Here is a 57671-nt window from a genome sequence, read left to right as displayed (position 1 = left end):
ACGCGGGGGTACCGACATGATGCAACACCTTTGTTGTTAAAAATATCAATCATTGATCTCTTCGGATTCCAGTCAACCCGAACGGCATGCCGAAGTCAAGCGAGGCCTTTTTTGCCCTAAAAAAGCGCTCGTAAGGCTTTTTTGGGGCACTTTGGAGCGTTTTTATGCCTTTGAACGCTTTGGCTGCCGCGGGCTTGAGCGGGGCGTGTTGTATTTTTTACGGGGGTGTTGTGTAAAAAAATGAACAAGGCTAAGCTCGATTCAAACCCATAACACCAATAATACCGGGGTGCTTCATGTCTCGCCTGCCGTTAATCGGCGTCACCAACTGCTCTAGGCAGATTGGTCTGCATGCTTATCACATCAGTGGCGACACCTTCGTCCGCGCCGTGGCCTCGAAGGCTCCGGGACGGCTGGTCTTTCTGCCGTCCCTGACGGATTGCCTGTCTCCGTCCGATATTCTGGACGGCCGAGATGGCACCCCCATTACGGTTACTTCATTCAATATAGAACCGATTCACAATAGCGGCCCGGCTTTCGCTCAGGGCATTGCTCGTGATTCTGCACGCCCGGCGTTTGCCGCACCGTCCGGGGAAACACGATAGCCTGACGTAGACACCCGTTTCAACGCGACGCCGATGCGTCAACTATTGCCTGATGCGAGCAAGCGTCAGGAAACTCAAAGCCTAGAGGCATTTATGAGTAACAACCTCGACCAGCTCACCGATTGGTTGAAAGACCACAAGATCACAGAAGTCGAATGCATGATCGCCGACTTGACCGGGATCACCCGGGGCAAGATCTCGCCGACCAACAAGTTCATTGCAGAAAAAGGCATGCGCCTGCCCGAAAGCGTTCTGTTGCAGACCGTGACTGGCGACTATGTCGAAGACGACATCTATTACGAACTGCTCGACCCGGCCGACATCGACATGATCTGCCGCCCCGACCAGAACGCCGTATTCCTCGTGCCGTGGGCCATCGAGCCCACCGCCCAGGTGATCCACGACACCTACGACAAGCAAGGCAACCCGATCGAGCTGTCGCCGCGCAACGTGCTCAAAAAGGTCCTCAAACTCTATTCCGACCGCGGCTGGCAGCCCATCGTGGCGCCGGAAATGGAGTTCTACCTGACCAAGCGCAGCGACGACCCCGACTACCCGCTGCAACCGCCAATCGGCCGTTCCGGGCGTCCGGAAATCGGGCGTCAGTCGTTCTCGATCGAAGCGGCGAACGAATTCGACCCGCTGTTCGAAGACGTCTACGACTGGTGCGAATTGCAGGAACTGGACCTCGACACGCTGATCCACGAAGACGGCACGGCGCAGATGGAAATCAACTTCCGTCACGGCGATGCCCTGTCCCTGGCCGACCAGATCCTGGTGTTCAAGCGCACCATGCGTGAAGCCGCGCTCAAGCATGACGTGGCGGCGACGTTCATGGCCAAGCCCATGACCGGCGAGCCGGGCAGCGCGATGCACTTGCACCAGAGCATCATCGACATCGAAACCGGCAAGAACATCTTCTCCAATGAAGACGGGACCATGAGCCAACTGTTCCTGCACCACATCGGTGGCTTGCAGAAGCTGATCCCTGAGTTGTTACCGCTGTTCGCACCGAACGTGAACTCGTTCCGCCGCTTCCTGCCGGACACCTCGGCACCGGTGAACGTGGAGTGGGGCGAAGAGAACCGCACCGTGGGCCTGCGGGTTCCGGATGCCGGGCCGCAAAACCGTCGGGTGGAAAACCGCCTGCCGGGCGCTGACGCCAACCCGTACCTGGCGATTGCCGCGAGCTTGCTCTGCGGCTACATCGGCATGGTCGAAGGGCTCAACCCGAGCGCACCGGTGGTGGGTCGTGGCTATGAGCGCCGCAACCTGCGCCTGCCACTGACCATCGAGGACGCGCTGGAACGCATGGAAAACAGCACGACCATCGAGAAATACCTGGGCAAAAACTTCATCACTGGCTACGTCGCGGTCAAGCGGGCCGAGCATGAAAACTTCAAGCGCGTCATCAGTTCGTGGGAGCGTGAATTCCTGCTCTTCGCCGTCTGATACGCCGGGCGCCGTCGTTGTCGGGCGGCGCTTTCACCTGATTTTTTTTGGAGATTGGTATGACCAGCAATAATCCGCAAACCCGTGAATGGCAAACCCTGAGCAACGATCACCACCTGGCCCCGTTCAGCGACTTCAAGCAGCTGAAAGAGAAAGGCCCGCGCATCATCACAAACGCCAAGGGCGTTTATCTGTGGGACAGCGAAGGCAACAAGATCCTCGACGGCATGGCCGGCCTGTGGTGCGTCGCGATCGGTTACGGGCGTGATGAACTGGCCGACGCGGCCAGCAAGCAAATGCGCGAACTGCCTTACTACAACCTGTTCTTCCAGACCGCTCACCCGCCGGTACTGGAACTGGCCAAGGCCATCGCCGACATCGCGCCGCAAGGCATGAACCACGTGTTCTTCACCGGTTCCGGCTCCGAAGGCAACGACACCATGCTGCGTATGGTTCGTCACTACTGGGCGATCAAGGGCCAGCCGAAAAAGAAAGTCATCATCAGCCGCAAGAACGGTTATCACGGTTCCACCGTGGCCGGCGCGAGCTTGGGTGGCATGACGTACATGCACGAACAAGGCGACTTGCCGATCCCGGGCATCGTCCACATCGCGCAGCCGTACTGGTTCGGCGAAGGCGGCGACATGACGCCTGAAGAGTTCGGCGTCTGGGCGGCGAATCAGCTGGAAGAGAAGATTCTGGAAATCGGCGTGGACAACGTCGGCGCCTTTATTGCCGAGCCGATCCAGGGTGCCGGCGGCGTGATCATTCCGCCTGAGACCTACTGGCCGCGCATCAAGGAAATCCTCGCCAAGTACGACATCCTGTTCGTGGCAGACGAGGTGATCTGTGGTTTCGGCCGCACCGGTGAGTGGTTCGGTACCGATTACTACGACCTCAAGCCCGACATGATGACCATCGCCAAGGGCCTGACCTCCGGCTACATCCCTATGGGTGGCCTGATCGTGCGTGACGAAGTGGTTGCCGTACTGAACGAAGGCGGCGACTTCAACCACGGTTTCACCTACTCCGGTCACCCGGTGGCGGCTGCGGTGGCACTGGAAAACATCCGCATCCTGCGCGAAGAAAAAATTATCGAGCGCGTTCATGCAGAAACGGCACCCTATTTGCAAAAGCGTCTTCGGGAACTGAACGATCACCCGCTGGTGGGGGAAGTGCGTGGGGTCGGTCTGCTGGGGGCCATTGAACTGGTTCAGGACAAAGCCACGCGTAAACGTTACGAAGGCAAGGGCGTCGGCATGATCTGCCGCCAGTTCTGCTTCGACAACGGCCTGATCATGCGTGCCGTGGGCGACACCATGATCATTGCTCCGCCACTGGTGATTACACCGGCTGAAATCGACGAGTTGGTGACCAAGGCACGCAAGTGTCTGGACCTGACCCTGAGTGCGTTGCAGGGCTAAGTGCTAGGCTCTGAGCGGGGTGCGAAGCTGGCACTTCGCTCAGGGCAAATTAAGGATGGGTCTTTCCTTGAAAGCCTGCCTCGGAACTTGCCAGACTACCGGTTGTTCGGATGCCCAGTAAAAGGCCGCTGAGCACGTGGTTAAAAAGAAAAAATTGGAGCATTACTGATGAAGGCATTAGGTATGAAGATAGCTGGCAAGACCCTTCTCGCCATGTCCCTGTTGGGCGCGATGGCGGGTGCAGTTCAGGCGGACGACAAGGTGTTGCACGTCTATAACTGGTCCGATTACATCGCTCCGGACACGATCGCGAACTTTGAAAAAGAGTCCGGGATCAAGGTGGTGTACGACGTTTTCGACAGCAACGAAACCCTCGAAGCGAAGTTGCTGGCAGGCAAGTCCGGTTACGACATCGTCGTGCCGTCGAACAACTTCCTGGCCAAGCAAATCAAGGCCGGCGTTTACCAGAAGCTGGACAAGTCCAAGCTGCCTAACTGGAAAAACCTGAACCCTGAACTGCTCAAAGCAGTATCGGTGAGTGACCCGGGTAACGAGCACGCCTTCCCGTACATGTGGGGTTCGATCGGTATCGGCTTCAACGCCGAGAAGGTCAAGGCGGCACTGGGCGCCGACGCACCGACCAATTCCTGGGACCTGATCTTCAAGCCTGAAAATGCTGCCAAGTTGAAGTCGTGCGGTATCAGCCTGCTGGATTCGCCAACCGAGATGATTCCGGCGGCGTTGCACTACCTGGGCCTGCCGACCGACAGCCAGAAGAAGGAAGACATCGACAAGGCTGAAGCCCTGCTGTTGAAAGTTCGTCCTTCGATCGCCTACTTCCACTCGTCCAAGTACATCTCCGACCTGGCCAACGGCAACATCTGTGTAGCCGTGGGTTATTCGGGTGACGTGTACCAGGCCAAGTCCCGCGCGGCTGAAGCCGGTGACAAGGTGAAAGTCAGCTACAACATTCCGAAAGAAGGTGCCGGCAGCTTCTACGACATGGTCGCCATCCCTAAAGATGCCGAAAACGTCGAAGGCGCCTACAAGTTCATGACCTACCTGCAGAAGCCGGAAGTCATGGCTGCAATCACCAACGCCGTACGTTTCCCGAACGGTAACGCAGCTGCCACACCGTTGGTTGATAAAGACATCACCAGCGACCCGGGCATCTACCCGCCAGCGGACGTGATGGCCAAGCTGTACGCGATTGCCGACTTGCCGGCCGCGACCCAGCGTCTGCTGACTCGCAGCTGGACCAAGATCAAATCGGGTAAATAAGACGTAAAACCCTGTAGCAGCTGCCGCAGGCTGCGTCCGACTGCGGAGCAGTTGTGCTGTTGAAAACGCGGGAAGGTCCTTCGGACCTTAACGCCGCCTTCGGCAGCTGCTACAGGTATCTGCATAAAAGTTTTGCTGGAACGGTTTTTCGAGGGTAAGTTGCGCGCCGGTTTTGTTGCCGGGCAGCCATGGCTGTCATGTAACGCGGGGCAACTTGGGCCCAACTAATTTTAGAGGACCTCCACTTGCCTATTTTTTCTTTGTTTCGCAATGCCATGCTGGTCGCAGCCGGGTTGACGCTGGCCGTCAATGTCCAGGCCGCCGGCACCGTGCATGTTTATAACTGGTCGGACTACATCGGCTCTACCACCCTGGCAGACTTCCAGAAAGAGACCGGCATCAAGCCGGTTTACGACGTCTTCGATTCCAACGAAACCCTGGAAGGCAAGTTGCTGGCCGGGCGTACCGGTTACGACGTCGTCGTGCCGTCCAACCACTTCCTCGGCAAGCAGATCAAGGCAGGCGCTTTCCAGAAGCTCGACCGCTCCAAACTGACGAACTACGGCAACCTCGACCCGGTGCTGCTCAAGCGCCTGGAGCAGAACGATCCGGGTAACCAGTACGCTGTGCCGTATCTGTGGGGCACCAACGGCATCGGTTACAACGTCGACAAGATCAAGGCTGTGCTGGGCGTCGACAAGATTGATTCCTGGAGCGTGCTGTTCGAGCCGGAGAACATCAAGAAACTGCACAGCTGCGGTGTAGCGTTCCTCGACTCGGCTGACGAAATGATGCCCACGGTCCTCAACTACATGGGCCTGAACGCCAACAGCACCAACCCGGAAGATTACAAAAAGGCCGAAGCCAAGTTGCTGGCCGTGCGGCCTTACGTGACGTACTTCCACTCTTCCAAATACATCACCGACCTGGCCAATGGCGATATCTGCATCGCGATCGGTTTCTCCGGCGACATGTTCCAGGCTCGCAACCGTGCGAACGAAGCCAAGAAAGGCGTGAAGATCGCCTACACGATTCCGAAAGAGGGCGGCGCGCTGTGGTTCGACATGCTTGCGATTCCAAAGGACTCGGCCAACGTCAAGGAAGCCCACGCCTTCATCAACTATTTGCTGAAACCTGAGGTGATTGCCCAGGTCAGTGATTACGTCGGCTATGCCAACCCTAACCCCGGGTCGGACAAACTGATGGAACAGTCCATTCGCACCGACGAAGCGGTTTATCCACCGCAAGCAGTCCTCGACAAGACCTACGTGTCGGTCGAGTTACCACCGAACATTCAACGTTTGATGACCCGTAGCTGGACCAAGGTCAAGACGGGTAAATAGCTTCAAGGCTCAAACTATCCAAGGTTGGCTCACCTTGAGCGAACTGCACTCTTTTTTTCTGGGAGTTTCGTAAATGGCAGTTGCCTCCGGCGCCTATAAGAAAGCCCTCGAGGGCGACCAGTCACCTAAACAGGTGTTGGTCAAAATCGACCGGGTCACGAAGAAGTTCGACGAGACGATTGCCGTGGACGATGTGTCCCTGGAAATCAAGAAAGGCGAGATTTTCGCCCTGCTCGGCGGTTCGGGATCGGGCAAATCCACCTTGCTGCGCATGCTCGCAGGCTTCGAACGGCCCACGGAGGGGCGCATTTACCTCGACGGCGTCGACATCACCGAGATGCCGCCGTACGAGCGACCGATCAACATGATGTTCCAGTCGTACGCTTTGTTCCCGCACATGACCGTGGCGCAGAACATCGCCTTCGGACTCAAGCAGGACAAACTGCCGGCCGCTGAAGTCGATGCCCGCGTGGCCGACATGCTCAAGCTGGTGCAGATGAGCCAGTACGCCAAGCGCAAGCCGCATCAGTTGTCCGGTGGCCAGCGTCAGCGTGTGGCCCTGGCGCGCTCCCTGGCCAAGCGACCGAAGCTGTTGCTGCTCGATGAGCCGATGGGTGCACTGGATAAAAAGCTGCGTTCGCAAATGCAACTGGAGCTGGTCGAGATCATCGAGCGCGTCGGCGTAACCTGCGTCATGGTGACCCACGACCAGGAAGAAGCCATGACCATGGCTGAGCGCATCGCGATCATGCACCTGGGCTGGATCGCCCAGATCGGCAGCCCGATCGACATCTACGAAACCCCGACCAGTCGCCTGGTCTGCGAGTTCATCGGCAACGTCAACATCTTCGACGGTGAAGTGATCGACGACGCCGAAGGTCACGCCACCATCACCTGCAAGGACCTGGACCGCCAGATCTATGTGGGCCACGGCATCAGCACCTCGGTGCAGGACAAATCCGTGACCTACGCGATCCGCCCGGAAAAACTGCTGGTGACGCCGACCATGCCGACCTGTGAATACAACTGGTCCAGCGGCAAGGTGCACGACATCGCCTACCTCGGCGGCCACTCGGTGTTCTACGTCGAACTGCCGAGCGGCAAGATCGTCCAGTCGTTCGTCGCCAACGCCGAGCGCCGTGGCCAGCGCCCGACCTGGGGTGACCAGGTTTACGTGTACTGGGAAGACGACAGCGGCGTGGTGCTTCGTTCATGAACATGCGCAAATTCAAACGCCGCCTCAATCGAATAATTCCCGGTGGCCGTCAGCTGGTCATCGGGGTTCCGTTCATCTGGCTGTTCATGTTCTTCATGTTGCCGTTCTTCATCGTCTTGAAGATCAGCTTCGCCGAAGCCGACGTGGCCATTCCGCCGTACACCGAGATCTACAACTTCGTCGACCAGAAGCTGCAGGTGCTGCTCAACCTCGGCAACTACGCGATGCTCGGCGACGACGAGTTGTACATCGCCGCTTACCTCGGCTCGTTGAAGATGGCGTTGTTCAGCACCATCCTCTGCCTGCTGATCGGTTACCCGATGGCCTACGCCATCGCCAGCGCCCGTAAAGAGCTGCAAACGGTGCTGGTGCTGCTGATCATGATGCCGACCTGGACCGCGATCCTGATTCGCGTGTATGCGTGGATGGGCATCCTCAGCAACAACGGCCTGCTCAACGGTTTCCTGATGAGCATGGGCTGGATCAACGAACCGCTGCAGATCCTCAACACCAACCTCGCGGTGTACATCGGTGTTGTTTATTCCTACCTGCCGTTCATGATCCTGCCGCTCTACGCCAACCTGGTGAAGCACGATCAGAGCCTGCTGGAAGCCGCCTCGGACCTCGGTTCGAGCACGTTCAACAGTTTCTGGAAGATCACGATTCCGCTGTCGAAAAACGGCATCATCGCCGGTTGCATGCTGGTATTTATCCCGGTGGTCGGTGAGTTTGTGATCCCGGAACTGCTCGGCGGTCCGGAAACCCTGATGATCGGTAAAGTGCTGTGGCAAGAGTTCTTCAACAACCGTGACTGGCCGGTGGCGTCTGCCCTGGCGGTGGTGATGCTGGCGATCCTGATTGTGCCGATCATCCTGTTCAACCGCAGTCAGGCCAAAGAAATGGAGGGCAAAGAATGAAGCGCTTCAGTTTCTCCAGCCTGATGCTGGTATTCGGTTTGCTGTTTATCTACGCCCCGATGCTGATCCTGGTGATCTACTCGTTCAACGCCTCGAAACTGGTGACGGTGTGGGGCGGCTGGTCGATCAAGTGGTACGTCGGCCTGCTCGACAACAGCCAACTGATGGGCTCGGTGGTGCGCTCGCTGGAAATCGCCTGCTACACGGCGATTGCAGCGGTTGCGCTCGGTACATTGGCGGCGTTCGTCCTGACCCGTATCACCCACTTCAAGGGGCGTACGCTGTTCGGCGGTCTGGTGACCGCACCGTTGGTGATGCCCGAAGTGATCACCGGTCTGTCGCTGTTGCTGCTGTTCGTGGCGATGGCGCAGATGATCGGTTGGCCACAGGAACGCGGGATCATCACCATCTGGATTGCGCACACGACGTTCTGTGCCGCGTATGTGGCGGTGGTGGTGTCGGCGCGCTTGCGTGAGCTGGACCTGTCCATCGAAGAAGCGGCCATGGACCTCGGTGCACGGCCGTGGAAGGTGTTCTTCCTGATCACCATCCCGATGATCGCGCCGTCGCTGGCGGCGGGCGGCATGATGTCGTTTGCCCTGTCGCTGGATGACCTGGTGCTGGCGAGTTTCGTGTCGGGCCCGGGTTCGACGACCTTGCCGATGGAAGTGTTCTCGGCGGTGCGCCTGGGCGTGAAGCCGGAGATCAACGCGGTGGCCAGCCTGATTCTGCTGGCGGTGTCGATCGTGACCTTCCTGGTCTGGTTTTTCAGCCGCCGCGCCGAAGAAAGCCGCAAGCGTGCGATTCAGCAAGCCATCGAAGAAGGCGCTGCCGACTCCTGGAAACAACCGGACGTACGCCGCGCCCCGGCGCCGGAAGCGGCTTAAGCGCAATGCCGGGTTGACCACAAATACGTGGCCAACCCAACTCCCCTGTGGGAGCGAGCTTGCTCGCGATGAGGCCATTACATTCAGCGAAGATGTTGAATGTTAGTCCGCCATCGCGAGCAAGCTCGCTCCCACAGTTGTTTCAGGCAACCCAAGGGGATTTGCGGATGATCTCGACAAAGTTCATCGGCTTGAACCCCACCTCGCTGTCCACCAGCACATCCGCATTCACCGTGCCGAACGTCGTGTCCGGCTTGTGCTTGAAGCCGTTGGCGAACGCACACAGGATGCACTCCTTGAACCCATCACCGCGTGGATGCGCATGCACCACCGCCTCGCGCTGCACGGTGGAAAACGCCGCGTAGTCGATTCCCAGCACATCCATTTCAACCCCGGCGGTCACCAGCGCCACGTTCGGCCGCAGGTGCTGCGGCACGCCCGGTGTGGTGTGCAGCGCAATCGACAGCCAGACTTGCTCGATATCGTCATCGCTCAGCCCATAAGGCTTGAGGAACGCCTTGGCGGCATTGGCACTGTCGACTTCAAAACGCTCGTCAGCGCTGCGATGACCTTCCACCAGACCGAGGTCATGGAACATTGCGCCGACGTACAACAGCTCCGGGTTGTAGGCCAGTTGCTTGCGTTCGCCGCTCAAGGCACCGAACAGGAACACCCGGCGGGAGTGGTGATACAGCAGGTCGGATTCGACGTCGCGGATGTATTCGGTGGTGGCCTTGGCCAGTGCGCTGTCGGGGATTTTGATACCGGCAATGATGCTGCTCATGGTGATTTCCTCGTGGGGAACGCCGTGGCGGCGCTGATGGGTAAAGTCTGTGCCGTCCCCTGAAACCGGACAATCGATCCATGGCTGCGATCCTTGCCAATGAACCTGCATATCGCGCCAACCTCGCTTGTTGCGCCTGGATTGGCTAAGTTGGACGGATCTGTAGCAGCTGCCGAGCCTGCGTTCGGCTGCGCAGCAGTCGTAAACCCGGAGTACGCGGTTTACCTGAAAAACCGCGGTGCCTGATTTCACGACTGCTGCGCAGCCGAACGCAGCCTCGCACGCTCGACAGCTGCTACCGGTCGCGTAATGGCTAACAATTGAGGGCGTTTGTTTCCATGAGTAAAACCGTCGCCATCGTGGTCTTCGCCGGCGTTCAGTCCCTGGACGTCACCGGTCCCATGGATGTGTTTTCTGAAGCCAATCGTTTCCTCGAACCAGCGGATCACTATCGATTGGAAGTGATCGGCGTCGAGCGCGGGGTGATGCCGTGTTCCAACGGTCTGTCGCTCAATGCGCACCGGCATTTCAGCGAAGCGCTTGAGGCGTATGACTTGCTGCTGGTGGCCGGTGGGCCGCAGTTGCCGTTCATGGATTTCGGCGCGGCGTTCGATACCTGGTTGCGATCTGCCTGCGCGCGGGCGCAACGCTTTGGCTCGATCTGCAACGGCGCCTTCATCCTCGCCCGGGCCGGATTGCTGGAGGGGCGAACCGTGACGACTCACTGGGGTGACGCTGCCGCGCTGGCTCAGTTATGTCCGTCGACTCAGGTCGAAGCGGATCGCTTGTACGTGCAGGACGGTGAGCTCTACACCTCGGCCGGGGTCACGGCGGGGATCGATTTGTCGTTGTATCTGCTGGCCATGGACCACGGACCGGAAGTCGCATTGAACGTGGCCAAGCGCCTGGTGGTGTTCACCCAACGCTCGGGCGGGCAATCGCAGTTCAGCCCGTTTCTCACGCCCCACGCTGAACCCACCTCTGCCGTGGCGCTGGTTCAGCTCTACGTGCTGGCCAACCTTACCGGCGACCTGACCATCGCGGACCTGGCGAACGCGGCCAACATGAGCACCCGCAATTTTTCCCGGGTGTTCGCCAAGGAAGCCAAAATCACCCCGGCGGAATTCGTCGAGCGGGCGAGGGTGGATGCGGCGCGGGTGCTGCTGGAGAGCACGCATTCGCCGCTCAAGACCGTGGCCTACCAATGTGGATTCCGCGATGCCCAGCACATGCGCAGCGTGTTCAACCGCCGATTGGGGGTAACGCCACAGCAGTTCAGGCTGAACTTTGCGGCGATGGTTTGAAGGCCCCATCGCGAGCAGGTTCACTCCTACAGTTGAAACGCATTCCAATGTAGGAGCGAGCTTGCTCGCGATAGCGTCAGTCCAGACACTGAAGATTTAAGGCGCAGCCCTGGCCGGCAAAAACTTCAACGTACTGCGCGTATTGGCCGTGACTTCTTCGTCGTTGAAATGCGCTTCGTAGTACACCCCTTCGACATACGCCTCGGCCTGGTCATCGTAATGACTGTCGAACGGCACGCCGCTCTGGCCGACCGGGTTGATGGTCAGGCTGTGAGCCGGGTCGGCGAAGTCGACCAGGCGCCGCGTCGACGGGCCATAAGTCACCGGCCAGGGTGCCGGGCCGATTTTGGCCGAGAGGTTGTTCGGCACTTCGTGGGTACCGGGTGCGTCGAACGGCCCGACGTTGAAGACCCGATCCAGCGGCTTCTGCACGCCCAGTGGATGACCATGGGTCAGGGTATGCGCCTTGCCCCACTGCCACTGTGCCGAATCCGCGCCGAGGGTGGTCTTGAGGTGGGCGATGCTCGCTTGCCAGGCCACCTTGACGGTGTCGGCGCGGGTTTCCTTGCCGAGGGTGTTGCGGTTGTCCCACCACGGTGAATCAGGCGTGGCAGCCAGGCGCGGCAGTGCGGCATCGATCACGCGGGTCGAGAGCAAGGTCTCGAAAAAATCATTGCCCAGTTCATCGTGCATCGTCTCGTCAGCGAGGTTGAACAGGAACTGGTTGAACAGCGTGGCGCTGGTCGAATCAAGCGGATAGTCGCCTTTCCACTGCGCCAGTTGCTCCACCAGTTTCAGTCCGGCGGGATCAGTCACTACTTCACGCAGCACCGGCAATAGCGGTGCCAACAGGCGCGGACCGTAGCCGGTGGTGGTGCCCAGTTGCAGCTTCTGACTGGCGTCGATGTCCCACTTCACGTTTTTGTCGCTGAGCTGGCGATTGAGCTGCTGGCCGCGATCGGCCAGGTTGTAATAACCGGGAATCTCCATGCCGGTCGGCGACAGCGGCTGGAAGTTGGCCGAGACGATATAGCCGCGCGCCGGGTTCTCCTCTTGCGGGTTGGCGCTGAACGGGTAGAAACCGTCCTTGTCCGGCTGATTGGTGCTGCCGTCGAGGATGAAACCGGGTTTCACCCCGGCCGCGCGCTTGGGCAGCAGGGCCGAAGCCCACCAGCCGATGTCGCCCTTGGCGTTGGCGTAGACGATGTTCAAACCCGGTGCCTGAACCTTGGCCGCAGCGGCGCGCGCCTTGGCCAGGGTGTCGGCGCGGTTGAGCTGATAGAAGCCTTCGAGAATCGGGTTCGGTGTTTCAAGGAACGCCCACCACATCGCCACCGGCGTCTTGCCGGCCGCCGTGCCAAGCGCATCGTTGATGATCGGGCCGTGGGGTGATTGACGCAGCGTCAGCTTGACCGCCTCCTGCCCCTTCACGGCGATCTGTTGCTCGGTGGTGACCATGTCCACCCACTTGCCGCGGTACCAGACCTGGTTCGGATTGTCCGGGTTGGTCTTCTCGGCGATCAGGTCCAGATCGTCGTTCTGGAACATCGTCAGACTCCAGCCGAAGTCCAGGTTGTGGCCCAGAAACGCAAACGGCACCAACGCCTGATGGTGACCGTACAACTCAAAGCCCGGCGCCGAGAGTTGTGCCTCGTACCAGACTGCCGGCACGGAAAAGCGAATATGCGGGTCGCCGGCCAGCAGCGGCTTGCCGCTTTTGGTGCGGTTGCCGGAAATCACCCAGGCATTACTGCCCTCGAATTGCGGCAGGCCATTGTCGGCCAGTGCCTGTTCACTCAGGCGGGCGAGGGCGTTCAAGTCTTTCCAGTCGCTGCTGGACAGGCTTGGCGCAGGCGTGGAATGCCCTTTGGCCAGGACGCCTTTGGGCTGCCAGTCGAGGTCGAAGATGTTCAGGTAGTCGGCACCCAATTGATCGCGCACGAACGTCAGCAACGGTTCGGTGCGAAACGCCGCGGCAAAGCTGTACGCCATGTAACCGGCGACGCTGATGCTGTCTTGCGCCGTGAACGGGCGTTTGTGGATGCCCAGCACGTCGAACTCGACAGGCGCTGCATGCGTGTCCTGATATTGATTGATACCGTCCAGATAAGCTTCCAGGGCCTTCCACGCCGGGGACTGCCGATCCAGCGCGGCGACGTAGCTGTCAGCCCGCTCGCGGATGCGCAGGCTGCGGAACAGCTTGTCAGTGTCGATCAGTTTCGGGCCGAAGATTTCGGCCAGTTCACCACGGGCCAGGCGGCGCATGGCTTCCATCTGGAACAAACGGTCCTGGGCCTGCACATAACCGAGGGTACGGTAGAGGTCGGTCTCGTTTTCCGCGCGGATATGCGGAACGCCGCGCTCGTCGTAGCGCACGCTCACCGAACCTTGCAGGTGCTGCAATTCCACTTGACCCTGGCGCGTCGGCTGCTTGCTGTACACATACCCGCCGACCCCGATGGCGAGCGCGACAATCAGCAAGGCAAGTACGGTCAGGACGCGTTTCATGGTGACTCCTTGTTCTTTTTGGATTGCCGCCCGTGTGGGCTGCCAACATGTAGCACAGACCTCCTGTGCCGGGCATCGCGGTCCTGCAAAAGTCAGTAATGCCTTATTTCACTTCAACGGGCCATGGGCAGTAACAACCGATGGCCAGCGTATGCGTTGCATTCACTGCGCGACCTTCGCTCAGCGCTTGCAGGACGGGTTCGATAAAGCTGTTGTTCGAATTGCAGGTCAGGCCTTCGCTGTAGGGGCCGAAGTAAGCCAGTTTGCCGGCGCGGTCCCAGATCGCTACGGCCGGGCTGGCAGGTATCTGTTCAGAGCCGGGCAGGACGGTAATGGTTTTCAGGCTGCTCAATGTGGTGGGGAGCTGGCCGTGACTGCCGGGTTTTTGCACGGCATAAAACTCGACGCCCTGTGGCACATAGCGCTCAACCAGTTCGCTCAGGTGTTGCTGATTGCCGACGTTGCACGGGCAGGCCGGGTCCCAGAAGTGCACCAGGCGAATGGCGCCCGGGCCGGCGAGGTCATCGGGCAGGCGCAGCGGGTCGCCGGAAAATACCGCGGTGTGTTCGCTGAACGCCCGCAAGTAACGTCCTTGAAACCAGTCATACGCGGCCCACAGGACACCGGCACACACGAGGGCGAGCAGGCTGGCAAGCAGTGTGGTGCGGTAGGCCGGGCGCATGGGTTTCATCCTCGAAGGCCGGCTAGCTTGCCATGCTTGCTGCGACAGATGAATATCGCAGGCCTATAAAGTCTGTTTAACGCTCTGGAATCTTTCATGTCAGCCACGTTTGCCCCCGATCATTTGCGCGCCAGCCTGCGGCCATTGGCTGAAGGGCAGGCGCTGTCGACCGAGGCCATGGCGTATCAGCACTTTTACGGGCTGGATTTTCCAGGACGTACACTGCGAAGCGGGCTAGGGTGTTTCGAGGTCGATGGCTATCAGTTGGTCAGCCAGTTCTGGTGGCCGGAGCGGGCGAAGGCGACGCTGTTCCTGTTCCACGGTTTCTACGATCACACCGGGCTCTACCGTCATGTGATCGAGTGGGCGCTGGATCAGGGTTTTGCCGTGATTGCCTGCGACTTGCCGGGGCACGGTCTGTCCAGCGGCGAGCGGGCGAGCATCAAGGAATTCGCCGAGTATCAGGACACGCTGCAAGGATTGTTCGCCGAGGCGTTGTCCATTGACCTGCCGCAGCCCTGGCACCTGTGCGGGCAGAGCACGGGCGGGGCGATTGTGATCGATCATGTGCTCAACCACGGCACGAACAGCCCGGCTCAAGGTCAGGTAATCCTGTTGTCACCCCTGGTCCGGCCGCGTGCCTGGGGGTGGTCAAAGCTCAGCTATTACCTGCTCAAACCGTTCGTCAAAGCCATCGCCCGACGTTTCAGCGAGAACTCCAACGACCCTGATTTCCTGCCATTCCTGCAGGCCGATCCGTTGCAGCCGTTGCGTCTGCCCACGGCGTGGGTCGGGGCATTGGCGCGCTGGATCAAGCGGATCGAAGCCGCACCGAACAGCCCGCGCCGGCCGCTGATTGTGCAGGGGCAGGCGGACATGACGGTGGATTGGGAACATAACCTTGGGGTACTGAAGGCCAAGTTCGATCGGCCTCAGGTGTTGATGTTGCCGGAGGCGCGGCATCATCTGGCGAATGAAACGTTGGTGATGCGGGAGGAGTATTTCGGGTTTTTGAGCAAGCGGATCAAGGGCCGGAATCTATAGCGCCGGTGATGGCCTCATCGCGAGCAGGTTCACTCCTACAGTTGATCGCGTTCCCCCTGTAGGCGTGAGCCTGCTCGCGATAGCGATTTCCCAGACACCGAAGTTTACTGGGAAAGGTTCGAAGTGCTTTGCCCCACCGCCAACCCCGCCCGAATCGCCGCCAGCGCCGCCTGGTAATACGCCTGGCCTTCAGTGGACTCGGCAAACGTAGCGAACTCTTCCAGTTCGTTATCCGACAGGTCGCGATAGACATACAGCAGCGTGTTGTTCAGGTCGCTGCCGATCTGGTCCATCAAACGCAGGCGCTGACCGTTCAAGATCCCTTGCGACTGTCCACTGCCGAGCAACCCGGGGATCATCGAACTCAGGCTGTCAGCCGCGACACCGGCAATCGCCAGGCTGACCTCAGCACCCGCCTCGCGAGCGGGCAGGGCCTGGGCCAGGTGGCCGATGATCAGTTGACGGCTGTCGCTGGCCTGCATCTTCGGCAGGCCCTTGGCGTTTTTCGCCAGTTGGTCGCGACGGGTGGCCAGCAACTCGGCAGCCACGACTTTTTTGCCCAAGGGCGATTGGAAGAAGGTCAGTGCCGGTTTTGGGTCGGCCAGGCTTTTGCGTAATTGTGCTTCGGCGCGTTGATCGACCGACTGCGGAGCGAATCGCTGATTGCTGTTGTTGACCAGTGCCTGAAACACCGCCGGTGGCAGGCTGCTTTCGTAGCGTTGTTGCGCGGCTGTCAGGGCATCGTTGAAATGCGCACGTTGGTCTGGCCAGCCGGCGACTTTATACAACTGGTCGTGGCCGTCTGCCCAAGCGGGCAAAACACAGAGCATCAACAGTGAAAAAAGCAACCGGCGCATAGGGACTCCTGTCAGCAGGCGACTATTCTCCGTGTGGCATCCGTACTTGTCGAGAATTCGTATCAACCCGCTGCGTGGCTCTGTCGGATTTTCAGGCACAGGAATACTATGCGCGGCATGCAAATACCCTCTGATCACCCGCTGCTGTTACGTATCGTTGACGACCTGGCTGCAAACGGCTGGTCGCAACAGAACATTTTTCTGCCTGAGGATCTGACCCGGGCGCTGGCGGCTGAGTGCCGTAAACGTGCAGCCGAGGGTGAACTGGCCCCCGCAGCGGTAGGCCGAGGGCCGTCATCGGAGGTTCGCGAAGGGATTCGTGGCGACCATATCCAGTGGATCGATCCCGGTCAGGCGGAGGCGTGCGACAGCTATCTCGCCTTGATGGACAGCCTGCGCGAAGCGATGAATCGCGGTTTGTTTCTGGGCCTGGAGGATTTCGAAAGCCATTTCGCGCTGTACCCGCCGGGCGCGTTTTACCTCCGGCACGTCGACCGTTTCCGCGATGACGACCGGCGCATGGTCTCGGCCGTGGTGTACCTCAATGACGGTTGGCTGCCCGAGCACGGAGGACAGTTGCGCATGTATCTGGAGGAAGACCGGGCCTACGATGTGGAACCTGTCGGCGGATGCCTGGTGGTGTTTCTGTCCGGCGAAGTCCCCCACGAAGTCCTGCCCGCGACCCGGGATCGCCTGTCGTTGACCGGCTGGTTCCGACGCCGGGGTAACGAGCCGTTCTGATCATGCCAAAGATTCTGGTAAGCCGCTGCCTGCTGGGCCACCGCGTACGTTACGACGGCGGGGCGAGCGGGCCATTCGATCAGCTCCAGCAGTGGCTGGATGAAGGCCGGGTCATCCCGTTGTGCCCCGAAGTGGCTGGCGGTTTGCCGACACCGAGGGCGGCGGCGGAAATTCCTGGCGGGCAGGGCGCTGAAGTGCTGGATGGCCACGCCAGCGTGATCACCACCGACGGCGAGGATGTCAGTGCGCAGTTTCTGTCGGGGGCTTATCAGGCGCTGGAACTGGTGCAAAAGCACGGTATCCGCATTGCCGTGCTCAAGGCCAATAGCCCGTCATGCGGGAATTTGCTGACGTATGACGGAAGCTTCAGCGGCGTGAAGGTGGCGGGTGAGGGTGTGACCGCGGCGTTGCTCAAGCGCAATGGTGTGCAGGTTTTCAGTGAGTTGGAGTTGCCGCAAGCGGCTGCCGCCCTGAGCGCTCTCGACTGACACCACCCCCCTGTAGGAGTGAGCCTGCTCGCGATGGCGGACTAACATTCAACAACTCTGCTGACTGATCCAACGCTATCGCGAGCAGGCTCACTCCTACAGGGGTAGTCATTTGCCCTGAGTCAGGGTTTCGGCGCCACGCTCGAATCCGCCCCAAACCACTTCTTCTCCAGCGCCGCCATCCGGCCATCATCCTTGATCCGCTGCAGCGCACTCTCCAGGCTGGCATGAAACGCCGGGTTGCCCTTCTGAAACGGAATCGCCAAACCCACCGGCAGATTGGCCTTGGGCTTCTCTTCGGCAAACGACTGCGCCAGCAGCATCGAGCGCGGCTCTTCTTTCTTCGCGATCAATTGCGCATCGGTTTGAAGGTAAGGTTCGCTGAAATCGAAACGATCCTTCAGATCCGGGGTCATTGCTATGTGGTTGATGGCGACGTCGTACTTGCCGCTTTCTACGCCGGTCAACAGATCGCCCGAATCGGTGACGACGAAGTCGGAGCGGACATCGAGTTCGTCGGCCAGCAGTTGGCCCAGCTCGACTTCGAACCCGCTGAGCTTGCCTTCATCCTTGAAATTGAAAGGCGGTGTATTAGCCTCAAGAGCAATACGCAGTTCGCCACGGTCGTTGATGTCGTCAATCAGTTCGGCATGAGCCAAAGGGCTCAAAAGGGGTAGCAGGCAGATCAGGCCAGGCAAAAAGCGCATGGTCACTCCTTTGAATTCATTATCGCGATGCTCTGGGTCGGGCTCGCTTTGCTATGGTTGTCGAGTGCCTTCGACAACGATTGACCATGAAGTTGTCATGGTCACGCGGATTTTACGAAAAAACTGGAGAAGAGAATGAAAACGTTTATGTCTCGTGCTGCCTTGGCTGGCCTGCTGATGGGTGTCTCACTGCTGGCCAGTGCGGCCACGCCGGCGCCGGCGGGTGCTTCCGTGAGTATCGTTGAGCCTGGCAGTGGTGCCGTCGTGGGTACGAAATTCAAGGTCAAGTTTGAAGTAAAAGGTATTGCGCTGGCGCCGGCAGGCGACGCTACCGCGAACACTGGCCATCACCACCTGTTGGTCGACGCCAAGAGTACGATCCCTGCTGGCTCTTTGATTCCGGCAGATGCCAACCACATCCATTTCGGCAAGGCTCAGACCGAAACCGAGCTGGAGTTGACCCCGGGCAAGCACACTTTGCAGCTGGAGCTGGGTGACAAGAACCACATGGCTTTCGATCCTCCAATCGTTTCGGAAAAGATTACCGTGACAGTGAAATAACGTTTCCGCAGGCATGAAAAAGGAGACCCGAAGGTCTCCTTTTTTTGTCGCTCAAGTCGCTATCAGAACAACACGCGGCAACGAATGGTGCCGTTGATGTGCTGCAGTTTCTCCTGGGCGATTTCCGAGTAGTCGGCGTCGACGTCGATCACGACGTAGCCGACTTTCTCGTTGGTCTGCAGGAACTGACCGGAGATATTGATGCCGTTTTCGGCGAACACCTTGTTGATCTCGCTCATCACACCCGGAATGTTCTCGTGGATGTGCAGCAGACGGTGCTTGCCAGGGTGAGCCGGCAGGGCCACTTCCGGGAAGTTCACCGACGATACGGACGTACCGTTGTCGCTGTACTTGACCAGTTTTTCTGCCACTTCCAGACCGATGTTGGCTTGCGCTTCAGCGGTGGAACCACCGATGTGCGGGGTCAGGATCACGTTGTCCAGGCCACGCAGCGGGCTTTCGAACTCTTCGTCGTTGGAGCGTGGCTCCACCGGGAACACGTCGATGGCCGCGCCGATCAGGTGCTTGTCCTTGATCGCGTCCGCCAGGGCGTCCAGTTCGACCACGGTGCCGCGAGCGGCGTTGATCAGGATGCCGCCCTTCTTGATGGCGCGGATTTCCTTCTCGCCGATCATCCACTGGGTGGCTGCGGTTTCCGGAACGTGCAGGGTGACGATGTCGGACATGCCCAGCAGCTCGTGCAGGTTGCCGACCTGGGTGGCGTTACCCAGTGGCAGCTTGGTCACGGTGTCGTAGAAGTACACCTGCATGCCCAGGCCTTCAGCCAGGACCGACAGTTGCGTACCGATCGAGCCGTAACCGACGATGCCCAGCTTCTTGCCGCGGATCTCGAAGGAGTTGGCCGCGCTTTTGATCCAGCCGCCACGGTGGCAGGAAGCGTTCTTCTCAGGGATGCCGCGCAGCAGCAGGATCGCTTCCGCCAACACCAGCTCGGCGACGGAACGGGTGTTGGAGTACGGTGCGTTGAACACCGCAATCCCGCGTTCGCGCGCTGCGTTCAGGTCGACCTGGTTGGTGCCGATGCAGAAACAGCCGACCGCGACCAGCTTCTTCGCGTGATCGAAGATCTCTTCGGTCAGTTGAGTGCGGGAGCGAATGCCGATGAAGTGCGCATCAGCGATCTTTTCCTTCAGCTGGGCTTCCGGCAGAGAACCGGTGAGGTACTCGATGCTGGTGTAGCCCGCCGACTTGAGAACGTCGACAGCCGATTGGTGGACGCCTTCGAGAAGAAGGAACTTGATCTTGCTCTTATCGAGAGAAGTCTTGCTCATCTGCGTAAACCTGTATCCCGGAGAAAAATGGCAGGAAATAGCCAGCAGACGCTGACCCGGACGGCAGGAAAGCCGTCGCCGCAGATTGGCCGTTGGGCACTATGCTGCGGGGTCGGTATGCTAGCATACGCACCCCGCTAAACACTCATTCCTGCGACGTGAAGCGTTCTCAGGATGACCATGAATTGTTCGAGAGTTCTGTCGATGACCAATCCTGCGCTGATTGATGAGCTGAAGACCCTGGTTGAGCCTGGCAAGGTGCTGACCGATGCCGACTCCCTGAATGCTTACGGTAAGGATTGGACCAAGCATTTTGCTCCGGCCCCGACCGCCATCGTGTTTCCCAAGACCACCGAACAGGTGCAGGCCATTGTCCGTTGGGCCAATGAACGCAAGGTGGCGCTGGTGCCGTCCGGTGGACGTACCGGGCTTTCCGCCGCAGCGGTGGCAGCCAATGGCGAAGTCGTTGTGTCGTTCGACTACATGAACCAGATTCTCGATGTGAACCTCACCGACCGCACTGCCGTTTGTCAACCAGGCGTCGTGACCGAGCATTTGCAGAATGTCGCGGAAGAAAAAGGCCTGTACTACCCGGTGGATTTTGCTTCGGCAGGTTCCAGCCAGATTGGCGGCAATATCGGCACCAATGCCGGCGGGATCAAGGTCATTCGCTACGGCATGACCCGTAACTGGGTTGCCGGCATGAAAGTCGTGACCGGCAAGGGTGACCTGCTGGAACTGAACCGCGACCTGATCAAGAACGCCACCGGTTACGACCTGCGTCAGCTGTTCATCGGCGCCGAAGGCACCCTCGGGTTTGTGGTCGAAGCGACCATGCGTCTGGATCGTGCACCGAAAAACCTCACCGCGATGGTCCTCGGTACCACCGATTTCGACTCGATCATGCCGGTATTGCACGCGTTCCAGAGCAAACTCGACCTGACCGCCTTCGAATTCTTCTCCGACAAAGCCCTGGCCAAAGTCATGGCCCGTGGCGATGTTCCGGCACCTTTCGAAACCGATTGCCCGTTCTACGCATTGCTGGAATTCGAAGCGACCACCGAAGAAGTGGCCAACCACGCGCTGGAAACCTTCGAACACTGCGTCGAGCAAGGCTGGGTGCTGGACGGCGTGATGAGCCAGAGCGAAACCCAGCTGCAGAACCTCTGGAAGCTGCGCGAATACATCTCCGAAACCATTTCCCACTGGACGCCGTACAAGAACGACATTTCGGTCACCGTGTCGAAAGTGCCGGCGTTCCTCAAGGAAATCGACGCGATCGTCGGCGAACACTACCCGGATTTCGAAATCGTCTGGTTCGGCCACATCGGCGACGGCAACCTGCACTTGAACATCCTCAAGCCGGAGAACCTGAGCAAGGACGAGTTCTTCGCCAAGTGCGCGACCGTCAACAAGTGGGTGTTCGAAACCGTCGAGAAGTACAACGGTTCGATTTCCGCCGAGCACGGCGTGGGCATGACCAAACGTGATTACTTGACCTACAGCCGTTCGCCGGTCGAGATCGAGTACATGAAAGCGGTTAAAGCGGTGTTCGATCCGAACGGCATCATGAACCCGGGCAAGATCTTTGCTGTTTGATTTTCGAATGTTCAGAGCACGAATCAGGAGTCGGTAATGAGCTATCAGCACCAGTATGTCGACGGTACGCGTATTCATTTCCCGCTGGGGAAAGTGGTGTGCATCGGCCGTAACTACGCCGAACACGCCAAGGAGCTGGACAACCCGGTGCCTACCGAGCCGCTGCTGTTCATCAAGCCGGGCAGTTGCGTCGTGCCGCTGGAAGGTGGTTTTGCCATTCCGACCGAGCGCGGTTCGGTGCACTACGAAGCGGAAATCGCTGTGTTGATCGGCAAGCCGTTGTCGACCAAGCCGAGCCGCGAAGAAGTGCTGGACGCCATCTCCGGTTTCGTTCCGGCACTGGACCTGACGCTGCGCGACAAGCAGGCGGAGCTGAAATCCAAGGGCCTGCCTTGGGAAATCGCCAAGTCGTTCGACGGCGCGGCGGTGATCGCGCCGTTCGTGTCTGGTAGCACCTTTGCCGACCTGACCGACATTGGCATTCGCCTGACCATCAACGGCGAAGTGCGCCAGGATGGCAACAGCAGCGCGATGCTCAACCCGATCGTGCCGATGATCCAGCACATGGCCGGCTGCTTCTCGCTGCAGGCCGGTGACGTGATCCTGACCGGCACGCCGGTGGGCGTTGGTCCGTTGAATGTCGGCGATGAGATTGTTCTGGAGTTGCCTGGTGCGAGTAGCTTCACCAGCAGCGTGCGCTAACCCCAATACTGCAAAAACCCTGTGGGAGCGAGCAAGCTCGCTCCCACATTGGTATTTAGTGGTTTCAAGTCCTGCGACAGGTAGGGCAATCCCGCCATTTCCCGTTTTTTTCACATTTCGTCTGGATAATTCCGGGGGCTTGCGGCGTCTGAGCCGGCCCCAATTGTGCTATTACCCCTAGCCTGAATTTCTGGAACGCATCCCTCAATGGCCACCCCCCCGCTGTCGACTCTCAAAACAACCCGCCGCTCGCGCTTCGCGCTGCCTTGGTATGCCTGGCTGTTGCTGGTGGCGGTCATTGCGTACGGCGTTGCCTTTGCAATGCATTGGGATAATCGCGGCGTGCTCTGGGTGAAAGAGCAATTCAAGAGCCCGGCCGAGCGTCAGGCCAGTATCTGGCTTCCGGACTACCGGGCAGTGATCGATGCCAAGGTATTGCCGGGCATGGAAAAGGACGAAGCTTCGGACCTCGCTTACGATCCTCAGACCAAAACGCTGTTTTCGGTCATGGGCAAGAACCCGTTTCTGGTCGAGCTGAATCTTCAAGGCGATGTCCTGCGCAAAATGCCGCTGGTGGGCTGGAGCAACCCGGAAGGTGTCACGGTGCTGGGCAACGGCCTGCTGGCGATTGTCGATGAGCGCGAGCACTTGATCACCGTCGTCAAGGTCGATGCCAACACCCGTGAATTGAACATCGCCGACTTTACGAAGTACGACCTCGGGCCTTCGAAAGACCAGAACAAGGCCTTTGAAGGGGTTACCTGGGATTCGCAAAACCAGCAGCTGCTGCTGGGCGAAGAGCGTCCGCCGGCCTTGTTTGCCTGGAAAGGTGACGGCCGGGTCCTGACCGGTGACAAGCTGAAGCTGGCCAGTCATGCGCTGGACATGCGCAACCTGTCGGCGCTGGCCATTGATCCGCGCACGGGCCACATGCTGGTGCTGTCTGCCGACTCGCACTTGTTGATGGAGCTGGACAAAAAGGGTGAGCAAGTCAGTTTCATCACCCTGTTGCGCGGCTTCAACGGCCTGAAGAACACCATTCCCCGGGCCGAAGGCGTGACCATGGACGAAGCGGGCAACTTGTACATGGTCAGTGAACCCAACCTGTTCTACCGCTTCGAAAAGCAGAAATAGTCGCCACACACCCGCGGTTGTGGTCGCAAGCCACTGACCATTAAGCTTGAATTCATACGGGCGTGATATTTCATCCGCCCGTTTTGTTTTCGAGCTCGCCTGAATGCGCCGACTTGCCCGTCCCAAACCCCTCGTTTTGATCCTGTCAGTGATTGCGCTGATCGCGCTGGTTGCGGTCGGCCAATACATGCGCCTGTTCGAGCGTGCCTGGTTCAACCTGCATACGCTTTGGCAGCCGCAGAGCAGCGTATCCATTGGCCTGGATCAATATCGGGTCGACATCGAGGCACGGGTGATCGACGGGCTGGACGATAACGTCTCGGCGCTGACGTTCGATCCGGTGCGCAAAAGCCTGTTCACGGTCACCAATAAAGATTCCGAGCTGATCGAGCTGTCGCTTGAGGGCAAGATCCTGCGGCGCGTGGCCTTGATTGGTTTCGGTGATCCGGAGGCGGTGGAGTTCATCAGCGCCGACACCTACGTGATCACCGATGAGAGCCAGCAACGGCTGATCAAGATTCGCCTGGAACCGGATATGACGTTCCTTGACGGGGCGGATGCCGAGCAGATGGTTCTCGGCGTGCACATGGGCAGTAACAAGGGGTTTGAAGGGCTGGCTTACGATTCGGTGGGCAAACGGTTGTTCGTCGCCAAGGAGCGCGACCCAATGCTGATCTACGAAGTGCAGGGCTTCCCGCATTACAACCCGGAGAAATCCTACGCCGTGCACGTGGTGAACAACCCCAAGCGCGATGCCGGGATGTTTGTGCGAGACCTGTCGAGCCTGCAATACGACGAACGCAGCGGCCATTTGCTGGCGCTGTCCGACGAGTCGCGGCTGATTATTGAACTGGATGTGGACGGTCGACCGCTGAGTACAATGTCACTGAACAAGGGGCGCCAGGGCCTGCAAAAGACCGTGCCGCAAGCGGAAGGCATCGCCATGGACGACGACGGCACGATGTACCTCGTCAGTGAGCCGAACCTGTTCTACGCCTTCAAAAAACCCGCGCAACCCTAAAACCCCTCCCTAAAAAAGCACTGTGGGAGCCGGGCTTGCCCGCGATGAGGTCGTGTCAGTCGATAAATATGTGACTGATATACCGCCATCGCGGGCAAGCCCGGCTCCCACAGGTTGGCGTTGCGGCGGGCTTACTCGGCGCGCAGGGTTTTCACGCCTTCACTGGTGCCCAGCAACAGCAGGTCCGCTGGACGCGCCGCGAACAGGCCGTTGGTGACCACGCCGACAATCGCGTTGATCTGGCGTTCCAGTTCAACCGGATTGGTGATCTGCATGTTGAACACGTCGAGGATGATGTTGCCGTTGTCGGTCAGCACGCCTTCGCGGTAAACCGGGTCGCCGCCCAGTTTCACCAGCTCGCGGGCCACGTGGCTGCGGGCCATCGGGATCACTTCGACCGGCAGCGGGAACTCACCGAGCACCGGCACCAGTTTGCTGGCGTCGGCGATGCAGATGAAAGTCTTGGCCACGGCCGCGACAATCTTCTCGCGGGTCAGGGCAGCGCCACCGCCCTTGATCAGGTTCAGGTGCGCGTCGCTTTCATCGGCGCCGTCGACGTAGAACTCCAGGTCGCTGACCGTGTTTAGCTCATACACCGGAATGCCATGGCCTTTAAGGCGGGCGGCAGTGGCTTCGGAGCTGGCGACCGCGCCGTCGAACGCGCCTTTGTGCTTGGCCAGGGCGTCGATGAAGCAGTTGGCAGTGGAGCCGGTGCCGACCCCGACGATGCTCTTGTCGTCGAGTTTCGGGAGGATGAAGTCGACGGCGGCCTGAGCCACTGCCTGTTTGAGTTGATCCTGGGTCATGCGGGCTCCGAAAGCGGGCAGGGGGAAACGGAAAGGCCGGCATTATAGCCCCATGCGGGGTTAAAACCTCTTGATTCGTGTGGTCGCCCGGCCGAAAGCCGGGTTAGACTCCGAGGGTCTGTTGACGTTTGGTGGTGGGCCGCGTTGTGCGCCAAATTGCGCGAGGCAAGGCGCGGGATGCCGCCCATGGTCGTTCCCTTGGCAAATCCCGCAACGCAGCCTCGCGCAATTTGGCGCACAACCCGAAGGGACGGTGCCAATTTTGCGCAGGGCTGCGTTGCTCGGAACTTATTTGGAACAACCAAACTGCGTTCCTCGCGCCTTGCCCTGCGCAAAATTGGCCTCCGTCGCGGCCCGCCACCAAACGTCAACAGACCCTAACCCTGCCCAACCCGCTCAGTGATGCTTTCCGATGCTCGAACAGTACGTCAAAAAGATCCTCACCTCGCGCGTTTATGACGTTGCCGTAGAAACCCCATTGCAGACTGCCCGCCAGCTCTCCGAGCGGCTGGGCAACAGTGTCTGGCTCAAGCGCGAAGACTTGCAGCCGGTGTTCTCGTTCAAGATTCGTGGCGCTTACAACAAGCTGACCCAGTTGACCGATGAAGAACGTGCTCGCGGCGTGGTCACGGCGTCGGCGGGCAACCATGCGCAAGGCCTGGCCCTGGCGGCGAAAGTGTTGGGCGTGAAAGCCACCATCGTCATGCCCAAGACCACCCCGGAAATCAAAGTCGAAGGCGTGCGTTCGCGCGGCGGCAAAGTGGTGCTGCACGGGGATTCGTTCCCGGAAGCCCTGGCCTACTCGCTGAAACTGGTCGACGAAAAAGGCTACGTCTACATCCACCCGTACGACGATCCCCACACCATTGCCGGGCAGGGCACCGTGGCGATGGAGATTCTGCGCCAACACCCTGGCCGTCTCGACGCTATTTTCGTTCCGGTCGGTGGCGGCGGCCTGATCGCCGGCATCGCGGCGTACGTGAAATACCTGCGCCCGGAAATCAAGATCATCGGTGTCGAGCCAGACGACTCCAATTGCCTGCAAGCGGCGATGGCGGCCGGCGAGCGCGTGGTATTGCCGACCGTGGGCATCTTCGCCGACGGCGTGGCAGTGGCGCAGATCGGCCAGCACACTTTCGACATCTGCAAAGACTATGTCGATGACGTGATCACGGTCAGTACCGATGAGATCTGCGCGGCGATCAAGGATATCTACGACGATACCCGCTCGATCACCGAGCCGGCCGGCGCGTTGGGTGTGGCGGGAATCAAGAAATACGTCGAGCAGAACGGCGTCACCGGCCACACTTTCGTGGCCATCGACTCCGGCGCCAACGTCAACTTCGACCGTTTGCGCCACGTCGCCGAACGCGCCGAACTGGGCGAGGGCCGTGAAGCGATCATCGCCGTGACCATCCCCGAGAAACCGGGCAGCTTCAAGGCGTTCTGCGAAGCCATCGGCAAGCGCCAGATCACCGAATTCAACTACCGCTACAACACCGGCAGCGAAGCGCACATTTTCGTGGGCGTGCAGACGCACCCGGAAACCGATCCGCGCAGTGCGCTGCTGGCGAGCCTGACCGAGCAGGGCTTCCCGGTGCTGGACCTGACCGACAACGAACTGGCCAAGTTGCACATCCGTCACATGGTCGGTGGTCGTGCGGCGCAGGTGGTCGACGAAGTGATCCTGCGCTTCGAATTTCCGGAGCGTCCGGGTGCGCTGTTCAACTTCCTCAACAAGCTGGGCGGGCGCTGGAACATCTCGATGTTCCACTACCGCAACCACGGCGCGGCGGACGGTCGAGTGGTCGCGGGCCTGCAAGTACCGCACGACGAGCGTCATCTGGTACCGGCGGCGCTGGAAGAAATCGGTTACCCGTACTGGGACGAAAGCGATAACCCGGCCTATAAGCTGTTTCTGGGCTGAGCGGCTACGCTGATGGGCAGGTCATAAGGAAATCGGACAATGGAAACGTTAACTGCCCTGAAAGTGGCGCACATGGTTGCAACGGTGGTGTTGCTGATCAGTGCGCTGGGCTTGGGGATCTGGGTTTTTATCGCGCGACGCAAAGGTGACGCGACGGCCGGCAGCCGCACCCTGCAACGGCCACGGGTGTTCATCTGGTTGTTGATGGGCCTGGCGCTGTTGAGCATGCCGTTCACCGGCTGGGGGATGGTGCATCTGGTGGGCTGGCCGTTGGGGCAGACGTGGTTGTTGGCGTCGAGTGTGCTTTACACCGTGGCGGCGTTGGCGTGGTTTTGGCTGTTGGTGCGGCTTAACAAGCTGCGCAAGACGCCGGGAGGGGTGGGGAGATTTACCTTTGCCTTGGCGTTGTTCAGTTTTGTCTGCTTTGTCGCCATTGCGGGGTTGATGGGTGCCAAGCCTGTTTAAGGGTAGAGACTGAGTCGACCCAATCGCGGGCAAGCCCGCTCCCACAGGGTTCACTGCTGTAAATGCTTTCTATGTCACGCAGCAGAACCTTGTGGGAGCGGGCTTGCCCGCGATGGCGATTTCAATCGCGCAACGAAATCACCGGCCATCCACGCTTCTCGGCCTCGGCGCGCAAATTCGGATCCGGATCCACCGCGACCGGATTCGTTACCTGCTCCAGCAACGATAAATCATTCATCGAGTCGCTATAGAAATAGCTGTCTTCCAACGAATGCCCGGTTTCTTCCAGCCAACGAGTCAACCGCGTCACCTTGCCTTCGCGAAAGCACGGCACATCGGTGCTGCGCCCGGTATAACGGCCATCGACCATCTCGCACTCGGTGGCGATCAGGGTTTCAACCCCCAGGCGCTGGGCGATCGGCCCGGTCACGAAACGGTTGGTCGCGGTGATGATCACCAGTTTGTCCCCGGCCTCGCGGTGTCTGGCCAGCAATTCGATGGCCTGCGGCAACACGATCGGCTCGATGCAATCGCGCATGTAATCGAGGTGCCATTGATCCAGCGTGGCCATTTCGGTGCGCCCGAGCACTTCCAGGCAGAAGTTCAGGTAAGCGTCGTTATCCAGCTTGCCAGCCAGGTAATCCTGATAGAACTCGTCGTTGCGTGCCTTGTAGGCGACGGCGTCGAGAAAGCCGCGCTCGCACAGGTAATCGCCCCAGGCGTGGTCACTGTCGCCGCCCAGCAGGGTGTTGTCCAAGTCGAATAAAGCCAGACGCATTGCAGTTACTCGCTGAAAAGTCTGTAGAAAGGCGCCCAGAATACGGACTTTTCACAAGAGTGCACATAAGGTCGGTCGGCGCGTTGCTGCTTTCACAACCTTTGTGGAACAATGCGGCGACATGCGTTTGCGAGGTTGTTGCCGTGATCGACCCCGATGGTTTCCGCCCCAATGTCGGGATCATTCTCACGAATGATGCCGGACAGGTGCTATGGGCTCGCCGTATCAATCAAGATGCCTGGCAGTTTCCTCAGGGCGGGATCAACCCCCAGGAGACGCCGGAAGACGCCTTGTACCGCGAGTTGAACGAAGAAGTGGGTCTTGAGCGTGAAGATGTTGAAATTCTCGCCTGCACCCGGGGCTGGTTGCGCTATCGTTTGCCGCAACGTCTGGTCCGTACCCACAGCCAACCGCTGTGCATCGGCCAGAAACAGAAGTGGTTTCTCCTGCGCCTGATCTCCAACGAGCAGCGGGTGCGGATGGATTTGACCGGTAAACCGGAATTCGATGGCTGGCGCTGGGTCAGCTATTGGTATCCGTTGGGCCAGGTGGTGACATTCAAGCGCGAGGTGTATCGACGCGCTCTCAAAGAGCTTGCCCCGCGCCTTTTAACGCGCGACTGACGACGGAGTTCGACCCCGAGCCATGCTCAATACGCTGCGCAAGATCGTCCAGGAAGTTAACTCCGCCAAGGATCTCAAGGCGGCGTTGGGCATTATTGTATTGCGCGTCAAAGAGGCCATGGGCAGCCAGGTCTGCTCGGTCTATCTGCTTGACCCCGAGACCAACCGCTTCGTGCTGATGGCGACCGAGGGCTTGAACAAGCGCTCGATCGGCAAAGTCAGCATGGCGCCCAACGAAGGTCTGGTCGGCCTGGTCGGCACGCGTGAAGAACCGCTGAACCTCGAAAACGCCGCGGATCACCCGCGCTACCGCTACTTCGCCGAGACCGGTGAAGAGCGCTACGCCTCTTTCCTCGGGGCGCCGATCATTCACCACCGCCGCGTCGTCGGCGTGTTGGTCATCCAGCAAAAAGAACGCCGCCAGTTCGATGAAGGTGAAGAAGCCTTTCTCGTGACCATGAGCGCGCAGCTTGCCGGCGTTATTGCTCACGCCGAGGCCACCGGTTCGATCCGCGGCCTGGGCCGTCAGGGCAAAGGCATCCAGGAAGCCAAGTTCGTCGGTGTGCCGGGTTCACCGGGTGCAGCGGTCGGTACGGCGGTGGTCATGCTGCCACCGGCTGATCTGGACGTGGTGCCGGACAAGACCATCACCGACATCGACGCTGAACTGGCGTTGTTCAAGACGGCCATCGAAGGCGTGCGCGCCGACATGCGCGCGTTGTCCGCCAAATTGGCCTCGCAACTGCGCCCCGAAGAACGGGCCTTGTTCGACGTCTACCTGATGATGCTCGCCGACGAGGCGCTGGGCAGCGAAGTGACCACGGTGATCAAGACCGGCCAGTGGGCCCAGGGTGCGTTGCGCCAAGTGGTCACTGAGCACGTCAACCGTTTCGAATTGATGGACGACGCCTACCTGCGTGAGCGCGCCTCGGACGTCAAGGACCTTGGCCGGCGTTTGCTGGCGTATCTGCAGGAAGAGCGTCAGCAGAATCTGGTCTACCCGGAAAAAACCATTCTGGTCAGCGAAGAACTGACGCCGGCGATGCTCGGCGAGGTGCCGGAAGGCACGCTGGTCGGTCTGGTCTCGGTCCTCGGTTCAGGCAACTCCCACGTCGCGATCCTGGCCCGGGCAATGGGCATCCCGACGGTGATGGGCCTGGTCGACCTGCCCTATGCCAAGGTCGACGGCATCGAATTGATCGTCGATGGTAATCGCGGCGAGGTCTACACCAACCCGAGCGACGTGCTACGCAAGCAGTTCGCCGAAGTGGTGGAAGAAGAGAAGCAGCTGGCACTCGGTCTCGACTCCCTGCGCGACTTGCCGTGCGTGACCCTCGACGGTCACCGCATGCCGCTGTGGGTCAACACCGGCCTGCTGGCGGACGTGGCGCGGGCGCAGAAGCGTGGCGCGGAAGGCGTGGGTCTGTACCGCACCGAAGTGCCGTTCATGATCAACCAGAGGTTTCCGAGCGAAAAGGAGCAGTTGGCGATCTACCGCGAGCAGCTCGCCGCGTTCCATCCGCAACCGGTCACCATGCGCAGCCTGGACATTGGCGGCGACAAGGCGTTGTCGTACTTCCCGATCAAGGAGGACAACCCGTTCCTCGGCTGGCGCGGGATTCGCGTCACCCTCGATCACCCGGAAATCTTCCTGGTGCAGACCCGCGCCATGCTCAAGGCCAGCGAAGGCTTGAACAACCTGCGGATTCTGCTGCCGATGATCTCCGGCACCCACGAACTCGAAGAAGCCCTGCACCTGATTCACCGGGCCTGGGGTGAAGTCCGCGACGAAGGCACCGACGTGCCGATGCCGCCGATTGGCGTGATGATCGAGATTCCGGCGGCGGTGTACCAGACCAAGGAACTGGCGCGGCAAGTGGACTTCCTGTCGGTCGGCTCCAACGACCTGACTCAGTACCTGCTGGCCGTGGACCGCAACAACCCACGGGTGGCCGACCTTTACGACTACCTGCACCCGGCGGTGCTTCAGGCGTTGCAGAACGTGGTGCGTGATGCCCATGCCGAAGGCAAGCCGGTAAGCATCTGTGGTGAGATGGCCGGTGATCCGGCAGCAGCGGTGCTGTTGATGGCGATGGGCTTCGACAGCCTGTCGATGAACGCCACCAACTTGCCGAAAGTGAAGTGGATGCTGCGTCAGATCAACCTGAGCAAGGCCAAGGATTTGCTCGCAGAGCTGATGACCATCGACAACCCGCAAGTTATCCACAGCTCCCTGCAACTGGCGCTGAAGAACCTTGGGTTGGCGAAGATGATCAATCCGGCTTCAGTGAAGACCCTCTAAAACTTGGCTGGCTCCATCGCGAGCAGGCTCACTCCTACATTGGAACTGTGACCGACGCACATCCAGTGTAGGAGTGAGCCTGCTCGCGATAGGGTCAGTCCTCACAACACACAACTAAAGCCGGATCTCCACTTCCCCCAGATGCCCCCCATACGGCCCGAAACTCCTTTCGACCATATGCCGCGTCCCATCCGCCTGAACAATCAACGCCGTACTCGCCCGCGTCCCATAACTCTGGCTGGCTATAAATACACTCGACAACAACGTCTCGGTCGCCAGCCCGACCCCGGTGTCCGGCAGTTCGGTAAACGGCGCCGTCTGCGCATCCCCCAACAATGCCAGCAACGCCTGGGGTTGCGGGTCTGCCAAGACTTCTTCCAGTGCCGCCCGGGCCTTGAGCAGTTTTGGCCATGGCGTATCGAGCCCGGCGTTCGACAATCCGTAAACACCCGGGGGCAGCATCACCGCCTCAGATTCCCGCGCATTGAAGTGCCACAGCTCGTTGGTATTGCCGATCAGCAGATTAAACCCGGCATATTCGATGTAACGTCGGACAACATCGCTCAAATAGTCATCAATCGAGCGGTCACCCAACAGAAACCCCGCCACCAGTTCACCGCGGGATTTACGCGATGGCGGCTGATGCGGATCACGAATATTGGTCAGTGCCGCAAAGCGCCCATTGGCGCCAATACCCAGCCAGGTGCCGCCGGCTTCCTGGTCTCGGCCGGCGTAAACGTTGGGCGCTTCGGGCCACTGCGCCAGAGGCAGGCTAGGGCGGGCATAGAATTCGTCGCGGTTGGCCGCCACGATCAGCGGCTGGGCGTGGCCAGGCCGCCAGGCGAAGACAATCAGGCACATAAGGTGGTCCTTGTGTGTTTTTTGCTCACTCTACGCAGTCCTCGCCCGTCGTTCCATCGCCTTGCGCAGTGGAGCGTTGCCCCCTCCATCCGTTACCATGCCCCCCTTCTTCGGGGATGCATCCATGGAATTTCTGCTTTACCTGGCGCTGGGCGCCTGCGCAGGCGTGCTGGCCGGGCTGTTCGGGGTCGGCGGCGGGATCATCATCGTCCCCGTGTTGGTCTTCAGTTTCACCTTGCAGGGCTTTGACGCATCGATCCTGACCCACCTGGCGGTCGGCACGTCCCTGGCGACGATTATCTTTACCTCGGTCAACGCCGTACGCGAACACCATCGTCGTGGCGCGGTGCGTTGGCCGATTTTCGTCTGGATGACCGTCGGCATTCTGATGGGCGCCGGTTTCGGCGCGCTGACCGCCGAAGCGATCTCCGGCCCGAACCTGCAGAAGATCATCGGCGTGTTCGCCCTGGTCATCGCCGCGCAACTGGCGCTGGACGTCAAACCCAAGGCCAGCCGAACGGTGCCGGGCAAACTCGGTCTGACCCTGGCCGGTAGCGTGATTGGCTGGGCCTCAGCGATTTTCGGGATTGGCGGCGGCTCCTTGACCGTGCCGTTCCTGACCTGGCGCAGTGTACCGATGCAGCAAGCCGTGGCCACATCGTCGGCCTGTGGTCTGCCGATCGCCTTGGCCAGTGCATTAAGTTTCATGATTCTGGGGTGGCACGATCCATTGCTGCCGGCCCATAGTCTCGGTTTTGTGTACTTGCCGGCGCTGCTGGGGATCGCCCTGACCAGCATGGTGTTCGCCCGTATCGGCGCGCGACTGGCCCACAGGCTGTCGCCGAAGTTGCTGAAAAGACTGTTTGCCGCTTTGCTGTTCTGCGTGGGCCTGAGCTTTCTGCTCTGACACGTTTCGCAATCCTGGCTTAATCCTGAGGTGGCAGCGTCACCCGGGAATTTTGGTTTCAACTCTAACGAGGAGTCGCAATGCTGCCTTACCCGCAGATCGACCCGGTGGCCCTGGCCATCGGTCCGCTGAAAATCCACTGGTACGGCTTGATGTACCTGATCGGCATTGGCGGCGCCTGGCTGCTGGCGTCCCGCCGGTTGAACCGGTTCGACCCGACCTGGACCAAGGAGAAACTCTCCGACATGGTCTTCTGGATGTCGATGGGCGTCATTGTCGGCGGCCGTTTGGGGTATGTGCTGTTCTACGATCTGCACGCCTATCTGGCCAACCCGACGCTGATTTTCGAAGTGTGGAAGGGCGGCATGTCGTTCCATGGCGGTTTCATTGGCGTGATGCTGGCGGCGTTGTGGTTTGGCAAGAAGAACAACAAGTCGTTCTTCCAGCTGATGGACTTCGTTGCACCCATGGTGCCGATCGGCCTGGGCGCCGGGCGTATCGGCAACTTCATCAACGCGGAGTTGTGGGGCAAGCCGACCGACGTGCCATGGGCGATGATCTTCCCGCCGTTCAGCGATCCGTCGCAGTTGCCGCGCCATCCGTCGCAGCTGTACCAGTTCGCGCTGGAAGGCGTCGCGCTGTTCCTGATCCTGTGGCTGTTCTCGCGCAAGCCGCGGCCGACCATGGCGGTATCGGGGATGTTCGCGCTGTTCTACGGCATCTTCCGGTTCATCGTCGAATTCGTCCGCGTACCGGACGCGCAACTGGGCTATCTGGCCTGGAACTGGCTGACCATGGGTCAGGTGCTCTGCGTGCCGATGATCGTCGGTGGTCTGTTCCTGATCTGGTTGGCGTATCACCGCGCCCCGGCGACCCCAGCGGCAGCCGTATAAATTCGAACCCCGGGGGCGACGGCCTCCGGGTTCAAGGACACAGGTAACTCATGAAGCAATATCTCGAACTGGTCGCCCACGTCATCAAGAACGGCACCAAGCAAGCCAACCGTACGGGCGTGAACACCATAAGCTTTCCGGGCGCGATGCTGCGTTACGACCTGAAAGAAGGGTTCCCGGCGATCACCACGCGCAAGATGGCCTTCAAATCGGCCATCGGCGAGATGTGCGGTTTCCTGCGTGGCGTGAACAACGCCGCCGAATTCCGTGCACTGGGCTGCAAGGTCTGGGACCAGAACGCCAACGAAAACGCGCAGTGGCTGGCCAACCCGTTCCGCCAGGGCGACGACGACCTCGGCGAGATCTACGGCGTGCAATGGCGTAAATGGCCGGCGTACAAGCAGATCCCGGTCAGCAACCAGGCCGCCATCGAGCAGACTCTGAGTCAGGGCTACCGCCAGATCGCGGAAGGTGAAGAAGACGGCCAGGCCTACGTGGTGCTGTACAAGGCGATCGACCAGATCCGCCAGTGCGTCGACACCATCATCAAGGACCCGGGCAGCCGCCGCATCCTGTTCCACGGCTGGAACGTTGCCCAGCTCGATGAAATGGCCCTGCCGCCGTGCCACCTGTTGTACCAGTTCCACCCGAATGTCGAGACCAGGGAAATCTCCCTGACCCTCTACATCCGCTCCAACGACCTGGGCCTGGGCACACCGTTCAACCTCACCGAGGGCGCCGCGCTGCTGAGCCTGATCGGTCGCCTGACCGGGTACACGCCGCGCTGGTTCACCTATTTCATTGGTGATGCGCACGTCTACGAAAACCACCTGGACATGCTGAATGAACAGCTCAAGCGCGAGCCGTTCCCGATGCCGAAACTGGTGATCAGTGATCGTGTACCGGAGTTTGCCAAGACTGGCGTGTATCAGCCGGAATGGCTGGAGTTGATCGAGCCGGGCGATTTCTCGCTTGAGGGGTATCAGCACCACGCGCCAATGACCGCGCCAATGGCGGTCTAAGCCTTAACACATAACCCTGTGGGAGCGGGCTTGCCCGCGAAAGCGGTTTGTCAGTCACATCAACGTTGGATGTGCCGCCGTCATCGCGGGCAAGCCCGCTCCCACAGGTTTTAGGGGGGCTTTAATGCCCGTGGCTTCTCCCGACATGAGAATGCTCAACCTCCGTCGCCACAACCCCGCCACTCACTTCCAACCGCTGCAAAATCCCGCACTGATCAATCTCCGGCCCTTCGCCACAGCGTTGGCGCAGGTCGAGCAGTTGTGTCTGCAATGCCAATAACCCATCAATCCGCGCCTTGACGTGGTGAATGTGCTCATCGATCAGCGCATTCACGCTTTCACACTGGTCCTGCGGGCTGTCGCGCAAGGCCAGCAGGCTGCGGATCTCTTCGAGGGTCATGTCGAGGGTGCGGCAGTTGCGGATGAAGGTCAGGCGTTCGGCGTGGGCCTGGGTGTAGACGCGGTAGTTGCCGTCGCTGCGGGCCGGTTCCGGCAGCAGGTTTTCGCGCTCGTAATAGCGGATGGTTTCGACGGCGCAGTCGGTGAGTTTGGCCAGTTCTCCGATCTTCATGACGGCAATCTCCAAATGGGTGCTTGACCCTATAGTGGCTACAGGGTCTTTACTTGGCAACAGGCACCTTCATGGACGCGACCCGATGAGCGATTCCCGACACACCCACACACACGAGGCTGGGCACGATCACAGCCACAAACTGCAGCCTGTGCAGAAACATGAGCATGGCGGGCACGGTGATTCCTGCTGTTCCGCCAAAGTGGCGGCGCCATCGCTGATCAAGTTGAGCGAAACGCCAACCGCCGGTGCGCGGCTGAGCAGCTTCCGCATCGACGCCATGGACTGCCCGACCGAGCAGACGCTGATCCAGAACAAACTGGGCAAGCTTGCGGGTGTGCAACAGCTGGAATTCAACCTGATCAATCGGGTCTTGGGCGTGACCCATGACCTGCCGAGCACTGCGCCGATCATCGAGGCGATCAAGTCGCTGGGCATGGTGGCCGAACCGCTGGAGCAGGGCGTCGAAGCGCCAGCGCCGATCCCCGAGAAAAAGCACTGGTGGCCTCTGGCACTGTCCGGCGTGGGGGCGCTGGCGGCAGAAGTGATCCACTTCACTAGCGCCGCGCCGGACTGGGTGGTGGCGATCATCGCGCTGATTTCGATCCTCAGTGGCGGCCTCACCACTTACAAGAAAGGCTGGATCGCGCTCAAGAACCTCAACCTGAACATCAACGCGTTGATGAGCATCGCGGTCACCGGCGCGATCCTGATCGGGCAATGGCCGGAAGCGGCGATGGTGATGTTCCTGTTCACCGTGGCCGAGTTGATCGAAGCCAAATCGCTGGACCGGGCGCGTAACGCCATTGGCGGCTTGATGCAGATGACCCCGGAACAGGCGACGGTGCAGCAAGCCGACGGCAGCTGGGTCACGCAAGAGGTCAAAACCATCGAGCTCGGTGCGCGAGTGCGGGTGCGTCCCGGCGAGCGGATTGGCCTGGACGGCGAAGTCGTGTCGGGCAGTTCGACCATCGATCAGGCGCCGATCACGGGCGAAAGCCTGCCGGTGGAGAAGACCGTCGGCGACAAAGTCTTCGCCGGCACCATCAATCAGGCGGGGTCTCTGGAATATGCGGTGACCGCAGCGGCCAACAACTCGACGCTGGCGCGCATTATCCACGCCGTCGAACAGGCTCAGGGTGCCCGGGCGCCGACCCAGCGTTTCGTCGACCAGTTTTCCAAAATCTACACCCCGGCGGTCTTCATTCTTGCTCTGGCGGTCGCGGTCATTCCGCCGCTGTTCATGGGCGCCGTCTGGTTTGACTGGATCTATCGCGCGCTGGTGTTGCTGGTGGTGGCTTGCCCATGCGCGTTGGTGATTTCCACTCCGGTGACCATCGTCAGCGGCCTCGCGGCGGCGGCGCGCAAAGGGATTCTGGTCAAGGGCGGCGTCTATCTGGAGGGCGGTTACAAGCTCGATTACTTGGCCTTGGACAAGACCGGCACGATTACCCATGGCAAACCGGTGCAGACCGATTATTTGTCGCTTGAGCCCACCGCAGACGCCACTGCCCCGGCGATTGCCGCAGCGCTGGCCGGTCGCTCGGATCACCCGGTGTCGCTGGCCATTGCCAACGCGGCTGCCGATAAACAATTTGCGCCGCTGATTGTGGATAACTTCGAAGCGCTGGCCGGTCGCGGTGTGAAGGGGCAAGTCAACGGCCAGACCTACCACTTGGGCAATCATCGTCTGGTCGAAGAGCTGGGCCTGTGCTCGCCGCAACTGGAAGAAAAACTGTTCGCGCTGGAGAAGCAGGGCAAGTCCGTGGTGCTGCTGCTCGACCCGTCCGGTCCGCTGGCGCTGTTCGCCGTGGCCGACACCGTTAAAGAGAGCAGCCGTGAAGCGATCCGCCAGTTGCATGAGCTGGGCGTGAAAACCCTGATGCTCACCGGCGATAACGTCCACACCGCGCAGGCGATTGCCGCACAAGTCGGTATCGACGAGGCCAAGGGCGACCTGCTGCCGACCGATAAACTGCAAGCCATCGAAGCCCTTTATGCACAGGGCCATAACGTCGGCATGGTCGGCGACGGCATCAACGACGCGCCGGCGCTGGCCCGGGCCGAGATCGGCTTTGCCATGGCGGCGGCCGGTACCGATACCGCCATCGAGACCGCTGATGTCGCCTTGATGGACGACGATTTGCGCAAGATTCCGGCGTTCATCCGCTTGTCGCGCCAGACCTCCAGCATCCTGAAACAGAACATCGCCCTCGCTTTGGTCATCAAGGCGATCTTTCTTGGGGTAACCTTCGCCGGGATCGCTACCATGTGGATGGCGGTGTTCGCCGACATGGGCGTGAGCCTGTTGGTGGTGTTCAATGGTTTGCGCCTGTTGCGCAAATAAGCGATGAGGAGCGGGTGTGCTGAGTGCCGAGCTGAAGGCGTTTTACATGGTGGCCCGCCTGGGCAGCATTACCCTGGCGGCGAAGAAGCTTGGCCTGAGCCAGCCCACGGTGACGACGCAGATCCGCCATCTGGAAAGTCAGTACTCGGTTGAACTGTTCTACCGTGGCGGCCGCCGCCTCAGCGTCAGCGAAGAAGGCGCGCGGCTGCTGCCGATGGTCAAGGCATTGTTGCAGCAGGAAGCCGACATCGAGTTTTTCCTGCGCAACAGCGGTCAGGTCCAGGGCACGTTGCGCATCGCGGCCACGGCGCCGTATTACATCCTTGATCTGGTGAAGGCCTTTCGCGAGCGCCTGCCGCAAGTGGAAGTGTCGGTGGAAATCGGCAATTCCCAACAAGTGCTCGAAGCGCTGGAGGACTACCGGGTGGATGTCGCGGCGTCCTCGCAATTGCTCGACGATGCGCGGTTGATTCGCCGGGTGCTGGGCAGCGATCCGTTGGTGTTGGCGGTGCATCGCAATCATCCGCTGGCGGTTCACGACCATGTGCCGCTGAGCGCATTGGCCGGGCATACGTTGTTGATGCGCGAATCGGGCTCGACCACTCGGCGTCTGACGGAAGAGTTACTGGCCAGCGCCGGGGTGAGTTTCGGGCCGCTGCTGGAGATTGGCAGCCGTGAATCGATCCGGGAGGCGGTGCTGCGCAACATCGGCATCAGCATCATTGCCCGGCAGGAAGTGCCGCACGATCCGCAACTGCGGGTGCTGACCATCGAGAATGCGCCGCAGATTCCCGAGTACCTGTATTGCCTCAAGGAGCGCAAAGGCGCGCGGCTGCCAGCGGCGTTTCTCGGGTTGGCGCAGGAAATGGCACCTGCCTGATGATCGTTTCCCACGCAGAGTGTGGGAACGATCGACGGTGAACCAAAATCCCTGAATACCACTATCAGCCATTTTTGCCTCACTGCCACATGACGGACGCATTGCATCCCTAGGATGGCCTTCATCTGCTTGATGAGGCCTGTCCATGAACCACTCGATCGCAACTGCCCTGACCAACCCCGGCGCCCCGATGAAGGTGCGCGGCGTACAGAAACGCTTCGGCGCCTTTACTGCGCTGGATAACGTTTCCCTCGACGTGGCGGCCGGCGAACTGGTGTGTCTGCTGGGCCCGTCGGGTTGTGGCAAAACCACCTTGCTGCGCTGCATCGCCGGCCTGGAAAAACAGGACAGCGGCGAGTTGTACCTCGGTGATCGCGACGTTTCCCACTTGGCCCCCCAGGCGCGGGACTACGGCATTCTGTTCCAGTCCTACGCACTGTTCCCCAATCTCACCGTCGAAGCGAACATTGCCTACGGTCTCGCCGGCAGCGGTCGCGACGAAGTGCGCAAGCGTGTCGGTCAGATGCTGGAACTGGTCGGCCTGATCGGCAGCGAGAAAAAGTACCCCGGCCAATTGTCCGGCGGCCAACAGCAACGCGTCGCCCTGGCTCGGGCCCTGGCGCCAGCGCCTTCGTTATTGCTGCTGGACGAACCGATGTCGGCACTCGACGCCCGGGTTCGCGAGCACCTGTGCACCGAACTTCGCCAATTGCAGCGCAACCTCGGCATCACCACCCTGATGGTCACGCACAATCAGGACGAAGCCATGCTGATGGCCGACCGCATCGCCGTGATGAACAACGGCAAGGTCGAGCAGTACGCCACGCCGCAGGAAATCTACGACCGTCCGGCCACGCCGTTTGTGGCGGAGTTCGTCGGCCAGGGTAACTGGCTGCCGTTTCGCCGCAGCAGTGACAGCCACGCCCAGGTCGGCGGGCTGAACATGCGCCTGGCCGATGGCAGCGCAAAAACTGCGTCGGGCCGTTTGTTCTGCCGCCCGGAGGCGATCAACGTCAACCCGCTGGTGCATGAAGAAAACCTGTTCCCGGCCAAGGTTCGCGAGATTACTTTCCTCGGCAACCGCTGCCGCATGAGCTTCGAACTCGACCAATTGCCGGGCCATCCGTTGCTCGCCGAACTGGCACCGGAAGCCATGCCGCGCCTCGGCGCCCAGCAGATCATGGTTGCCTTGCCGCCGCGCAGCCTGCAGGTGTTTGCCTGATGAGCGCGAACATCGCGCTGCCGATACCGCACAAGCAGGTTCGGCAGACCTCCCGTGCCGAAATCGGCGACCGGGTGTTCGTGGTCGGCGGCAAAGTCCTGTTGCTGGTATTGCTCGGCGTCGCGGTGTTGATGCCGTTGCTGGCGATCTTCTGGCGCGGCTTCAGCTCCGAAGCCGGGCAGGGCGGTGGTCTGGTGGCCGCACGGGAGTTGGTCACCAGCGAAAATTTTCACTGGCTGTTGGGTAATAGCCTCAAGGTTTCCCTCAGCGTCGCGGCGATTGTCGTACCGCTGGCCTATCTGTTTGCCTACGCCCTGCAACGCACATTGATTCCCGGCAAAGGCATCTGGCGTGGGATTTCGCTGCTGCCGTTGATGGCGCCGTCGATGCTGCCTGGTATTGCACTGGTCTATCTGTTCGGCAACCAGGGCATGTTGCGTGGTTTGCTCTCGGACAACATCTACGGCTTCTGGGGCATTGTGCTCGGCGAGGTCATCTACACCTTCCCACACGCCTTGATGATCCTGCTGTCGGCGCTGTCCCTGGCGGATGCGCGACTGTTCGATGCTGCCTCCAGCATGGGTGCGAGTCCGGCAAAAGCTTTCCGCAGCATTACCTGGCCGGCGACGCGTCAGGCTGTGTTCGCCGCGTTCTGCCTGGTGTTTACGTTGACCATCACCGACTTCGGCGTGCCTGTGGTGGTCGGTGGCGACTACCAGGTGCTGGCGCTGGAAGCCTATAAAGCGGTGGTCGGCCAGCAGCAGTTCGGTCGCGGCGCGTTGATCGGCATGGTCCTGCTGTTGCCGGCGCTGTTCAGCTTCGGCGTCGATGCGTGGTTGCGTCGACGTCAGGGCGACTCCATGAGCGGGCGTGCGCAAGTCTTCAAACCCGCGCCATCGAAACTGCGCGACGGCTGCTACCTGGGCATCGTGTTGCTGATCAGCGCGGCGTTGCTGTTGGTGTTCGGCATGGCGATCTTCTCTTCGCTGGTCAAATTCTGGCCGTACAACCTGTCGCTCTCGCTCAACCACTACCAGTTCAACGACACGGCGGGTGGCGGCTGGCTGGCGTATAGCAACAGCGTGAAGATGGCGTTGTGCACGGCGTTGATCGGCAGCGTGCTGATCTTCACCGGCGCTTACCTGATGGAAAAAACCAAGGGCCAGCGCGGACTGAATCTCACCTTGCGCATGCTCAGTTTCGTACCGATGGCGGTGCCGGGACTGGTGCTGGGCCTGGGTTACGTCTTCTTCTTCAACCTCACCGGCAACCCGCTGCATGTGCTTTACGGGACCATGACCTTGCTGGTGGTCTGCACCATTGCTCACTATTTGACCACCGCGCAGATGACCGCCACCACCGCACTGCGTCAGCTCGACGCCGAGTTTGAAGCCGCCGCGCTGTCGCTCAAGGCGCCGCTGTATCGACACTACCTGCGCGTCACCGTGCCGATCTGCCTGCCGGCGCTGCTGGACATCGTGCGCTACCTGTTCGTCTCGGCCATGACCACTGTCTCGGCGGCGATCTTCCTCTACAGCCCTGACACCATCCTCGCGGCGGTGGCGGTGCTGAACATGGACGACGCCGGCAACGTCGGCGGCGCGGCGGCGATGTCGACCCTGATTCTGTTCACCTCGGCGGGTGTGTCCCTGCTGCTGGCCTGGGCCTCGCGCGGTTTGCTGCGCCGTTCCCAAGCCTGGCGGCAGACCGCGCCTGGCCACTGATTCTGCCCGTGACTCAACCCTCAAGCCTCAACTCAAAAAACAGGAAAACGATCATGTTCAAGCCCCTGGCCCTGGCCGCTGCTGTTCTCTCCGCTTTTAGCCTGAACGCCTTCGCGGCGAAAACCGAGTTGACGGTGTACACCGCCCTCGAAGCCGAGCAGTTGACCGCTTACAAGGCCGCTTTCGAAAAGACCAACCCGGACGTCGAGATCAAGTGGGTACGTGATTCCACCGGCATCATCACTGCCAAGTTGCTGGCCGAAAAAGCTCGCCCACAAGCCGACGCCGTCTGGGGCCTGGCCGCTTCGAGCCTGGCGATCCTCGACCAGCAAGGCATGCTGCAAAGCTACGCGCCGAAAGACCTGGGCAAAATCGGCGGCAACTACCGCGACGCCGCCAACCCACCCGCCTGGGTCGGCATGGATGTCTGGGCCGCGACCATTTGCTTCAACACCGTCGAAGCCGAGAAGCAGGGCCTGAGCAAACCCGTGAGCTGGCAAGACCTGACCAAGCCTGAGTACAAAGGCAAAATCGTGATGCCTAACCCGGCCTCGTCCGGCACCGGCTTCCTCGACGTCAGCGCCTGGTTGCAAACCTTCGGCGAGAAGCAGGGCTGGCAGTACATGGACGACCTGCACCAGAACATCGGCCAGTACGTTCACTCCGGCTCCAAGCCTTGCAAACTGGCGGCTGCCGGCGAATTCCCGATCGGCATTTCCTTTGAATACCCGGCCGTGCAGCTGAAGCGCCAAGGCGCACCGCTGGACATCATCCTGCCGAAAGAAGGCCTGGGCTGGGAGATCGAGGCAACGGCTGTGATCAAAGGCACTCCGCATGAAGAGGCGGCGAAGAAACTGGCTGACTTCTCGGCAAGCCCTGCGGCGATGGAGCTCTACAAAGAGAACTTCGCGGTACTGGCTCAGCCGGGTATCGCCAAGCCGCAGACTGAATTGCCGGCGGATTATGAGCAGCGTCTGATCAAGAACGACTTTGCCTGGGCTTCCAAGAACCGTGACGAGATCCTGACCGAATGGCGCAAGCGCTATGACGGCAAGTCCGAGAAAGTGGTTGCCAAGTAACCGACTCACATTCTGTGGCGAGGGAGCTTGCTCCCGTTGGACTGCGCAGCAGGCCCATTTTCAGGGCCGCTACGCGCCCCAGCGGGAGCAAGCTCCCTCGCCACAAAAAGCGGGATTACGCCATGACACAACACAACGACCTGCTGATCGTCGGCGCCGGCATCCTCGGCCTGTCCCACGCCTACGCCGCCGCCCGACGCGGTCTGAAAGTCACCGTCTTCGAACGCAGCGAAACGCCCTTGGGCGCCTCGGTGCGCAACTTCGGCCAGGCCCTCGTCACCGGCCAGCCGCCGGGCCCGATGCTTGAACTGGCCAAGGCCAGCCGCGAGATCTGGGGCCAATGGGCACAACTCGCCGGCCTGCAACTCAAGCGCAACGGCTCATACCTGTTCGCCCGCACCGAAGCCGAAGAACACCTGCTGGAAGCGTTCTGCGCCGGTCGCGCCGTGGAGCACAGCTACCGCGTCGAACTGCTGCGCGGCGCTGCCTTGCGTGATCTGTACCGCGGCCAGTTCACCCATCACCGCGCCGCGTTGCACGGGATGGACGATCAGCAGTTGTATTCCCGCGAAGCCATTCCGGCGCTGATCGACTACCTGCACCGCGAACGCGGCGTGACCTTTCACTTTTCGACCCTGGTCCGTGACATCGAACCGGGCCGCTTGCACAGCACCGCCGGCACTTTCAGCGCCGAGCAGATCATCGTCTGTTCCGGCCACGATTATCAGACGTTGCTGGCCGAACAGATTGCAGCACTCAACCCGCAAATCTGTCGCCTGCAAATGCTTCGCGCCCGCCCGCAGATCAACCTCAACCTGCAACACGCGTTGCTCACCGGTTTGAGTTGCGTGCATTACGGCGCCTTTGCCGATCTGCCGGAAGCGGCGGCGGTGCAGGCGCAAATTCTGCGAGACGAGCCGCACCTGCATGACAACGGCATTCACCTGCTGATCAGCCCGACGCCGTACGGCGAATTGATCATCGGCGACTCCCACCATTACGGCAGCGATCCATCGCCGTTCAACGCCGAGCAAGTGGACGACTGGATGATCGAACTGGCCGAACAGACGCTGGGCTGCAAGGTGCAAGTGATCGAACGCTGGCAGGGTGTCTATGGTTCACGGGGGCCGGGGCCGTTTTCGTTCCTGCGTCCGGCACCGGGATTGAGCGTGGCGCTGATGCACACCGGCGTCGGTATGAGTGTCGGGCCTGCATTGGCTGAACGTAATGTGGCGACTTTGTTGGGAGAGCGTTGATGAGCAACCACGAACAGGTGATTGCCGACGTGTTCGGTCTGTACGAGCGTTTTGGCGACAGCGACTACATCGGCGAACCGGTGTCGCAGATCGAGCACATGTCTCAGGCCGCACAATTGGCGATGGCCGAAGGCTTCGATGATGAAGTGGTGTTGGCTGCTTTTTTTCACGACATCGGGCACATCTGTGCCGAAAGCACCGAGAACATGGGCGGCTTTGGCGTGGTCAGCCACGAACGACTAGGTGCCGATTACCTGCGCCGTGCCGGTTTCGGCGAACGCATGGCGCGACTGGTGGAATACCACGTGCAGGCCAAGCGTTATCTGACGCTCAAAGAGCCGGGGTACTACGAGCGCTTGAGTGAGGCCAGCCGTCGCACGTTGGAGTATCAGGGTGGCGTGATGACACCGGCTGAGGCCGAAGCCTTCGAACAGGACCCTCTGTGCGAGGTCAGTTTGCGCATGCGTCAGTGGGATGAGTTGGCCAAGGGCATGGGCGTACCGGTGATGGATCTTCGTCTCTTGAAAGAAAAGGCGGCGCGACTGTTGGCGGAGTAGAGCCTCATGACCAGGTGGCTGCCATCGCGAGCAGGCTCACTCCTAGAGGGGGAACGCATTCCCATGTGGGCGCGAGCCTGCTCGCGAAGGGGCCGCCCAAACACCCCAGGCATCAAGGCTCACAACTGCTGCGCCAATACCTCTACCTGCTCCTGCCTTTGCGCCTGATTCAACTTCACCTGTGGATTCAGCGACGACCACTGCGGATGCGCCCGCGCCTTGTTCAGTGCCTCGGGTAACTTGCCTTCGCGCCAGGTCTTGTCCTGGGGCGTGGCGACCTGAATGCTGTCCATGGCCGCATGCCCGCGCGCGTTCAGCGCCTGCAACAGCTGACGCTGACGCAACGCCAACAACCGCAATACGCTGTCATCGATGGTCAGTTCTCGCTGGCCTTTGATCTTGCCGATTAACCGGCTGCCATAGCTGCGCGCGGTTTGCAGTGCGCCACCGGCAATCGCGCCGGCCAATGCTGCCGCACCCAGGGTCAGGCCGCCCACCAGCAAGTCGACCCCGGCCCCGGCTGCCGCGCCAGCGGCGATCCCGCTGCCGACCCGTACACCCAGCTGTTTCAAGGTTTCCGGGTTAAACAAATCATCGCCCCAACGGCCATCGAGCAGCGGTAAATCACTGGCCGCCGCATCCTGTGGGCGAAAGGCGTAAAGCTTGAGCAGCGCTTCAACGCAGCGTTGTTCGCGCTGGCGCACGGCTTTGTGCAGTTCGCTGATGGCGTGCCGTTCCTGCTCTGCATCGCTGGCGACGCTGCGTCGGCAGGCGGCGCAATCAATCAACAATTCGGCAATCAACCGGACTGCACTCTGATGACGGGCGAGGCGCTGGGCCTGTTGATCGGCGATCAAGCGTTCAAGCTGTTCACGGGAATTTTCCAGCAGCAGCGCGAGGCTTTCATAGAGGCGACGTTCGCCATCTTCCGGCGGTGCGACGCTGTCGAAACGCACCAGTGCATGCAAGCCCAAACGCGCCAACGCTTCACGCCAATCCGGCTCGCGGTGGTTGGCGCTGCTGACAAAATTCAGCACCGGCAGCAGCGGCTTGCCACAACTGGCCAGCACTTCCAGTTCGTCGCGGTACTTGGCCAGCACCGGTTCGCGGGCGTCGATCACGTAGAGGCCGGCGTCGCAGGTGAGCAGTTGCCGCAGCACTTTGGCTTCCTGCTCAAAGCGCTGCCGGGCTTCGCTGCCCTCAAGGAATCGCGCCAGGCGGGCCGGACCGTCGAGGCGTTCGCCGGGACGCTCCAGGCGTTCGAGGTAGTCGAGCAGGGCGATGGCGTCTTCCAGGCCGGGGGTATCGTAGAGGTCGAGCAGCGGCTCGCCCTCCACCGACAAGCGTGCGCCTTCGACGTGACGCGTGGTGCTGGGACGATGGGACACTTCGCCGAAGCCGACATCGCGGGTCAGGGTGCGCAGCAATGAGGTTTTGCCGACGTTGGTGTGGCCAACCACAGCGAGCTTCAACGGGGCCTTCCAGGCGTTACTCATGACCGGTCTCCAGCCAGTTCATCGGCGCACAATCGGCGAACGGCAACTCCAGTTGCTGCAATGCGACGTGCCAGTCACCCAGCCGTTCGGCGTCCAGCGCTTCGCCGGGTGGCGCTTGCAGCAGCCAGACGCGAGTGGCGGCAGCATTGCGCGCCAGTTCGGCGATCAGCGCCAGGCTGCCGCGGTCCGGCGAGCGCCGCGGGTCGCAAGCGATGAGCAGGCGTGCGGGCGGAAAGCGGCTCAATTGTTCGAGGAGTCGGTGGCGCGATTCACGGCTGTCGAGTATTCCGGCGTTGCCCACGGTCTTCGGCAATTGCGGTGGCCACGGGCGTTGGTCATCGAGTTCGATGGCGACCAGCAGGGCACCGTCGCTTTGCTGGTCGGTGACACCGCTTTCGACGCGATGCAGTTTCTCCGGTGCGGCGTCGCTGATGCCCAGGCGTTCGCTGGTGGGCATCAATCGCTCGCGCAACTGGGCGTAGCCGGGCAGGTTCAGGTCCAGATGCAGTTTTGCCTGGCCGGTTTTCCAGCGCCACCGACAAAACAGCATCAGCAGCAAACGCGGCAGCACACCGTAGATCAACAGGACGCCAACCAGCCAGGCGGCCCAGGCCTGTCGAGCACTTTCGATGTTCAGCGCGGCATCGCCGCTGGCGCGGATCATTTCCACGGTAGGCACGCTGAAGCCGAGCAGGGCCGGGAGCGCGCCGAGGGCCTGAGTCATGGCGACGAAGGTGTCGCCGCTCAGAATGGTGGTTTCCCAGACGAAGCCGTAGCGTCGGGTCGCCATCAGCGTCAGCAGAATCGCCAAGGCGCTGAGCATCGCCAGCAGCCACAAACCGTTGATTAGCGTACCGACCGCCCAGCGATTGAGTTTGTGCCGTTGCAATAACAGCAGGAGGGCCGGGGCCAGTTGCGCGGCTTTGGCGTCGCGGGCGAGTTTTTCGCTGAGCCACAACCATAAGCGCCCGAGGGTGGCGCCGTGTTCACCCGCGAACATCAGGCCCAGCGCCCAGCTCAGTAACAGAATCAGGTTCAGCCCGAGCAGACTGCCCAGGGCCCAGAACACATTCACCGGGGTTTGCCCGTCACCCATCGCGGCGAAAGCCAGACCGGCACCGCTCACCACGGCCAGCACCGCCATCACGATCAGCGCCAGTCGCGCACCTTGCAGCCAGTGTTGCAGGGCGTTGGCCAAACCATCGCGTTCGGCCAGCCACACGGCCCGCCGTTGAATCCGTGTCGACAAGTCACCACCAGCACTTCGGGCCAGTCGGTTGGCTTCCGTGTCTTCCAGCGGGCCGGCGTGTTCTTCACGCAGACGCACGGTTTCGGTCAGCCAGAGATTTTGCAGTCCAGTCAGTTCAGTCACGCGCGATCCCATCGCTCCATTGAGCTGTGAGCATAACCGCTGTGGCGCTTATCGGGGTACGGATGGCTCTGGTATCCTCGCCGGCATGACTAAATCACTCCCCCTCAGCCTGATCGCAGCCCTCGGTGAAAACCGCGTGATCGGCGTCGACAACAGCATGCCCTGGCACTTGCCGGGGGACTTCAAATACTTCAAGGCCACCACCCTGGGCAAGCCGATCATCATGGGGCGCAAGACCTGGGATTCCCTCGGTCGGCCGCTGCCGGGCCGGTTGAACATCGTGGTCAGCCGTCAGGCGGACCTGGTGCTGGAAGGCGCCGAGGTTTACCCGTCGCTCGAAGCCGCGGTGGTTCGCGCCGAAGAATGGGCGAAGGCGCAGGGCGTCGATGAGCTGATGCTGATTGGCGGCGCGCAGTTGTATGCGCAGGGGATGGCGCAGGCGGACCGGTTGTATCTGACCCGCGTGGCGCTGAGCCCGGAAGGGGATGCGTGGTTTCCGGAGTTTGATTTGGGCCAGTGGAAATTGGTGTCCAACACCCCGAATCCAGCTGAAGGCGATAAGCCGGCATACAACTTCGAAGTCTGGGAAAAAGCCTAAAAGCATCGCGGGCAAGCCCGGCTCCTACAGAGGTTTGAGGTGAAACACACAATGTGTGAGCACCACTGATCCCTGTGGGAGCCGGGCTTGCCCGCGATGGGGCCGGTCCTGTTGATGAAGACTTAAGCGTGAGCCAACTCCGAATGCTCATCCGCATCCAGCAATTCTTTATCCGTCTGCTGCATGATCTGGCTGGTAATCGCCCCCGCCGTCATCGATCCACTGACGTTCAGCGCCGTGCGTCCCATGTCAATCAGCGGTTCGACCGAAATCAGCAACGCCACCAGTGACACCGGCAAGCCCATCGCCGGCAACACGATCAACGCGGCGAATGTCGCCCCGCCGCCCACACCCGCCACACCGGCCGAACTCAGCGTCACGATCGCTACCAACGTCGCGATCCATAGCGGGTCCAGCGGGTTGATGCCCACGGTCGGCGCGACCATCACCGCCAACATCGCCGGGTACAGACCGGCACAGCCGTTCTGGCCAATGGTCGCTCCGAACGACGCGGCGAAGCTGGCGATGGATTGCGGAATACCCAAACGGCGGGTCTGTGCTTCGATGCTCAACGGAATCGTCGCCGCGCTCGAGCGGCTGGTGAACGCAAACGTCAGCACCGGCCAGACTTTGCGGAAGAACCGCAACGGGTTGATCCCGGCCGCCGACACCAGCAGACCATGGACCACAAACATCAGACCCAGGCCGATGTAGGACACCACGACAAAACTGCCGAGCTTGATGATGTCTTGCAGGTTGGAACCGGCGACCACTTTGGTCATCAGCGCCAGCACGCCGTACGGGGTCAGTTTCATCACCAGGCGCACCAGACGCATCACCCAGGCTTGCAGGGTGTCGATGGCGTTGATCACTTTCTGACCTTTCTCGACGTCATCCTTGAGCAATTGCAAGGCGGCGACACCGAGGAAAGCCGCAAAAATCACCACGCTGATGATCGAGGTCGGTTTGGCGCGCGCCAGATCGGCGAACGGGTTTTGCGGGATGAACGAGAGCAACAGCTGCGGCACGTTCAGGTCCGCTACCTTGCCGGCGTAGTCGGTCTGGATGGTTTGCAGGCGCGCCATTTCCTGGGTGCCGGCCACCAGGCCTTCGGCGGTCAGGCCAAACAGGTTGGTCAGACCGATGCCGATCAACGCCGCGATGGCGGTGGTGAACAGCAGCGTGCCAATGGTCAGGAAGCTGATCTTGCCCAATGACGACGCATTGTGCAGACGGGCCACGGCGCTGAGGATCGAGGCGAACACCAGCGGGATCACGATCATTTGCAGCAACTGCACGTAACCGTTACCCACCAGATCGAACCAGCCGATCGAGGCTTTCAGGACCGGATTGCCGGCGCCATAAACGGTGTGCAGCGCCACACCAAACACCACGCCCAACACCAGGGCGAGCAGGACTTTTTTTGCCAGGCTCCAGGTGGTGTGGCGGGTTTGTGCCAGGCCAAAAAGCAGGGCAAGGAACACCAGCAGATTGAGGATCAGCGGCAGATTCATAAAAACTCCGATCAGACATGTGCCAGCTACCTTCCGGGGCAGCCGCGAACCGGAAAGCCTAACAGCTTGATATCTAATGAATTAATACCAAAATCAGAGGTGAACTGTCGTTTTTGGAATAAGCCGGTGTCGCTGTCGGGGATGCAGCTGGCGCGATGGGTACGGTAACGGTCGCTGACAGACGAGGACTGTCACACTTATTTGTTAGCGTCGATGTCTTTCACATTCAGGGAGAGTCGTCGATGAAATTCATACCAAAAATGCTGGCTGCAGCCATTTGCCTGGGCCTTGCGGGCCAGGCATTCGCCACCGATTTGAAACACTGGCCAGCCGATCAGGCCAAGGCGCTGGATGCAATGATTGCCGCCAACGCCAACAAAGGTAACTACGCGGTGTTCGACATGGACAACACCAGTTACCGCTACGACCTCGAAGAGTCGTTGCTGCCCTATATGGAGAACAAGGGCCTGATCACCCGCGACAAACTCGACCCTTCCCTGAAACTGATTCCGTTCAAGGACACTGCTGACCACAAGGAAAGCCTGTTCAGCTACTACTACCGCCTCTGCGAAATTGACGACATGGTGTGCTACCCATGGGTTGCGCAAGTGTTCTCCGGCTTCACCCTTAAAGAACTCAAAGGTTATGTCGACGAGCTGATGGCGTCCGGCAAACCGGTGCCGGCTACTTACTACGACGGTGATGTGGTCAAGAAACTCGACGTCAACCCGCCGAAAGTCTTCACCGGCCAGGCTGAGCTGTACAACAAGCTGATGGAGAACGGCATCGAGGTCTATGTGATGACCGCCGCCTCCGAAGAGCTGGTGCGCATGGTCGCTTCCGATCCGAAGTACGGCTACAACGTCAAACCGCAGAACGTCATCGGCGTGAGCCTGCTGCTGAAGGATCCGAAGTCTGGCGAGCTGACCACCGCGCGCAAACAGATCACCGCCGGCAAGTATGACGAGAAGGCTAACCTTGGCCTTGAACTGACCCCGTACCTGTGGACCCCTGCGACCTGGATGGCGGGTAAGCAAGCAGCGATCCTGACTTACATCGATGAGTGGAAAAAACCGGTCCTGGTTGGCGGCGACACCCCGAGCAGCGATGGTTACATGCTGTTCCACAGCGTCGACGTGGCCAAGGGTGGCATTCACTTGTGGGTTAACCGCAAGGACAAATACATGACCCAGATTAACGGCATGATGGCCAAGAATGCGGCGGCCCAGGCCAAGGAAGGGCTTGAGGTTACGGCGGACAAGAACTGGGTGATCGTGAAACCGGAAGAGATCCAGTAAAGGTAAACGCACGGTCCATGTGGGAGCTGGCTTGCCTGCGATAGCCTCGACGCGGTTAGTCAGATAGACCGAGTTGTCCGCATCGCAGGCAAGCCAGTTCCCACCGTTGATCTCCAGTGTTTGGGGGATCGTGGTCAAAAAAATGCCCCGCACTTGGCGGGGCATTTTTATTTCTGCGATTGACGCTTACAGCCCGTCGAGCATCGCCTTGTTACGTACAGCACCCTTGTCGGCGCTGGTCGCCAGCAGGGCGTAGGCTTTCAGTGCGGTGGTCACCTTGCGTGGACGTTTTTCCACAGGCTTCCAGCCTTTCTGATCTTGCTCGGCACGACGCCCGGCCATTTCTTCGTCGCTGATCAACAGGTTGATCGAGCGGTTTGGAATGTCGATCAGCACTTTGTCGCCGTCCTGCACCAGACCAATCGCACCGCCCGCTGCTGCTTCTGGCGAAGCGTGGCCGATGGACAGGCCCGAGGTGCCGCCGGAGAAGCGGCCGTCGGTGAGCAGGGCGCAGGCTTTGCCCAGGCCTTTGGATTTCAGGTAAGACGTCGGGTACAGCATTTCCTGCATGCCCGGGCCGCCTTTCGGGCCTTCGTAACGAATGATCACGATGTCGCCGGCCTTCACTTCGTCAGCGAGAATGCCGCGTACGGCGCTGTCCTGGCTTTCGAAGATCTTCGCGTTGCCTTCGAAGACGTGGATCGACTCGTCGACGCCCGCGGTTTTCACTACGCAGCCATCCAATGCGATGTTGCCGTAGAGAACGGCCAGGCCGCCTTCTTTCGAGTAAGCATGCTCGACGCTGCGGATGCAGCCGTTTTCACGGTCGTCGTCGAGGGTTTCCCAACGGGTCGACTGACTGAACGCGGTTTGCGTCGGAATGCCTGCCGGGCCGGCCTTGAAGAAGTGATGCACCGCTTCGTCGTCAGTCTGGGTGATGTCCCACTTGGCAATGCCTTCGGCCAGGGTCTTGCTGTGCACGGTCGGCAGGTCGGTGTGCAACAGGCCGCCACGGGCCAGGGAGCCGAGGATGCTGAAGATCCCGCCGGCACGGTGCACGTCTTCCATGTGGTACTTCTGGATGTTCGGCGCGACTTTGCACAGTTGCGGCACGTGACGGGACAGGCGGTCGATGTCGCGCAGGTCGAAATCGATCTCGGCTTCCTGGGCCGCGGCCAGCAAGTGCAGGATGGTGTTGGTGGAACCGCCCATGGCGATGTCCAGCGTCATGGCATTTTCGAACGCCTTGAAGTTGGCGATGTTGCGCGGCAGTACCGACTCGTCGTTCTCGGTGTAATAACGCTTGCACAGCTCGACGATGGTGCGCCCGGCCTGCAGGAACAATTGCTCACGGTCGCTGTGGGTGGCCAGGGTCGAACCGTTGCCCGGCAATGCCAGGCCCAGGGCTTCGACCAGGCAGTTCATTGAGTTGGCGGTGAACATGCCGGAGCACGAACCGCACGTCGGGCAGGCGCTGCGCTCGTACTCAGCGACTTTCTCGTCAGAAGCGCTGGAGTCGGCGGCGATCACCATGGCGTCGACGAGGTCGAGACCGTGGCTGGCCAGTTTGGTCTTGCCGGCTTCCATCGGGCCGCCGGACACGAAGATCACCGGGATGTTCAGGCGCAGGGACGCCATCAACATGCCAGGGGTGATCTTGTCGCAGTTGGAGATGCAGACGATGGCGTCGGCGCAGTGGGCGTTGACCATGTACTCGACGGAGTCGGCGATGATCTCCCGGCTCGGCAGCGAATACAGCATGCCGTCGTGGCCCATGGCGATGCCGTCATCCACGGCGATGGTGTTGAATTCTTTGGCTACACCGCCGGCGCGTTCGATTTCGCGGGCGACCAGTTGGCCCAGGTCCTTGAGGTGGACGTGGCCCGGTACGAACTGGGTGAAGGAGTTGGCAATGGCGATGATCGGCTTTTTGAAGTCGTCATCTTTCATCCCCGTGGCGCGCCACAGTGCGCGGGCGCCGGCCATGTTGCGACCGTGGGTGGATGTTTTCGAGCGGTAATCAGGCATGAAGCACTCCGGGCGGTTAATCAGTTATCAAAAGGGAAGTGAGCTTCTATTGACGTCTGGAACACTCAGAAATGGCCGTGTGTCCGGAAGTTGCCGATAACTTTGCGGGATCGCCGCGCGCTTCAGCTTGAGCTCATAAACCCGCCGGGGGATGACTGGCGATGAATGTCGCGATTCTACACGGCTGGCGTCAGGAGGGAATGGCTGCCGCTTTGGAGATAGTGCTGACAAGACGTGTGGACAGGGTTGTCGGCATGTTGCCCTGATGCGCAGTTAGCGGCGACTGATCAGGGCGTTCAGGCCGATACCCACCGCACTCAAAATCAAAAAGCACACGGCCAGGGCCGTGGTCAGGTAGGCGCTGGCCAGGTTGATCACGGCGCTGATCAAGCCGCCACACATGAAAATCAGCAGGCTGCCGGCCGAGGTCGCGGTACCCGCGTATTGGGGGTAGAGGCTCATCGCCCTGGAGTTGGCGATGGGGCGGCAAATGGTGGTGCCGGCAGTACAGATCAGCATGGGAATCAGCACCGTGGCGGCGGACAGGCCAAACTGCCAGACCAGCCATGGCATCACCAGGCCCGAGAGGGCAATCAGGCCCAAGCCGATATTGATTTGCCTGTCGCCCTCCATATGGCGATGCAGGAGGCTGGCGATAATTCCGCCGACCACATACGCGACGCCGTACAGCAACAGCGCCCAGGCGAACTGATAGGCGGAAAGCTTCAGGTGCTCCATGAACAGGAGTGGGGAAATGACAATGAACGAGAAATGGCAGGCGAAGGCGAGACCGGATATCAGCCAGTAACCCGTAAAGCGGATGTCGCCAAGCAGCAGCCAATAAGCGCCGAAGATTCGCCGGGGCGATGGAACACTGCTACGGCTTTCTTTCAGCAGGAAGCAGGACCTCAACCAGACAATAATGGCCAGGCCGATGAACACATAAAAACTGCCCTGCCAGCCCACATGCAACTGTAGCCAGGTGCCGATCAGCGGCGAACTGGAAATGAATATCCCGCCGGCGGTTGCCATCCAGATTCGCAGTCGTTCCAGTTCGCGGCCGAAGAACAGGTCCTGGACCAGTGCCTGTGACAAGGCAAACGACCCGCAGCCCATCGCCTGTATAACGCGAAAGAACAGAAACCAGGCGTAATCGCTGACGAGCAGACAACCTGTTGCACCCAGGGCAGCCAGAGCAATTCCCCCTAGCAGCAGTTTTTTGCGGCCGAACCTGTCGGACAGCGGCCCGATCAGCAGCAGTGAAAACGCCAGGCCGATGGCAAAGAGGCTGACGGACAACGCTATATCGACAGGCGTAGTGCGGAAGTGGTCGGAGAGCGCGGGAAAGGAAGGAAGCACGACGTCGAGGGGGAAAACAGCAAGCAGCGTCATGGCCATCAACAGAATGACCATGGCCCGGCTTTCTTTGACCTGGGTTGCGTCGATAACACTATTCATCAAGAAGCCCGGCTTTGGTGAAGAGTTTCCGGTTGTAAGGCAGGTCGAAGAACCCGGCGTTTTTCAGGGCGCTCAGGGTCGCGCTGGCGCCCGAACGGGTCCGTTGCAGAGTGGCATGCGCATCGGACAGTCCTTCAGTGATTTCCAGGCAGACTGTCTCCCTGAGGCCGACACCGCGAAAGCTTGCCCTCAGCCAATGCTCATCGATCTCAAAGAAAACCCGAATGAGCTCCGGGAGCAGACCCGCGCAGAACAGGCGTTGGGCGCTGGTCAGGTGCAGCCACAGATAATGGAACACTTCGCAGAAATAGCGACTGTGTCGCGCCTCGTCGGCGAGGTGGTCCCTGAGCATTTCCTGAACGCCGTCCACCAACGCATCGCGACAGATGTCGAGCAGATCCTTGGCGATGATTGTCTCGGAGACGAAACCGGTGAGGAACCAGGCCAGCGGCTTGTGCTTGTCAGGTGTGCGCTCGAGCAGGGCGTGCAGCCGGGTGATTCGCTGCGGCATGACGGGCCGATCGAACATGCCGTAGAACGCGGCAATCTGCTCGGCGAGGCCATTGGAAAAGAGGGCGTGATAGCCCTCGTCGGTGTAGAGCTGCAGCGCAGCGTTTTTCATCCGCGGGGGAATGCTCACACCGAGTTCGTCATGGACGATGGTTTCGACAGATCGATTAACGATACGGTGTTCGAGCAAGGTGGTGTAGTCGAGGAAATACACCAGATGATTGGCCGGCAGTCGATGAGTGATCGCCCGGCCCTCGTCTTTGACGGCCGGGTGGTTCAAATACGGCAGGAAGGCGGGCGGGAACCAATGCCGGGTTTCCAGTTGCTGTTCAATATCGGGCGGCAATAAATAGGTGTGTTTGCTGGTTCGCACCGCGGCGCGGTTATCCCAGTCGCCGAGGGTAAAGCGATCGGCCCAGCCAGTGGGAAGTGTTGCCTGTTCAAGGCGGGTGTCGGTCATGATTGCGGGGCCTTTCGGTTCAGCAACGTTTTCAGTTCCTTGCACAGCACGTCCCCGTCGCTGTTGCCGCAACCGACAAAAAACAAAGGCTGTTCTGCGCTGTCATTGAGGCCGAGCAGCGTCTCGACCTGATCATCGGTCAGGGCGCCGGTCAGCCAGGTGTTAAAGCCGAGCGAGGTGGCCACCAACTGAAAGGTCTGGGAAATATGCCCGGCTTCAACGTAGGCCATTCGATAGGCGCGTGAGTGTTCATATTTCCACCACAGTTTGTCGAATCGACTGGTGATGAACAGGCCCACCGGCAGGTTATTGATGAAGTGTTGCCCGCACAGCAGTTGCCCCAGCGGTCGACCTGGCAGCGGGTTGACGAAGCTCAACGCATGTTCGCTTGGATGGTAGGCATAGAGCCCAGGTTTCAGGCCGCTGACGTTTTGTACGAGCAGGAAGCCTTCACAGGCGTTTAGCCCACCCCCGGAGGGGCTGGTGCGGCGGGCGCCAAGTCCTTCGGCGATGCTTTCGTCGACGTCGTCCTCACGTTCTCGCAAGTAACCGAGGGACAAGTAGAGCAACGTGCTGACCGCTTCGAGTGAGAGGGGCTCGCCGGTGAAGGTTCGGCAGGTTTTTCGGTCAATCAGGGTATTTGCCAGAGTGCTTTGCGGCAGGCATCCAGGTTTCGGCAATGAAATCTTTTCGTCTGCCAGACGTTCCGCCAGACGGGTGTCCGGGGGCGGTGTGGCCAGTACTTCGCTGCAATGGTTCAGATATTCTCTGGACCATTCATGAATATCTTGTGGGGTATGTTGGCAAGGGATGTTCTTGGTGCCGATATGGAATATTTTCGACAGATCATCCCAGCCCCATTCAATATGAGTGGGGGGTGATGTTGTGAGTATTCCTGCTTCGAGAAGTTGGGTGTCTATACTGTTGTTGTGATTGAACTTGTTCGGGTTGTTGGTCAGTTCTGCCAGTCGGGTTGAATAGTCAAGATCCAGTTCGTACTGTTTGTGATTTTTATAATCCCATACTATTTGATCGGGCGTGCGCGGAAGTATGAAGAGATAAGGGTTTATCTGCATGATGGGCGGTTCACTCTGGGGTTTTTCTTAGAGAACGCTGGGTAGCCGGCACTCCCCAGCGCTTCATTTACTTAGCGGGCTTTCGGCGCAACCAGAAAAGCCAGGTTGGCGATGGTGTTTGCTTCCAGAGTAATTGCTTTCATGTTTGTAACTCCTTGTCATTGATAATGAGCGTCACTTCAATGTGACAACTCAATCATAGTTGGTAATGAATTCTTATCAAGGAGAGATTGAGTAGGAATGTTCTAGTTATTCTGTCGGATCAATCGAAATGACACCTGAATTTTGTAAGGCATATTCTCCAAAGTGCAAAGCACAGAGAAATGTCCTGCAAGTCGCAAGGATTGCAAGTGTAGGAAGTTGTAGAAATTAATATCGAGTAATAGAACGGGGAGCCGATGGGCTCCCCGTCAAACCGGCGTGATCAGCTGTTTGGCAGCAGGCGGCAGGTGATGCTCTTGATGTAGCGGGTTTCAGCGATGGCCGGGTGAACCGGGTGGTCCGGGCCCTGAGCGCCGCGCTCCAGCAACTGGATGTTGCGGTCCAGGTGACGCGCGCTGGTCAGCAGGATGTTTTGCAGGTCATCTTCGGGCAGGTGCATCGAGCACGAAGCGCTCACCAGGATGCCGTCTTTGCTGAGCAGGCGCATGGCTTGCTCGTTCAGGCGACGGTAGGCGCCTTCGCCGTTCTTCATGTCTTTCTTGCGTTTGATGAACGCCGGCGGGTCGGCCACGATCACGTCGAAACGTTCTTCGCTGGCTTTCAGCTCTTTGAGGGCTTCGAACACGTCGCCTTCAATGCAGGTCATTTTGTCGGCGAAACCGTTCAGCGCGGCGTTACGCTCGACGCCGTCGAGGGCGAAGGCCGACGCGTCGACGCAGAACACTTCACTGGCGCCGAAGGCGGCCGCTTGGACACCCCAGCCACCGATGTAGCTGTACAGGTCCAGTACGCGTTTGCCTTTGGCATACGGGGCCAGGCGTGCACGGTTCATGCGGTGGTCGTAGAACCAGCCGGTTTTCTGGCCTTGCATGACCGGTGCTTCGAATTTCACGCCGTTTTCTTCCAGCGCTACCCACTCCGGCACCAGGC

General features: G+C 60.2%; 51 protein-coding genes and 1 pseudogene (2 of these 52 only partly in view). 33 read left to right on the top strand and 19 right to left on the bottom strand.

Annotated features, from left to right (window positions below; translation table 11 throughout):
• Positions 1-18, bottom strand: the 5' portion of a protein-coding gene (locus H8F22_RS16455; protein ID WP_017341358.1) for a glutamine synthetase family protein. Its footprint begins 1359 nt before the window's first position; 18 of the gene's 1377 nt are visible here — the first part of the coding sequence; it begins with the start codon at positions 16-18; its stop codon lies beyond the left edge, outside the window.
• 278 nt (positions 19-296) lie between these two features.
• Here H8F22_RS16455 and H8F22_RS32665 point away from each other — a divergent pair.
• The 8 genes and pseudogenes from H8F22_RS32665 to H8F22_RS16420 form a co-directional block, all read left to right on the top strand.
• Positions 297-587 (top strand): annotated as a pseudogene (locus H8F22_RS32665) (gamma-glutamyl-gamma-aminobutyrate hydrolase family protein); the annotation flags it as partial.
• Positions 588-698: 111 nt separating this feature from the next.
• The gene (locus tag H8F22_RS16450) at positions 699-2057 is read left to right on the top strand and encodes a glutamine synthetase family protein (protein WP_027926485.1); all 1359 of its coding nucleotides are present in this window, start codon (positions 699-701) and stop codon (positions 2055-2057) included.
• 59 nt (positions 2058-2116) lie between these two features.
• Positions 2117-3481, top strand: coding sequence for an aspartate aminotransferase family protein (locus tag H8F22_RS16445; RefSeq protein ID WP_027926486.1), 1365 nt, complete (start codon positions 2117-2119; stop codon positions 3479-3481).
• 183 nt (positions 3482-3664) lie between these two features.
• On the top strand, positions 3665-4762 hold the full coding sequence (locus H8F22_RS16440) for a polyamine ABC transporter substrate-binding protein (protein ID WP_027926487.1): 1098 nt from the start codon (positions 3665-3667) through the stop codon (positions 4760-4762).
• A 245-nt stretch (positions 4763-5007) separates the two neighbouring features.
• Positions 5008-6105, top strand: a complete 1098-nt coding sequence (locus H8F22_RS16435; RefSeq protein WP_027926488.1) for a polyamine ABC transporter substrate-binding protein — start codon at positions 5008-5010, stop codon at positions 6103-6105.
• A 73-nt stretch (positions 6106-6178) separates the two neighbouring features.
• Positions 6179-7321, top strand: coding sequence for an ABC transporter ATP-binding protein (locus H8F22_RS16430; RefSeq protein ID WP_027926489.1), 1143 nt, complete (start codon positions 6179-6181; stop codon positions 7319-7321).
• Between the two features lie 35 nt (positions 7322-7356).
• A complete protein-coding gene (locus H8F22_RS16425; RefSeq protein WP_172825964.1) occupies positions 7357-8238 on the top strand; it encodes an ABC transporter permease subunit in 882 nt (293 codons plus the stop codon).
• On the top strand, positions 8235-9125 hold the full coding sequence (locus tag H8F22_RS16420; protein WP_027926491.1) for an ABC transporter permease subunit: 891 nt from the start codon (positions 8235-8237) through the stop codon (positions 9123-9125). The genes H8F22_RS16425 and H8F22_RS16420 overlap by 4 nt, the downstream gene beginning before the upstream one ends.
• 142 nt (positions 9126-9267) lie before the next feature.
• On the opposite strand, the gene H8F22_RS16415 is transcribed toward H8F22_RS16420, so the two are convergent.
• Positions 9268-9909: an HD domain-containing protein gene (locus tag H8F22_RS16415; RefSeq protein ID WP_027926492.1), complete on the bottom strand. Its 642-nt coding sequence runs from the start codon at positions 9907-9909 to the stop codon at positions 9268-9270.
• A 338-nt stretch (positions 9910-10247) separates the two neighbouring features.
• Here H8F22_RS16415 and H8F22_RS16410 point away from each other — a divergent pair, with 338 nt between their 5' ends.
• A complete protein-coding gene (locus H8F22_RS16410) occupies positions 10248-11213 on the top strand; it encodes a GlxA family transcriptional regulator (RefSeq protein ID WP_027926493.1) in 966 nt (321 codons plus the stop codon).
• Between the two features lie 96 nt (positions 11214-11309).
• Here the strand turns inward: H8F22_RS16410 and H8F22_RS16405 are convergent, their stop codons facing one another.
• On the bottom strand, positions 11310-13721 hold the full coding sequence (locus H8F22_RS16405; RefSeq protein ID WP_194940463.1) for a penicillin acylase family protein: 2412 nt from the start codon (positions 13719-13721) through the stop codon (positions 11310-11312).
• Positions 13722-13824: 103 nt separating this feature from the next.
• Positions 13825-14403 (bottom strand): DUF6436 domain-containing protein, encoded by a 579-nt coding sequence (locus H8F22_RS16400; protein WP_194940462.1) that lies wholly within the window; start codon positions 14401-14403, stop codon positions 13825-13827.
• A gap of 96 nt (positions 14404-14499) precedes the next feature.
• Here H8F22_RS16400 and H8F22_RS16395 point away from each other — a divergent pair, with 96 nt between their 5' ends.
• Positions 14500-15447, top strand: coding sequence for a phospholipase BipL (locus tag H8F22_RS16395; protein ID WP_194940461.1), 948 nt, complete (start codon positions 14500-14502; stop codon positions 15445-15447).
• Positions 15448-15551: 104 nt separating this feature from the next.
• Here H8F22_RS16395 and H8F22_RS16390 read toward each other — a convergent pair whose 3' ends face one another.
• On the bottom strand, positions 15552-16304 hold the full coding sequence (locus tag H8F22_RS16390; protein WP_027926497.1) for a DUF2059 domain-containing protein: 753 nt from the start codon (positions 16302-16304) through the stop codon (positions 15552-15554).
• 108 nt (positions 16305-16412) lie between these two features.
• On the opposite strand from H8F22_RS16390, the gene H8F22_RS16385 reads away from it, so the two are divergent.
• A complete protein-coding gene (locus tag H8F22_RS16385) occupies positions 16413-17045 on the top strand; it encodes a 2OG-Fe(II) oxygenase (RefSeq protein WP_027926498.1) in 633 nt (210 codons plus the stop codon).
• Between the two features lie 2 nt (positions 17046-17047).
• Entirely contained in the window at positions 17048-17533 is a 486-nt protein-coding gene (locus H8F22_RS16380) for a DUF523 domain-containing protein (protein ID WP_027926499.1), read from the top strand.
• A 122-nt stretch (positions 17534-17655) separates the two neighbouring features.
• Here the strand turns inward: H8F22_RS16380 and H8F22_RS16375 are convergent, their stop codons facing one another.
• Entirely contained in the window at positions 17656-18240 is a 585-nt protein-coding gene (locus H8F22_RS16375; RefSeq protein WP_059181999.1) for a transporter substrate-binding domain-containing protein, read from the bottom strand.
• Positions 18241-18375: 135 nt separating this feature from the next.
• On the opposite strand from H8F22_RS16375, the gene H8F22_RS16370 reads away from it, so the two are divergent.
• Positions 18376-18801: a DUF4399 domain-containing protein gene (locus tag H8F22_RS16370; RefSeq protein WP_027926501.1), complete on the top strand. Its 426-nt coding sequence runs from the start codon at positions 18376-18378 to the stop codon at positions 18799-18801.
• 62 nt (positions 18802-18863) lie between these two features.
• Here the strand turns inward: H8F22_RS16370 and serA are convergent, their stop codons facing one another.
• Positions 18864-20093 carry a phosphoglycerate dehydrogenase gene (gene serA, locus H8F22_RS16365; RefSeq protein ID WP_027926502.1) on the bottom strand — a complete coding sequence of 410 codons (1230 nt, stop codon included), beginning with the start codon at positions 20091-20093 and terminating at the stop codon, positions 18864-18866.
• Positions 20094-20297: 204 nt separating this feature from the next.
• On the opposite strand from serA, the gene H8F22_RS16360 reads away from it, so the two are divergent.
• The 4 genes from H8F22_RS16360 (at position 20298) to H8F22_RS16345 (ending at position 24549) form a co-directional block, all read left to right on the top strand.
• Positions 20298-21692: an FAD-binding oxidoreductase gene (locus tag H8F22_RS16360; protein ID WP_027926503.1), complete on the top strand. Its 1395-nt coding sequence runs from the start codon at positions 20298-20300 to the stop codon at positions 21690-21692.
• Between the two features lie 36 nt (positions 21693-21728).
• Positions 21729-22394, top strand: coding sequence for a fumarylacetoacetate hydrolase family protein (locus H8F22_RS16355; RefSeq protein ID WP_194940460.1), 666 nt, complete (start codon positions 21729-21731; stop codon positions 22392-22394).
• A 207-nt stretch (positions 22395-22601) separates the two neighbouring features.
• On the top strand, positions 22602-23528 hold the full coding sequence (locus H8F22_RS16350) for an SdiA-regulated domain-containing protein (protein WP_027926505.1): 927 nt from the start codon (positions 22602-22604) through the stop codon (positions 23526-23528).
• A gap of 103 nt (positions 23529-23631) precedes the next feature.
• The gene (locus tag H8F22_RS16345) at positions 23632-24549 is read left to right on the top strand and encodes an SdiA-regulated domain-containing protein (protein ID WP_194940459.1); all 918 of its coding nucleotides are present in this window, start codon (positions 23632-23634) and stop codon (positions 24547-24549) included.
• Between the two features lie 131 nt (positions 24550-24680).
• Here the strand turns inward: H8F22_RS16345 and rpiA are convergent, their stop codons facing one another.
• Positions 24681-25355, bottom strand: coding sequence for a ribose-5-phosphate isomerase RpiA (rpiA, locus tag H8F22_RS16340; RefSeq protein ID WP_027926507.1), 675 nt, complete (start codon positions 25353-25355; stop codon positions 24681-24683).
• A 412-nt stretch (positions 25356-25767) separates the two neighbouring features.
• Here rpiA and ilvA point away from each other — a divergent pair, with 412 nt between their 5' ends.
• Positions 25768-27282 (top strand): threonine ammonia-lyase, biosynthetic, encoded by a 1515-nt coding sequence (gene ilvA / locus H8F22_RS16335; RefSeq protein WP_027926508.1) that lies wholly within the window; start codon positions 25768-25770, stop codon positions 27280-27282.
• A 39-nt stretch (positions 27283-27321) separates the two neighbouring features.
• On the top strand, positions 27322-27747 hold the full coding sequence (locus H8F22_RS16330; protein ID WP_027926509.1) for a DUF2269 domain-containing protein: 426 nt from the start codon (positions 27322-27324) through the stop codon (positions 27745-27747).
• 121 nt (positions 27748-27868) lie between these two features.
• Here H8F22_RS16330 and H8F22_RS16325 read toward each other — a convergent pair whose 3' ends face one another.
• Positions 27869-28525, bottom strand: a complete 657-nt coding sequence (locus H8F22_RS16325; protein WP_027926510.1) for a histidinol-phosphatase — start codon at positions 28523-28525, stop codon at positions 27869-27871.
• Positions 28526-28668: 143 nt separating this feature from the next.
• On the opposite strand from H8F22_RS16325, the gene H8F22_RS16320 reads away from it, so the two are divergent.
• Positions 28669-29148 carry an RNA pyrophosphohydrolase gene (locus tag H8F22_RS16320; protein WP_007945562.1) on the top strand — a complete coding sequence of 160 codons (480 nt, stop codon included), beginning with the start codon at positions 28669-28671 and terminating at the stop codon, positions 29146-29148.
• A gap of 22 nt (positions 29149-29170) precedes the next feature.
• The gene (gene ptsP / locus H8F22_RS16315) at positions 29171-31450 is read left to right on the top strand and encodes a phosphoenolpyruvate--protein phosphotransferase (RefSeq protein WP_027926511.1); all 2280 of its coding nucleotides are present in this window, start codon (positions 29171-29173) and stop codon (positions 31448-31450) included.
• A gap of 114 nt (positions 31451-31564) precedes the next feature.
• On the opposite strand, the gene H8F22_RS16310 is transcribed toward ptsP, so the two are convergent.
• The gene (locus H8F22_RS16310; protein WP_027926512.1) at positions 31565-32311 is read right to left on the bottom strand and encodes an NRDE family protein; all 747 of its coding nucleotides are present in this window, start codon (positions 32309-32311) and stop codon (positions 31565-31567) included.
• A gap of 124 nt (positions 32312-32435) precedes the next feature.
• Here H8F22_RS16310 and H8F22_RS16305 point away from each other — a divergent pair, with 124 nt between their 5' ends.
• From H8F22_RS16305 to H8F22_RS16295, 3 genes are all read left to right on the top strand, one after another.
• Positions 32436-33218 carry a sulfite exporter TauE/SafE family protein gene (locus H8F22_RS16305; RefSeq protein ID WP_027926513.1) on the top strand — a complete coding sequence of 261 codons (783 nt, stop codon included), beginning with the start codon at positions 32436-32438 and terminating at the stop codon, positions 33216-33218.
• A gap of 80 nt (positions 33219-33298) precedes the next feature.
• Entirely contained in the window at positions 33299-34111 is an 813-nt protein-coding gene (gene lgt, locus H8F22_RS16300; protein WP_059182002.1) for a prolipoprotein diacylglyceryl transferase, read from the top strand.
• A gap of 50 nt (positions 34112-34161) precedes the next feature.
• On the top strand, positions 34162-35133 hold the full coding sequence (locus H8F22_RS16295; RefSeq protein WP_027926515.1) for a thymidylate synthase: 972 nt from the start codon (positions 34162-34164) through the stop codon (positions 35131-35133).
• A gap of 121 nt (positions 35134-35254) precedes the next feature.
• Here the strand turns inward: H8F22_RS16295 and cadR are convergent, their stop codons facing one another.
• Positions 35255-35704, bottom strand: a complete 450-nt coding sequence (gene cadR, locus H8F22_RS16290) for a Cd(II)/Pb(II)-responsive transcriptional regulator (RefSeq protein WP_027926516.1) — start codon at positions 35702-35704, stop codon at positions 35255-35257.
• An 85-nt stretch (positions 35705-35789) separates the two neighbouring features.
• On the opposite strand from cadR, the gene H8F22_RS16285 reads away from it, so the two are divergent.
• From H8F22_RS16285 to H8F22_RS16255, 7 genes are all read left to right on the top strand, one after another.
• Complete coding sequence (locus tag H8F22_RS16285; protein ID WP_194940458.1) at positions 35790-38051, top strand: heavy metal translocating P-type ATPase; 2262 nt, start codon at positions 35790-35792, stop codon at positions 38049-38051.
• A gap of 16 nt (positions 38052-38067) precedes the next feature.
• A complete protein-coding gene (locus H8F22_RS16280) occupies positions 38068-38931 on the top strand; it encodes a LysR family transcriptional regulator (RefSeq protein ID WP_027926518.1) in 864 nt (287 codons plus the stop codon).
• Positions 38932-39076: 145 nt separating this feature from the next.
• Positions 39077-40153, top strand: coding sequence for a putative 2-aminoethylphosphonate ABC transporter ATP-binding protein (locus H8F22_RS16275; protein ID WP_194940457.1), 1077 nt, complete (start codon positions 39077-39079; stop codon positions 40151-40153).
• The gene (locus tag H8F22_RS16270) at positions 40153-41877 is read left to right on the top strand and encodes a putative 2-aminoethylphosphonate ABC transporter permease subunit (RefSeq protein ID WP_059182005.1); all 1725 of its coding nucleotides are present in this window, start codon (positions 40153-40155) and stop codon (positions 41875-41877) included. The genes H8F22_RS16275 and H8F22_RS16270 overlap by 1 nt, the downstream gene beginning before the upstream one ends.
• A 53-nt stretch (positions 41878-41930) precedes the next feature.
• The gene (locus tag H8F22_RS16265) at positions 41931-42956 is read left to right on the top strand and encodes a putative 2-aminoethylphosphonate ABC transporter substrate-binding protein (protein ID WP_027926521.1); all 1026 of its coding nucleotides are present in this window, start codon (positions 41931-41933) and stop codon (positions 42954-42956) included.
• A gap of 122 nt (positions 42957-43078) precedes the next feature.
• Positions 43079-44212, top strand: a complete 1134-nt coding sequence (locus H8F22_RS16260; protein ID WP_194940456.1) for a TIGR03364 family FAD-dependent oxidoreductase — start codon at positions 43079-43081, stop codon at positions 44210-44212.
• A complete protein-coding gene (locus H8F22_RS16255; RefSeq protein ID WP_059182007.1) occupies positions 44212-44769 on the top strand; it encodes a phosphonate degradation HD-domain oxygenase in 558 nt (185 codons plus the stop codon). Before H8F22_RS16260 ends, H8F22_RS16255 begins: the two co-directional genes overlap by 1 nt.
• A gap of 119 nt (positions 44770-44888) precedes the next feature.
• Here H8F22_RS16255 and H8F22_RS16250 read toward each other — a convergent pair whose 3' ends face one another.
• Both H8F22_RS16250 and H8F22_RS16245 read right to left on the bottom strand, forming a co-directional pair.
• Complete coding sequence (locus H8F22_RS16250; RefSeq protein WP_027926524.1) at positions 44889-46265, bottom strand: GTPase/DUF3482 domain-containing protein; 1377 nt, start codon at positions 46263-46265, stop codon at positions 44889-44891.
• The gene (locus tag H8F22_RS16245; RefSeq protein WP_059183048.1) at positions 46258-47637 is read right to left on the bottom strand and encodes a DUF2868 domain-containing protein; all 1380 of its coding nucleotides are present in this window, start codon (positions 47635-47637) and stop codon (positions 46258-46260) included. The genes H8F22_RS16250 and H8F22_RS16245 overlap by 8 nt, the downstream gene beginning before the upstream one ends.
• Positions 47638-47722: 85 nt before the next feature.
• Between H8F22_RS16245 and H8F22_RS16240 the strand changes: the two genes are divergently transcribed.
• A complete protein-coding gene (locus H8F22_RS16240) occupies positions 47723-48235 on the top strand; it encodes a dihydrofolate reductase (RefSeq protein ID WP_059182008.1) in 513 nt (170 codons plus the stop codon).
• A gap of 122 nt (positions 48236-48357) precedes the next feature.
• Here the strand turns inward: H8F22_RS16240 and H8F22_RS16235 are convergent, their stop codons facing one another.
• The gene (locus tag H8F22_RS16235; protein WP_059182009.1) at positions 48358-49749 is read right to left on the bottom strand and encodes an L-cystine transporter; all 1392 of its coding nucleotides are present in this window, start codon (positions 49747-49749) and stop codon (positions 48358-48360) included.
• A gap of 242 nt (positions 49750-49991) precedes the next feature.
• Between H8F22_RS16235 and H8F22_RS16230 the strand changes: the two genes are divergently transcribed.
• Positions 49992-51047, top strand: coding sequence for an HAD family hydrolase (locus tag H8F22_RS16230; protein ID WP_027926528.1), 1056 nt, complete (start codon positions 49992-49994; stop codon positions 51045-51047).
• Between the two features lie 186 nt (positions 51048-51233).
• Here the strand turns inward: H8F22_RS16230 and ilvD are convergent, their stop codons facing one another.
• The 5 genes from ilvD to H8F22_RS16205 form a co-directional block, all read right to left on the bottom strand.
• Positions 51234-53075, bottom strand: coding sequence for a dihydroxy-acid dehydratase (gene ilvD / locus H8F22_RS16225; protein ID WP_027926529.1), 1842 nt, complete (start codon positions 53073-53075; stop codon positions 51234-51236).
• Between the two features lie 273 nt (positions 53076-53348).
• On the bottom strand, positions 53349-54533 hold the full coding sequence (locus H8F22_RS16220) for an MFS transporter (protein ID WP_050590261.1): 1185 nt from the start codon (positions 54531-54533) through the stop codon (positions 53349-53351).
• Entirely contained in the window at positions 54526-55503 is a 978-nt protein-coding gene (locus H8F22_RS16215; RefSeq protein ID WP_194940455.1) for a diiron oxygenase, read from the bottom strand. The genes H8F22_RS16220 and H8F22_RS16215 overlap by 8 nt, the downstream gene beginning before the upstream one ends.
• The gene (locus H8F22_RS16210) at positions 55500-56579 is read right to left on the bottom strand and encodes a SagB family peptide dehydrogenase (protein WP_027926532.1); all 1080 of its coding nucleotides are present in this window, start codon (positions 56577-56579) and stop codon (positions 55500-55502) included. Before H8F22_RS16210 ends, H8F22_RS16215 begins: the two co-directional genes overlap by 4 nt.
• A 424-nt stretch (positions 56580-57003) precedes the next feature.
• Positions 57004-57671, bottom strand: partial view of a class I SAM-dependent rRNA methyltransferase gene (locus tag H8F22_RS16205; RefSeq protein ID WP_007945535.1) — the 3' portion only. The gene runs 529 nt beyond the window's last position; the window shows 668 of its 1197 coding nt (coding positions 530-1197); the start codon falls outside the window, past its right edge; it ends in the stop codon at positions 57004-57006.

Source organism: Pseudomonas mucoides, assembly GCF_015461845.1.
Lineage (GTDB): Bacteria > Pseudomonadota > Gammaproteobacteria > Pseudomonadales > Pseudomonadaceae > Aquipseudomonas > Aquipseudomonas mucoides.
Note: the sequence above shows the minus strand (reverse complement) of the source record. Positions and strands in the feature narration are given on the sequence as shown.

Coding starts and splice junctions, on each gene's coding strand:
- H8F22_RS16450 (WP_027926485.1), top strand. CDS start 699: ATGAGTAACAACCTCGACCAGCTCACCGATTGGTTGAAAGACCACAAG.
- H8F22_RS16445 (WP_027926486.1), top strand. CDS start 2,117: ATGACCAGCAATAATCCGCAAACCCGTGAATGGCAAACCCTGAGCAAC.
- H8F22_RS16440 (WP_027926487.1), top strand. CDS start 3,665: ATGAAGATAGCTGGCAAGACCCTTCTCGCCATGTCCCTGTTGGGCGCG.
- H8F22_RS16430 (WP_027926489.1), top strand. CDS start 6,179: ATGGCAGTTGCCTCCGGCGCCTATAAGAAAGCCCTCGAGGGCGACCAG.
- H8F22_RS16420 (WP_027926491.1), top strand. CDS start 8,235: ATGAAGCGCTTCAGTTTCTCCAGCCTGATGCTGGTATTCGGTTTGCTG.
- H8F22_RS16415 (WP_027926492.1), bottom strand. CDS start 9,909: ATGAGCAGCATCATTGCCGGTATCAAAATCCCCGACAGCGCACTGGCC.
- H8F22_RS16410 (WP_027926493.1), top strand. CDS start 10,248: ATGAGTAAAACCGTCGCCATCGTGGTCTTCGCCGGCGTTCAGTCCCTG.
- H8F22_RS16405 (WP_194940463.1), bottom strand. CDS start 13,721: ATGAAACGCGTCCTGACCGTACTTGCCTTGCTGATTGTCGCGCTCGCC.
- H8F22_RS16400 (WP_194940462.1), bottom strand. CDS start 14,403: ATGCGCCCGGCCTACCGCACCACACTGCTTGCCAGCCTGCTCGCCCTC.
- H8F22_RS16395 (WP_194940461.1), top strand. CDS start 14,500: ATGTCAGCCACGTTTGCCCCCGATCATTTGCGCGCCAGCCTGCGGCCA.
- H8F22_RS16390 (WP_027926497.1), bottom strand. CDS start 16,304: ATGCGCCGGTTGCTTTTTTCACTGTTGATGCTCTGTGTTTTGCCCGCT.
- H8F22_RS16385 (WP_027926498.1), top strand. CDS start 16,413: ATGCGCGGCATGCAAATACCCTCTGATCACCCGCTGCTGTTACGTATC.
- H8F22_RS16380 (WP_027926499.1), top strand. CDS start 17,048: ATGCCAAAGATTCTGGTAAGCCGCTGCCTGCTGGGCCACCGCGTACGT.
- H8F22_RS16375 (WP_059181999.1), bottom strand. CDS start 18,240: ATGCGCTTTTTGCCTGGCCTGATCTGCCTGCTACCCCTTTTGAGCCCT.
- H8F22_RS16370 (WP_027926501.1), top strand. CDS start 18,376: ATGAAAACGTTTATGTCTCGTGCTGCCTTGGCTGGCCTGCTGATGGGT.
- serA (WP_027926502.1), bottom strand. CDS start 20,093: ATGAGCAAGACTTCTCTCGATAAGAGCAAGATCAAGTTCCTTCTTCTC.
- H8F22_RS16360 (WP_027926503.1), top strand. CDS start 20,298: ATGACCAATCCTGCGCTGATTGATGAGCTGAAGACCCTGGTTGAGCCT.
- H8F22_RS16355 (WP_194940460.1), top strand. CDS start 21,729: ATGAGCTATCAGCACCAGTATGTCGACGGTACGCGTATTCATTTCCCG.
- H8F22_RS16350 (WP_027926505.1), top strand. CDS start 22,602: ATGGCCACCCCCCCGCTGTCGACTCTCAAAACAACCCGCCGCTCGCGC.
- H8F22_RS16345 (WP_194940459.1), top strand. CDS start 23,632: ATGCGCCGACTTGCCCGTCCCAAACCCCTCGTTTTGATCCTGTCAGTG.
- rpiA (WP_027926507.1), bottom strand. CDS start 25,355: ATGACCCAGGATCAACTCAAACAGGCAGTGGCTCAGGCCGCCGTCGAC.
- ilvA (WP_027926508.1), top strand. CDS start 25,768: ATGCTCGAACAGTACGTCAAAAAGATCCTCACCTCGCGCGTTTATGAC.
- H8F22_RS16330 (WP_027926509.1), top strand. CDS start 27,322: ATGGAAACGTTAACTGCCCTGAAAGTGGCGCACATGGTTGCAACGGTG.
- H8F22_RS16325 (WP_027926510.1), bottom strand. CDS start 28,525: ATGCGTCTGGCTTTATTCGACTTGGACAACACCCTGCTGGGCGGCGAC.
- ptsP (WP_027926511.1), top strand. CDS start 29,171: ATGCTCAATACGCTGCGCAAGATCGTCCAGGAAGTTAACTCCGCCAAG.
- H8F22_RS16310 (WP_027926512.1), bottom strand. CDS start 32,311: ATGTGCCTGATTGTCTTCGCCTGGCGGCCTGGCCACGCCCAGCCGCTG.
- H8F22_RS16305 (WP_027926513.1), top strand. CDS start 32,436: ATGGAATTTCTGCTTTACCTGGCGCTGGGCGCCTGCGCAGGCGTGCTG.
- lgt (WP_059182002.1), top strand. CDS start 33,299: ATGCTGCCTTACCCGCAGATCGACCCGGTGGCCCTGGCCATCGGTCCG.
- H8F22_RS16295 (WP_027926515.1), top strand. CDS start 34,162: ATGAAGCAATATCTCGAACTGGTCGCCCACGTCATCAAGAACGGCACC.
- cadR (WP_027926516.1), bottom strand. CDS start 35,704: ATGAAGATCGGAGAACTGGCCAAACTCACCGACTGCGCCGTCGAAACC.
- H8F22_RS16285 (WP_194940458.1), top strand. CDS start 35,790: ATGAGCGATTCCCGACACACCCACACACACGAGGCTGGGCACGATCAC.
- H8F22_RS16275 (WP_194940457.1), top strand. CDS start 39,077: ATGAACCACTCGATCGCAACTGCCCTGACCAACCCCGGCGCCCCGATG.
- H8F22_RS16270 (WP_059182005.1), top strand. CDS start 40,153: ATGAGCGCGAACATCGCGCTGCCGATACCGCACAAGCAGGTTCGGCAG.
- H8F22_RS16265 (WP_027926521.1), top strand. CDS start 41,931: ATGTTCAAGCCCCTGGCCCTGGCCGCTGCTGTTCTCTCCGCTTTTAGC.
- H8F22_RS16260 (WP_194940456.1), top strand. CDS start 43,079: ATGACACAACACAACGACCTGCTGATCGTCGGCGCCGGCATCCTCGGC.
- H8F22_RS16255 (WP_059182007.1), top strand. CDS start 44,212: ATGAGCAACCACGAACAGGTGATTGCCGACGTGTTCGGTCTGTACGAG.
- H8F22_RS16250 (WP_027926524.1), bottom strand. CDS start 46,265: ATGAGTAACGCCTGGAAGGCCCCGTTGAAGCTCGCTGTGGTTGGCCAC.
- H8F22_RS16240 (WP_059182008.1), top strand. CDS start 47,723: ATGACTAAATCACTCCCCCTCAGCCTGATCGCAGCCCTCGGTGAAAAC.
- H8F22_RS16235 (WP_059182009.1), bottom strand. CDS start 49,749: ATGAATCTGCCGCTGATCCTCAATCTGCTGGTGTTCCTTGCCCTGCTT.
- H8F22_RS16230 (WP_027926528.1), top strand. CDS start 49,992: ATGAAATTCATACCAAAAATGCTGGCTGCAGCCATTTGCCTGGGCCTT.
- ilvD (WP_027926529.1), bottom strand. CDS start 53,075: ATGCCTGATTACCGCTCGAAAACATCCACCCACGGTCGCAACATGGCC.
- H8F22_RS16220 (WP_050590261.1), bottom strand. CDS start 54,533: ATGAATAGTGTTATCGACGCAACCCAGGTCAAAGAAAGCCGGGCCATG.
- H8F22_RS16215 (WP_194940455.1), bottom strand. CDS start 55,503: ATGACCGACACCCGCCTTGAACAGGCAACACTTCCCACTGGCTGGGCC.
- H8F22_RS16210 (WP_027926532.1), bottom strand. CDS start 56,579: ATGCAGATAAACCCTTATCTCTTCATACTTCCGCGCACGCCCGATCAA.